Raw genomic sequence first — 57,671 nt, 5'->3', positions numbered from 1 at the left:
CTGGTCGTGATCGGCACCCCCGGCTAGAAAAACGAACTGTGTGTATGCGGTGCGCAGTACGGCGCGGCGGTTGATCAGCCCGCCTTGGTAGAAGGACTTGCTGAAGGTCAGTGTCGATGACTTCGCAATGACCGTCTTGTCCAGGTCGAAGAAGGCTGCCGTGCGCGGCGAGAAGCTATTTTCCACAAAGGTGAGCATAGGGGCCCGCCATTCGGCGTAAAGTCCGGTCGGCGGGTTTGCCTGAGAAGGCGCTCGGGTACACCATGGAAGTCACGGATCGTTCGCGACCGTGCTAACCCGGTCCGGCTCCTCCCCCCCCGAGTCGGCCGTGGGGACGACCCCCGCTCTCCCCCCCCGGCGGGGGTCGTCGCATGTCCGGACGCCTTTTTCGAGCATGGTCTCAGGGCGCTCCTGCCCTGGCCGGCTCCTTCGCTCCTCTCCTCGCGTCGGTTCACTCGACCATGCATCGTGACTGTGTGTAGTGGAAGGGGTGTGCTGTGAAAGTCCCCTGGACGAGCTACAGAGATATTCACAACGCTGGGGTTGTCCACAGTTTTTGAGCAAGATCCACATGTTTTTTCGGGCCACTGCATGTTGATTCCACCCACGAAGTCCGTGGGTTCCGGAATCGCGCGTCTCAGAAGCGTTCGAGATCGCCGCGAAACCGCACTGAAGGGACATGAAGAGGGGCGTGGATCGTGGCTGGATTTTTCGCGGGCGGAGGTCCGTCGAGCGCCGAAGGGCGGCGGGACGGGCCGTCGATCGTGACCGAGGACCCGGATCTGCTGGACGACCTGCTCAGGTTGTGCGCGGCCGCCGGGGCCATGCCCGAGGTGCATCACGGGCCACCGGGAGAGAGGGGCAACTGGGAACGGGCTCCGATGGTTCTGGTCGGCGACGACATGGCGCGCAGTTGCCGTGGATTGCCACGTAGGCCGGGCGTCATGCTCGTCGGACGGGACCAGGACGACCCGGATGTATGGCGCCGAGCGGTGGAGATCGGAGCCGAATACGTGCTGAGGCTGCCTGATTCCGAAGGGTGGCTCGTGGACCAGATCGCCAATGCGGTCGAGGGCGTGGGCCGATCCGCGCTCACCGTGGGGGTGATGGGAGGGCGCGGCGGCTCCGGAGCTTCCACGCTGGCCTGTGCGCTTGCCGTGACGGCGGCACGGTCAGGCCGTCGGACCATGCTGGTCGACGGAGATCCCCTGGGCGGCGGGATCGACGTGCTGCTCGGCGGGGAGGAGGCCGAGGGCCTGCGGTGGCCGGATTTCGCTCGTTCGAAAGGGAGGGTGGGCGGAGGTGCGCTGGAGGATTCCCTGCCTGCGGTGCACGGGCTGCGTGTGCTCAGCTGGGGCCGCGACGACGAGGTGATCGTGCCACCGCAGGCCATGCAGTCGGTGCTCGCCGCGGCGCGTCGGCTCGGCGGAGTGGTGGTCGTGGATCTGCCGCGGAGGGTCGACGAAAGCGTGGCTGAGGCGCTCGCACAGGTGGACGTCGGACTGCTGGTAGTACCCGGGGAGCTCAGAGCGGTCGCGGCCGCGCAGCGTGTGGCGGCTTCTGCCCGCATGGTTCTCGACGACCTGCGCGTGGTCGCCCGGGGCCCCTATACGGCGGGTCTGGACGAGCAGTGGGTGGCACAGGCGCTGGGTCTGCCGCTCGTGGGCGACCTGCCTGCGGAGGCCGGTCTGCCTTCGGCTCTGGACAGCGGTGTGCCCCCGGGCGGGAATCCCCGCGGTTCGCTGGCGCGCTTCTGTGCCGCCTTCTGGGATCTGGCGGATGCCCCGGCGAGCCGCTCGTCCGGCGTCCCGACCGTGGCTCGTGGGGGAGCGACGTCATGAGGGACGCGTTGCTCGACGCCGTACGCCAACGGCTGGCGCGCACCGGTGCGGCGCCCACGCCGGCTGGGGTGGCTGCCGCGCTGAGAGAGCAGGGCCGTTTGCTCGGTGATGCGGAAGTGCTCGGCGCGGCGGAGGAGCTGCGGGGCGAACTGGTCGGCACAGGAGTGCTGGAGCAGCTGTTGGCAGACCCCGCGGTGACCGATGTGCTCGTGTCTGCTCCGGACCGGGTGTGGGTGGACCGCGGCGGCGGGCTCGAGCTGACGCGTGTCGCCTTCCATGACGCGGCGGCTGTTCGGAGGCTGGCTCAGAGGCTTGCCGCAGTGGCCGGGCGCCGGCTGGACGACGCCCGGCCGTGGGTGGACGCCCGGCTGCCGGACGGTACGCGTATGCACGCCGTGCTGCCGCCTGTGTCCGTCGGCTCGACATGCCTCTCTCTGCGGGTGGTGCGGCCCAAGGCTTTCACCTTGGCGGAGCTCGTGGTGGCGGGGACGGTCCCGCCCGGCGGCGACCGGCTGCTGAGAGCTCTGGTCGAGGCCCGGGTCTCGTATCTGATCAGCGGAGGGACCGGCGCGGGGAAGACGACCCTGTTGTCGAGCCTGCTGGGGGCGGTCGGGCAGCGGGAGCGCATCGTGCTGGCGGAGGATTCGGCGGAGTTGCGCCCGGATCACCCGCACGTGGTGCGCCTGGAGTCGCGTCCCGCGAACCAGGAGGGCGCCGGGCGGGTGACGCTACGGGACCTGGTACGCCAGGCGTTGCGCATGCGTCCTGACCGGTTGGTGGTTGGGGAGGTCCGGGGAGCCGAGGTGACGGAGCTCCTTGCGGCTCTCAACACTGGACACGAAGGCGGATGCGGCACGGTGCACGCCAACGCTGCCGAGCATGTTCCGGCGCGGCTGGAGGCCCTCGGGACCGCCGCGGGTCTCGATCGCGCCGCTCTGCACAGTCAGTTGGCGGCGGCGCTGTCCGTCGTCGTCCACCTCGTACGGGACGGGGGCGGGCAGCGGCGTCTGGCCGAGGTGCATGTCCTCGAGCGGGACTCCGCAGGACTGGTCGTCACCGTGCCCGCACTGCGCTGGGGAGCCGAGGGCTTCGAGCCGGAGCGGGGCTGGGAGCGGCTCGGGACGCTGATCGGGGAGTGGCTGTGACGGCGGCGGGCCCCGACGCGCTGGCGCAGGTGCCGGCCTGGGCGATGGCGGGATGTGCGGGTCTGGCCGGCGGTCTGGCCGTGGCGCGGGACCCCGGGGCGCGGCGTGCTCGGATGCTGATGGCGCGACGGCGGGAGGAGCGCTGGGGGCCGATGGCGTGGGCTATGGTCCGCGAGCTGTTCGACGGCCGACGGGAATGGCTGTGTGCCCCCGTGGCGGCCCTTCTCGCCGTGGTGGGGGAATCGGTGCTCCCGCTCCTCGTCGGCGCCGTGGCGGTTGCGCTGGTGAGGCGCTGGCTGCGGCGGCGGGCGGATCGGGACGACCGTGAGCGGGCGGCCGACGCCGTGACTGCCCTCTGCGGAGCGGTGGTCGGCGAGTTGCGGGCAGGGCGCGAGCCCGGCCAGGCGCTGCTCGCCGCCACGCGGACCGCGGGCGGCGAGCTCGGCGCAGCCGAATCCGCCGTTCTGGCGGCCGCGCGGTTCGGTGGCGATGTGCCGGGCGCGCTGCGGCAGGCTTCGGCAGGTCCCGGTCTCGACGGACTCGCGGGGATGGCGGCGTGTTGGCGGGTGGCCGTGAGCGGCGGAGCCGGTCTCGCGGCAGGTCTGGCGCGCCTGGAGAGCGCGCTGCGAGGCGAGAGGCGTCAGCGGGAGGAACTGCGGGCGCAGCTGGCGGGCGCGTGGTCGACTGTGGCGGTCCTGGCTTTGCTGCCGGTGCTCGGCCTGGGGATGGGAGCCGCACTCGGGGCGGACCCGCTGGGGGTGCTGCTGCACAGCCCGGGTGGGCTCGCCTGCCTGATGGCGGGCGGACTGCTCGAGGCCGCGGGGCTGTTCTGGGCATCGCGGATCGTGCGGGCGGGGGAGGCGCCGTGAGCGGAGGGCCAGGGGCGGGGGGATCGCTGGGAGTGGCCGGGGCAGTGGGGGCCGCAGTGGGTACAGCCGTCTATTTCACCTCCACGCTGGCCATGCGGCGGCACGAGCGCGCGATACGCCGAAGGGGTGCGCTGCTGACCAGGTCCTGCGCGAGCAGACCGAGGTCGGGGTGGACGCACCTTCGGGCGCAGGACTGGAGCCGTGCTCGGCGGTGGGCTGTGTTCCTGGCAGCCGCGGCGGGGGGCTGGGTCCTCGTAGGCACACCCGCCGGTTGCGGGGTCGGTCTTGCTGCGGCGTACGGACTGTGGCGGTGGCGGCGCTCCGTGAGACGCCATGGAGCCGCCGTCCAGGAGGCCGAGGCCGCGGTGATTGCCCGGCAGTTGCCCGTTGCCGCAGACCTGTTGGCATCCTGTCTGTCGGCCGGTGCCGGACCGCGGGACGCTGCGGAGGCAGTCGGGGAATCCATTGCCGGTCCGGTCGGCGAGCGGCTGGCCCGTACGGCGGCCGAGATCCTCCTCGGCGGTGAACCGGCGCAGGCATGGGGCCGGTTCGGTGAGATACCAGGCGCTGCGCCACTGGCGCGCTGTCTGGAACGTGCCGCATCCACGGGAGCGCCCGCAGCGGAGCCTGTTTCCAGGCTGGCCGACGAAATGCGCGCCGCGCGGGCGAGTGCGGCCGTGGCGCGTGCTCAGCGTGCGGGTGTGCTGATCACCGCACCGGTGGGGCTTTGCTTCCTGCCCGCCTTTCTGGCGATGGGCGTGGCGCCGGTGGTGATCGGACTGGCGACCGGTCTGTTGCACCGCGGCTGAGTGCGTACAGCTGTCTTCCCGGGGGCCGGCTTCGACGGCGGGGAACCGCGGGTGACTGCTGTGACCCGGATGAGGCGCCGCCGAAGAACTGCGCCGGGTCCTGGCGGGTTCCCAGGCCGAGGTGCGGCTGGTTTCGAGCGGGAGCCGGACCCGGCCTCCCCTCGGCCTGCAGCTCCGGCTCGCCGGAAGTACCGAATCGAAGGTTCCGAAAGAAATCAACGTGGTTTCTGGACATGGGGGTTGTTGTGGGAAGGAAATTCATGGACCGCTTTCTGAGGGCGCTGCGGGCGTTGCGTCGTTTCTGGGAGAGCGGGCTCGGCGGGCACGCCCGGTGCCGCGGTCTCGACCGTGGGATGACGACGTCGGAGTACGCGGTGGGAACCATTGCTGCCTGTGCCTTCGCGGCGGTGCTCTACAAGGTGGTTACCAGTGGGGCGGTGCTGTCGGCGCTGCAGTCGCTGATCAAGGACGCCCTCGATGCGAAGTTCTGAGGTCCCGGGGAGGGGCCTGTCCGGTGACAGGGGAGCGGTGACGGCGGAGGCCGCCATGGCACTCCCCGTGCTGGTGGCGTTCGTTCTCGCACTCGTCTGGGCGCTGGTGGCCGCGTCGGACCAGATCCGCTGTGTGGACGCGGCACGGGCCGGAGCGCGGGCCGCGGCCCGATCGGAGCCTGAGGGCGTCGTGCGGGCCACGGCGCAGGATGCAGCGCCTGGCAGGGCTCGTGTCGCCGTTGAGCGGGCGGGGGCGCTGTGGCGAGTTCGGGTGGAGGCGCCGACTCCAGGCCCTGGGCCGCTGGGCCTGACGCTGAGTGCTGAGGCTGTCGCGTTGGCCGAGGACACAGTGGGGACGGAGCCGTGAGAGGGATGAGCGGCGCTCCCGGCGCTGGGGACCGAGGGCTGGCGACCGTCTGGGTGGCTGTCACGACGGCGACGCTCTGCGCGGTGTTCGCCATGGTGCTGGCCCTCGGCCAGGCTGTGTCCGCCCGCCACAGGGCCGGCGGCGCGGCTGATCTGGCGGCGCTTGCCGCAGCCGACCAGGCACTGCGGGGTGCGGAGGTGGCGTGCGGGGCGGCCGGTGAGGTCGCTATGGCCCAAGGGGCGGAAATCGTGCGTTGCGGGGTGCGGGGAGAGATCGCCGACGTGACGGCCCGCGCGCGCTTCGGACCGTACGCGCCTGAGGTCAGGTCGAGAGCGGGCCCCCCGGAGGGTTAGTTGAGCCCTGCGCGGTCGGCGGCGTCGTCCTTCGCCGAAGGGCCGGGGCGCGCAGTGGGCCTTACCTCTCAGGCTTTCCGGCCGGCCCCTCCCCGCTCTGTGCCGGGTCGCCTTCCCTCAGGTCCGACGGCGCGGTCCTGAGCAGTTCGGTCAGGAGGCGTACGGCGCCCCGTTTGTGCAGTGGTTCGTTTCCGTTGCCGCACTTGGGGGACTGGATGCAGGACGGGCAGCCCGCTTCGCACTCGCATGACGCGATGGCCTGGCGCGTCGCCGTCAGCCATGTGCCGGCGGTGTGGAAGGCGCGCTCCGCGAAGCCGGCTCCGCCCGGGTGGCCGTCGTAGACGAACACCGTGGGAAGGAGCGTGTCGGGGTGCAGAGGGACGGAGACACCACCGATGTCCCAGCGGTCGCAGGTAGCGAAGAGCGGCAGCATGCCGATGGAGGCGTGTTCGGCGGCGTGCAGGGAACCTCCGAGGATCTCCGGGCTGATCCGTGCGGCATCGAGTTGGTCCTCGGTGACCGTCCACCACACGGCGCGGGTGCGCAGGGTGCGGGGAGGCAGGTCGAGTTTGGTCTCTCCCAGGACCTCCCCGCTGATCAGCCTGCGGCGCAGGAAGGAGACGACCTGGTTGGTCACCTCGACGGAGCCGAAGCAGAGGCGGCCGTCACCCCAGGGGATCTCGGTATCGGTCTCCAGTACGGCGATCGCGGTCGTATCGCGTGCGTTCGTCGAGTAGGGAGGTACGGCTTCCTCCACCAAGGCCACTGAATCCTCCAGGTCCAGTGTCCGGACGAGGTAGGTCCGGCCCTGGTGGAGGTGGACGGCACCCTCGTGAACGGCGGTGTGTGCGGCTGATTCGTCCACGGTTCCCAGCAGCCGTCCGGTGCCTTCCTCGACGATCTGGACGGGACGGCCGCCCCCGCCACGGATGTCGGTGAGATCGGCTGCGCGTTCCCGGCGGGTCCAGTGCCAGCCCGTCGGCCGTCTGCGCAGCAGCTTCGCGGCCTCCAGTTGTGGCAGAAGCTCTGCTACCGCCGGGCCGAAGAGGGCGACGTCCGCCTCCGTGAGGGGGAGCTCCGCGGCTGCGGCACACAGGTGTGGGGCAAGGACGTAAGGGTTGTCCGGGTCCAGGACGGTCGACTCCACGGGCTGCTGGAACAGCGCTTCGGGGTGGTGTACGAGGAAGGTGTCCAGCGGGTCGTCCCGGGCCACCAGGACTGCGAGGGCGCCCTCCCCCGAGCGTCCCGCGCGGCCGGCCTGCTGCCAGAGGGAGGCGCGGGTGCCCGGGTATCCGGCGATGACCACGGCGTCCAGCCCCGAGACGTCGATGCCGAGCTCCAGGGCGGTTGTGGCTGCCAGTCCCAGAAGGTCCCCGGAGTGCAGTGCGCGTTCCAGGGCCCGGCGCTCCTCGGGCAGGTATCCACCGCGGTAGGCGGCGACGCGCCCGGGCAGTGAACGGTCGACTTCGGCCAGTCGCTCCTTGGCGATGAGGGAGATGAGCTCGGCGCCGCGCCGAGAGCGTACGAAGGCGACCGAGCGCACGCCCTGGAGGGTCAGGTCGGTCAGGAGGTCGGCGGTCTCGGCCGTGGCGGAACGGCGCACCGGCGCCCCCTTCTCGCCATGCAGATCGGTCAGTGGCGGCTCCCAGAGGGCGAAGACCAGTTCTCCGCGGGGGGAGGCGTCGTCGGCGACCTCCTTGACGGGGAGTCCCGTGAGGCGGCCGGCGGCGACCGAGGGCTGTGCCGCGGTGGCGGAGGCGAGGAGGAAGACGGGATCGGATCCGTAGCGGGCGCAGAGACGGCGAAGACGGCGTAGCACCTGGGCGACGTGGGAGCCGAAGACGCCCCGGTAGGTGTGGCACTCATCGATGACGACGAAGCGCAAGGAGCGGAGGAAGGAGGCCCAGCGGGGGTGGGACGGGAGGATGCCCCGATGCAGCATGTCGGGGTTCGTCAGGACGTAATTGGCGTACTGACGCACCCATTCGCGTTCTTCGACCGGCGTGTCCCCGTCGTAGACCGCCGGCCGGATCGCGGAGCCGAGGGGCGCCGCGAGCGCCTTCACCGCGCGGCGCTGATCGGCGGCCAGGGCCTTGGTGGGGGCGAGGTACAGGGCGGTGGTGCCGCGGCCGTCGGGGGCCTGGGAGCCGTCGAGGAGCGTACTCAGCACGGGGGCGAGGTAGGCGAGTGACTTGCCGGACGCGGTCCCCGTCGCGATCACCACGGACTCGCCGTCCAGGGCGTGCTCGGCTGCGGTGGCCTGGTGCGTCCACGGATGGTCGATTCCGGCCCGGCCGATCGCCGAGACGACTTCTGGCCGGATGCGGTCCGGCCAGATGGCATGGGTTCCCGCACGCGGGGGCAAGTGCTCCGTATGAGTGATGCGCGCTGCCCGGCCCGCCGCTGCGGCGAGCCGGTCGAGAACCACCGTGGGAGAGGGGCGCGAGCCCGCGCTCTCGGGTGGTCGACTGGGGCGGTGATTCTTGGCCATCGGCACCGAGTGTGTCACTGGCATGACGGACAATGGTCCCAAGGCGTCGTGCATGGCTGCTGGTAAGTGATTGAATGCCATCGCGGCTGGCGATCCGTCCCCTGGCCTCCGTCGGGGAGACTGAGGGGCGACCGCTCGATAGCAAGGTGCTGGAGGATCCGTGGACCTGTCCCTGTCGACTCGCAATGTGTCCGGCCCTGGTGGCGACCGTACGGTCGTCGAGGTCGGTGGCGAGATTGATGTGTATACCGCGCCCAAGCTGCGCGAGCAGTTGGTCGAGTTGGTGAATGACGGCAGCTACCACCTGGTTGTCGACATGGAAGGCGTCGACTTCCTCGACTCCACCGGCCTCGGCGTGCTCGTGGGTGGCCTGAAGCGTGTCCGAGCCCATGAGGGCTCGCTGCGCCTGGTGTGTAACCAGGAGCGCATTCTCAAGATCTTCCGGATCACAGGTCTGACCAAGGTGTTTCCCATTCACACCACGGTCGACGAGGCTGTCGCTGCGACCGACTGACCGTCGGTGCCGGTCGGCAGTTCCCAGGCCGGCAGGCACGCAGTGACAGACCGGCAGGCGGCAGCAGACGGGCCGCCAGGAGCAGGCGGTCGACCATGTGGTCGGCTGCCGGCTTCGTCGGTTCCACAGGAAGTGAGAGCAGGGGTACCGGGCGCCACGCCCGGGCCCCTGAAATGCACGCCCAAAAGTTCGAGGGGGATGACATGCCAACCGTTGAACTCCGCTTCAGCGCTCAGCCCGAACACGTCAGGACGGCGCGCCTGGTGGCAGCCGCCGTGGCACGCCGGGCCGGCGTCGATGAGGCGGTGCTCGACGAGGTCAGACTTGCAGTCGGCGAAGCGTGCAGCCGCGCCGTGGGGCTGCACCGGAGCCACCACGTGGCCGCCCCGGTCACGGTCGTTCTGACCGAGGAGGAGAAGGCGTTCTCCATCGAGGTCGGCGATGGGCTTCCCGCCCCGGGCAGCGGTTCCTCGGCGCCGCGAGCGCCTGGAGCCGGAGATCCGGACGTACCGGAAGGCGACGCCGACACCGAGGACGAGATGGGCCTTGCGGTCATCAGCGGCCTGGTCGACGACGTGGAAGTCCTCACGGGCGCGGACGGTGGAGTGATCCGCATGACCTGGCCGAAGACTCCGGCCGTGGTGCTTCCCTGACCCACAGCGCCCGGTTACCCACAGGGTGACCCACAGCGCCCAGCGCCCGGTGACCTGTAGGGCCCATTGATCCGTAGCGCCCAGTGGCCCACAGCGGCCGACCATGTGCCTCACTCAGTGCATTCGGTCCAGCTCCGTGTCCCGCGCCGCTCAGTGCACCAGCCGTGCCGCACCCGCGCGCCACCCGTCGTGGCTGCAGTCGGCGTGCCGCGCCCGCCGCCCCGATCCCGCCCGGGCACCTCCTGGCTCGGACATGGCGCCCGCCGCCTCTCGCGAGCTCGCCCCGTTGCCAGCCACACGTCCTCGCTGCCCCGCTCCCGCGTGCCCTCGCAATCTCGACCGGTAGGCGAAGTGGTGTGATCGATCCCTGTTGAGCAGCGCGTTTCCCTTCGCGCTTGATCGACGATCTCGTTGATTCGACACATGTCACTCGTCTGCTCCACTACTGCATTCGGGTCCCAATGCGACCGAGATCATTTGCCATTGGGTGGACGAATGTCGATTTCATTGACCATCCACTGTTTTGATCAGGTTCCGCTCCCTACAATCCCTCCACGACTTGGGCGCTCAGCGTCAAGGAGGACGTATGGCGGAGTTCTTCGACACCCCGGAGTTCTGCAACACCCCACTGGCAGAACTGACGCACCTTTCCGCACCTTCCGGCCGCTCCACCTCACTCGCAGCCGCGGTACTCACCGATGGCAACCGGCTGATCGTCGCCGTCATCGCTGTCGTCGCGCTTGCCGCGCTGGTCGTGGCCCGGCTGCTCGTACGCCAGGTGCTGGCGGCGGGTGAAGGTACCGAACGCATGAAAGAGATCGCGGCGGCGGTCCAGGAGGGAGCGAATGCCTATCTGGCCCGTCAGTTGCGCACCGTCGGTATCTTCGCCGTCGTCGTGTTCTTCCTGCTTCTGCTGCTCCCGGCCGACAACTGGTCGCAGCGCACGGGGCGCTCGCTGTTCTTCCTGGTGGGCGCTCTGTTTTCGGCGGCCACCGGATACATCGGTATGCGGCTCGCTGTTCGAACCAATGTGCGCGTGGCTGCTGCCGCGCGTGAGGCGACTCCCGCCGAGGGGGAACCGGAAAAGGATCTCACCATCGTTTCGCACAAAGCGATGAAGATCGCTTTTCGTACGGGTGGTGCGGTCGGCATGATCACGGTGGGCCTCGGCCTGCTCGGTGCCTCCTGCGTGGTGCTCGTCTACGCGGCCGACGCGCCCAAGGTGCTGGAGGGGTTCGGCCTCGGTGCCGCGCTGATCGCCATGTTCATGAGGGTCGGGGGCGGGATCTTCACCAAGGCCGCCGATGTGGGCGCCGACCTCGTGGGCAAGGTGGAGCAGGGCATCCCCGAGGACGACCCGCGCAACGCCGCCACCATCGCCGACAACGTGGGGGACAACGTCGGTGACTGTGCGGGCATGGCCGCGGACCTGTTCGAGTCGTACGCCGTGACGCTGGTGGCCGCACTCATCCTGGGCAAGGCCGCCTTCGGGGACGCGGGGCTGGCCTTTCCGCTGATCGTCCCGGCGATCGGGGTGATCACGGCCATGATCGGGATCTTCGCCGTTGCTCCAAGGCGCGCCGACCGCAGCGGTATGACTGCCATCAACCGTGGATTTTTCGTCTCCGCCGTGGTCTCGCTCGTCCTCGTGGCGGTGGCCGTGTTCGTCTATCTGCCGTCCTCGTACGCCGGGCTGGACGGGGTCACCGACGGCTCCGTCACGACGCACGGCGGGGACCCGCGGGTGTTCGCCCTGGTCGCCGTAGCCATCGGGATCGTGCTCGCTGCCCTGATCCAGCAGCTCACCGGCTACTTCACCGAGACGAGCAGGCGTCCGGTCCGGGACATCGGGAAGTCCTCGCTGACCGGCCCGGCGACCGTCGTGCTCGCGGGTGTCTCCATCGGCCTGGAGTCGGCCGTCTACACCGCGCTCCTGATCGGCCTCGGCGTCTACGGGGCCTTCCTGCTCGGCGGTACGTCGATCGTGCTGGCGCTCTTCGCGGTGGCCCTGGCGGGGACCGGTCTCCTCACCACCGTGGGTGTCATCGTCGCCATGGACACCTTCGGTCCGGTCTCCGACAACGCCCAGGGCATCGCCGAGATGTCCGGGGACGTCACGGGCGCGGGAGCCCAGGTCCTCACTGACCTCGACGCCGTCGGCAACACCACCAAGGCCATCACCAAAGGCATCGCGATCGCCACGGCGGTCCTGGCGGCGTCCGCGCTCTTCGGTTCGTACCGCGATGCCATCGCCACGGCGGTCGACGACGTGGGGGCCCGGGCGGGGGAGCTGGGGCTGAGCCTGGACATCTCGCAGCCGAACAACCTGGTCGGTCTCATCCTCGGAGCCGCGGTCGTCTTTCTCTTCTCCGGGCTGGCCATCAGCGCGGTCTCCCGTTCGGCGGGGGCCGTGGTCCACGAGGTCCGGCGGCAGTTCCGGGAGCGTCCCGGGATCATGAACTACACGGAGAAGCCGGAGTACGGGCGCGTCGTCGACATCTGCACCAAGGACGCCCTGCGTGAGCTCGCCACGCCCGGGCTGCTCGCCGTTCTGGCACCGATCGCGGTGGGATTCACCCTGGGCGTGGGGGCCCTCGGTTCGTACCTCGCGGGTGCGATCGCCACAGGCACCCTGATGGCCGTCTTCCTCGCCAACTCCGGTGGTGCGTGGGACAACGCCAAGAAGCTCGTCGAGGACGGTCACCACGGCGGCAAGGGCAGCGAGGCGCATGCCGCGACGATCATCGGCGACACGGTCGGGGACCCGTTCAAGGACACGGCCGGCCCGGCCATCAACCCACTCCTCAAGGTGATGAATCTCGTGGCGCTGCTCATCGCCCCCGCGGTGGTGCAGTTCAGTTACGGCGATGACGCGAGTGCGGCGGTGCGGGCCGCAGTGGCCGTCATCGCCCTCGTCGTCATCGTCGGCGCGGTTTATGTGTCCAAGCGTCGTGGGATCGCCGTGGGCGACGGCGACGGCGACGGGCCGGGCGGTGGTGGCGGTGACGACGGAGGAGGCGGCGGGACTGCCAAGTCCACCGGCCCTGCGGCGGTTTCATGACGTGCACGGTCATGGGGGCGTTCACCTCGAAGGTGACACCGGTTCAGTGAGGCGGTGGGCGGCGCGTCCTGACGTGTCGTCCGTTGTCCGGGCATGCGGGCCTGCCGCTGCTCACCGGAGGTGGGGTCGTACCGGTGTCCCAGTGGGCAGGTGAGTTGTATCTCCCTCATTCTCCTTGGTGCAAATGGCTGCAAAGGCATGTATATCGGATACCCGTCGCCTGATTGCCGCCCACTTGGCGTGTAAGTTCCGGGGCCGAGAGCCTTGGAAGGGACCCAATCCGGTGAACAAGAAGCTTGCAGCCGCACTGTCCGGCGGTGCGGTACTCGTACTGACTCTGTCGGGCTGCAGCGACGACAGCGACAACAAGGTGAACGACTGGGCGAAGAAGTTCTGCGACCAGGTTCAGCCGCAGTTGCAGAAGATCGCGAACGCCAATGCCGCGATCGAGCAGCAGACGGATGACCAGAGCAAGCCCGCCGACGTCCAGAAGACCGACTCGGCCGCCTTCCAGCAGATCTCGCAGGCGTACAAGCAGCTGGGCACGGCCGTGCAGTCCGCGGGCGCGCCCCCCGTGGACGGCGGAGAGACCACGCAGAAGGAGGCCGTGAAGGAGCTCAATGCCGCCTCCGTCGCCTACGCGGACCTGAAGACGAAGGTCGACGAGTTCGACACCAAGGACCAGGCGGAGTTCGCCGACAGCCTCAGCGGTCTCGCCGACGAACTGACAAAGATCAGCAACAACGGTGACCAGGCGCTGAACAAGCTTCAGTCCGGTGAGGTCGGCTCCGCGATGGCGAAGCAGAAGGGCTGCCAGAAGCCGACGGCCTCGGCTCCTCCCGCATCCGCCCCCTCCGCCCCGGCGTCGAAGTCCGCCTCGCCTTCCGCCTCGGCGAGCGAGAAGTCGTAGAGGCGGCGGGGAGGGGAAACCCGCAACGGCGGCGGCTCACGCGCCGGCGTGCCTGGGCGAAGTCCTCACCGCCGAAAGCCGCGGCCGCCGAAGTCCTCACCGCCCAGAGCCGCGGCCGCCGAAGTTCTCACCGCCGAAAGCCGCGACCGGTGTGAAGCCGCAGCGGACGGGCCCCTCGCGGAAGGCGGAGGGCGTGCAGTCGCGACGGGTGAGGCGCCTCGTGGCAGCCCGGACGCCCTTCGTGGGTGCCGGGCCGCTGCCGTTGTCGGAGAGAGCGGCCACAATGGTGGGGTGAGTACGACCAGCCTCCCCGCATCCGACCGTGCCCCCCGGCTCCGCGAAGCCCTGATCGCCGCCGCCTTCACGGCCGATGGCCTCCTCGAACGGCTCGGCGCGCCGGCGTACGCCGCGCTCGCCCGCAGTGAGACCGTCCCGGCGCTCCGGGCCACCCGCGGGGATTCCGCGCTCGACACGCTCGTGCGGCTCTTCTTGCTGCAGCGGCCCGTTCCTGCTGCAGCGGCCGATGCCGCCATCCCGCTGGAGGAGTGCGTCCAGGACGGCTGGGTGGTCCGTGAGGGCGACACGGTGAGGGCGACGGTAGACGTCCGGCCCTACGGCGGTCCCGAGGGGCAGGACTGGTTCATCGTCTCCGACCTGGGGTGCGCGGTCGGTGGGGCCGGCGGCATCGGCTCGCACGAGGAAGGCGTCGTCCTCGGCGTCGGCGGGGCGTCCACCACGCTGGCCGGGGTCACCGTGCGAAGGCCCGTGGCGTCCGCACTCGATCTCGGTACGGGCTCCGGCATCCAGGCCCTGCACGCCGCTCAGCACGCCACCCGGGTCACGGCCACGGACGTCAACCCGCGTGCTCTGGAGTTCACCCGTCTGACCCTCGCCTTGTCCGGAGCGGCCTCCGCGGACCTGAGGGAGGGTTCGCTCTTCGAACCGGTCGGTTCCGAGACGTACGACCTGATCGTGTCCAACCCTCCCTTCGTCATCTCGCCCGGTGCCCGGCTGACGTACCGCGACGGCGGCATGGGCGGCGACGATCTGTGCCGGACCCTCGTGCAACAGGCCGGGGACCGGCTCAACGAGGGCGGGTACGCGCAGTTCCTCGCCAACTGGCAGCACGTGGAGGGCGAGGAGTGGCAGGACCGGGTGCGCTCCTGGGTGCCCGCCGGCTGCGATGCCTGGATCGTGCAGCGTGAGGTGCAGGACGTCACGCAGTACGCCGAGCTCTGGCTGCGCGACAGCGGTGACCACCGCACGGACCCCGCGCTGTACACCGAGCGGTACGAGGCATGGCTGGACGAGTTCGAAGCCCGCAGCACCAAGGCCGTCGGCTTCGGCTGGATCACGCTCCGGAAGTCCGCCGCGGCAGCCGCCGGGAATCCCTCGCTCGTGGCCGAGGAGTGGCCGCACGCGGTGGAGCAGCCCCTCGGCCCTGCCGTCGAGGCTCATTTCGCACGGCAGGACTATCTGCGGGAGCACGACGACGCGGCTTTGCTGGCCGCGCACTTCACCCTTGCCGAGGAGGTCGTGCAGGAGCAGGTCGGGATGCCGGGCGCCGAGGACCCCGAGCACGTGGTGCTGCGTCAGCACCGCGGAATGCGCCGTGCCACCAAGGTCGATGCCGTCGGGGCCGGGTTCGCCGGTGTGTGCGACGGTTCGCTGCCGGCGGGCAGGATTCTGGACGCCATCGCCCAGCTGATGGCCGAGGACCCGGTGCTGCTGCGCGACCGCACCCCGCAGGCGATCCGGCTGCTGGTGGAGGAAGGTTTCCTGGAGCCCCTGCGGTAGAGCGGCGCAGCGTCACCACGACGACGCCGGGGTCCTGCGGTTGGCGTGCGCCCAGCCATGGCGGGGCCCGTGACGGCGGCGGCCTTCGAGACCGCCGGCACGGGCGGCCGGGTGATGTCGTCACGCGGGACGCAGGCGCGCTCCGTTACCGTGCCCTCGGTCATGTCCTCCTGAGCCCGGAAAGCTTCTGACCAGCGCCCCCTCGTCCGATCGCACACCAACCCGGTGCGGCTCGCAGATTCCGCTCAGGGCAGTTCCCGGGGCAGCCGCACGGTGTTCATCCCCGGTTCGTGCCGACGACTCCCCGGAGTGGCAGCCTCCCCTCTGCCGAGCCGCCCGCGCTGCGCGACGGCACAAGGGCCACGGCACGTGAGCCGCGGGAATCGCGGCGGCGTACGAGCGCCTCGGCGGCAGCCGGGGAAGAGTGTGAGGGGTACGGACATGGAGAGTGTCACCGCCGTTTTCGCCGGTGCGGCTTTCGCACTGTTCGGTGCCGCCCTCCTGGTCTGGACGGGGGCGCGCACCATCCAGCGCGCGCCGGTGGCGCTCGGTGTGAGCCCCGTCGCCTCCACCGCTCTCGCCACGTTCTTCGGCGTACTCTTCCTCGTCCTCGGCGTGTGGTGCCTCACCCGCATCTGATCCACCTCTCCGGCAGGGGCGTCGGGCGTCGGGCGGCCATGACGCACGGTTCCCCGGCGGGACCGCGAATCCCGCAGGCGACAGCACCGCGAGGCCCGGACCGGACGGTCCGGGCGGCAGGAATGGCGGAAGTCGGGTTACCGTTCGAGTGGCCGTTGCGGGCTTTTGCCGTTTGACACGGGGGCGGGTTGTACCGTCACACTCCGCAGCGACAGCACCGCAGGCAGCACAGAGCGCTGCCCGGATGCCCACGAGTGCCGACCGGAGAGAAGAGCGAAGTTGTCCCCGACCAGCGAGACCGCAGGCCGCCGACTCGTCATTGTCGAGTCGCCTGCCAAGGCGAAGACGATCAAGGGCTATCTCGGCCCCGGATACGTCGTCGAGGCGAGCGTCGGGCACATCCGCGACCTGCCGAACGGCGCCGCCGAAGTGCCGGACGAGTACACCGGTGAGGTACGCCGCCTCGGCGTGGACGTCGATAACGACTTCCAGCCGATCTACGTCGTCAACGCAGACAAGAAGTCCCAGGTCAGGAAGCTCAAGCAGCTCCTTGCCGAATCCGACGAACTCTTCCTCGCCACCGATGAGGACCGCGAGGGCGAAGCCATCGCGTGGCACCTGCAGGAAGTCCTCAGGCCCAAGGTCCCGGTCCACCGGATGGTCTTCCACGAGATCACCAAGGACGCGATCCGGGCCGCCGTCGCCAATCCGCGCGAGCTGAACCAGCGCATGGTCGACGCGCAGGAAACCCGCCGTATCCTCGACCGCCTCTACGGCTACGAGGTCTCGCCCGTCCTGTGGAAGAAGGTCATGCCGCGGCTCTCCGCCGGCCGCGTGCAGTCCGTCGCCACCCGCCTCGTCGTCGAGCGGGAGCGCGAGCGCATCGCCTTCCGTTCCGCCGAGTACTGGGACCTGACCGGCACCTTCGCCACCGGCCGCACCGGTGACATCTCCGACCCCTCGACGCTCACCGCCCGCCTCAGCGCGGTCGACGGGCGCCGTATCGCCCAGGGCCGCGACTTCGGCCCCGACGGGCAGCTCAAGCAGGGCTCCGCCCAGACGCTGCACCTGGACGAGACCAACGCGCGCGCCCTGGCCGCGGCGCTCGCCGACTCGACGTTCGCGGTCCGCTCGGTCGAGTCGAAGCCGTACCGCCGCTCGCCGTACGCGCCCTTCCGCACCACGACCCTCCAGCAGGAGGCGAGCCGGAAGCTGGGCTTCGGGGCCAAGGCCACCATGCAGGTGGCGCAGAAGCTGTACGAGAACGGCTTCATCACCTATATGCGTACGGACTCCACGACCCTCTCGGACACCGCGGTCTCCGCGGCCCGGGCGCAGGTCACGCAGCTGTACGGGGCGAACTACCTGCCCGACAAGCCCCGCACGTACGCCGGCAAGGTCAAGAACGCGCAGGAGGCGCACGAGGCGATCCGCCCCTCCGGCGACCGCTTCCGCACCCCGGCGGAGACCGGCCTCACCGGTGACCAGTTCCGGCTCTACGAGCTGATCTGGAAGCGGACCGTCGCCTCCCAGATGAAGGACGCCACTGGCAACTCCGTCACGGTGAAGATCGGTGGCCGGGCGAGCGACGGCAGGGACGCCGAGTTCTCCGCGTCCGGCAAGACGATCACCTTCCACGGCTTCATGAAGGCGTACGTCGAAGGCGCCGACGACCCGAACGCCGAGCTGGACGACCGTGAGCGCCGGCTGCCGCAGGTCGCCGAGGGCGACGCGCTGACCGCCGACGAGGTCACGGTCGACGGGCACGCGACCAAGCCTCCGGCCCGGTACACCGAGGCGTCGCTGGTCAAGGAGCTCGAAGAGCGCGAGATCGGCCGCCCGTCCACGTACGCCTCGATCATCGGGACGATCCTCGACCGCGGCTACGTGTTCAAGAAGGGCACGGCCCTGGTGCCGTCGTTCCTCTCGTTCGCCGTGGTCAACCTGCTGGAGAAGCACTTCGGCCGGCTCGTCGACTACGACTTCACCGCTCGCATGGAGGACGACCTCGACCGCATCGCGCGGGGCGAGGCCCAGTCCGTGCCGTGGCTGCGCCGTTTCTACTTCGGTGCCGGGGACGACACGACCGGTGCCGGTGCGGCCTCCGACGCGGGCAACGGCGACGGGGACCACCTCGGCGGCCTGAAGGAGCTCGTGACCGACCTGGGCGCGATCGACGCCCGCGAGATCTCCTCGTTCCCCGTCGGCAACGACATCAAGCTCCGTGTCGGTCGCTACGGCCCGTACATCGAGCGGGGCGAGAAGGACTCCGAGGGCCACCAGCGCGCCGACGTGCCGGAGGAGCTGGCGCCCGACGAGCTGTCCGTGGAGCTCGCGGAGGAGCTGCTGGCCAAGCCGAGTGGCGATTTCGAACTCGGCGCCGACCCGGTCAGCGGGAACCAGATCATCGCGAAGGACGGGCGCTACGGCCCGTACGTCACCGAGGTGCTGCCCGAGGGCACGCCGAAGACGGGCAAGAACGCGGTGAAGCCGCGGACGGCGTCCCTCTTCAAGTCGATGTCGCTCGATACGGTGACGCTGGCCGACGCGCTCAAGCTCATGTCGCTGCCGCGTGTCGTCGGTGAGGACGCCGAGGGCGTCGAGATCACCGCGCAGAACGGCCGCTACGGGCCCTACCTGAAGAAGGGCACGGACTCGCGGTCGCTGACCTCCGAGGACCAGCTCTTCGACATCACGCTCGAAGAGGCCCTGGCGATCTACGCCCAGCCGAAGCAGCGCGGGCGGGCAGCTGCGAAGCCGCCGCTGAAGGAGCTGGGCACCGACCCGGTGAGCGGCTCCCCGGTGGTGGTGAAGGACGGCCGCTTCGGCGCGTACGTCACCGACGGCGAGACGAACGCGACGCTGCGGACCGACGACAGCGTCGAGGACATCACGCCGGAACGCGGCTACGAGCTGCTCGCCGAGAAGCGGGCCAAGGGGCCCGCCAAGAAGAAGACGGCGAAGAAGGCTCCGGCCAAGAAGGCGACCGCGAAGAAGGCCACGACGGCCAAGAAGGCGACCGCCAAGAAGACGACCGCCACCAAGACGTCTGCCGCGAAGAAGACGGCCGCCGCCAAGAAGGCACCTGCGAAGAAGGCGACCGCCACGGCGAAGAAGACGGCTTCCGCTACGCCCGAGGAGAGCTGACCGCAGGCGTCGGCAGCGAGTGGCCCACCACCGGGCGTGGGCGGTGAAACGCCGACTGCCGGTCGCGGAGCTGCGAAGGGGCGCCTGTGCCCGCGCAGTGCGGCGATGGGCGGACCGTCCCGTGCGATGCCGTGAAGAGCTGACCGCCCCGCGCGGCCCGGTCACGGCTCACGGTGCCTGCCGCAGGACTGTCCAGAGTTGGCCGCGGGCCGTGCACGAACGCCGGAAGAGCCGGGGCCACCTGGCCCTTCCGGCGTTCGTGCACGGCCGGGCCGCGTTTCCGTTGGGCATATGTTCGGACGCGGCCCCCGGGCACCGCGCGGCTCCCGATAGGCTGGGCGGATGACGCGAGCCGAGCAGCCACCGGTCGTGAGCCCCACCTCCGACACACTTGCCGCAGACTCACGCGAGCGCGCCGTACGAGCCCTGTTGCGTGTTCCCCCGCTCCGGCGGTTGTGGAGCGCCCAGCTCGTCGGCAGTATCGGCGATTCACTCGCCCTTCTTGTGCTCGTGCTGTTGTCGCTGCAGGCGGCGGTCCTCGAGGGCTCCTTCGGGGCCGGATACCGCGGGGCGGCCTTTGCCGTCGCCGCCGTGTTCGGCGCCCGGATTCTTTCCACCGTGCTCTTCGGAGCCGTACTCCTGGGGCCTCTGACGGCGCTCACGGCGCCCGCCGGCCCGGTCGACCGGCGCTGGCTGATGATCGGGGCGGACGGGCTGCGGCTCGCTCTGCTGGTCGTCGCGCCCCTGTGGATCGACTGGATGCCGGACAAGGCACTCATGATGATCCTGATCACGGTCTTCGTGACCGGGGCCGGCGAACGGCTGTGGTCGGTGGCCAAGGAGAGCGCCGCCCCCGCGCTGCTCCCCGCCCCGCCCCCCGAGGGTGCCGCCGTGCGCCCGCTGCCGGACCACCTCGACGCCCTGCGCAGGCTCTCCCTGCGGACCAACTTCCTCGCGGTCCCCGCGGCCGCCGCCGTTCTGGTGATCGCCGCGCTGGTCGGTGAACTGCTCGGCACCGGCTTCGACTGGTTCTCCTTCCACCAGGCCGCCCTCGGCTCCTACCTCGCGGCGGGACTCTTCTCCGCCTCGGTCTCGACCCTCTACTTCCTCGACATCCCGGCCACCCGGACACCCCGCCCCCGCTCGCCCCTGGAGGGCCTGCGCCGGCCGACTGCCGGAACCGGAACGGGCTCGGACAAGGGCCGTACCGGCAGCATTCCGCTGGTCGTCGCGGCGTGCTCCGCGGTTGCCGGGGCCATCGCCGCCGCAGCAGCCGTCTCCGTGTTGCACGCCGCCGACCTCGACGGCGGACCCGCCACCTTCGCCCTGCTGATCCTGGCCCTGACCGGTGGCACCGCGCTCGGTATCCGTACCGCGCCCAAGGTGCTGCCCGCCCTGTCGCGCCGTCGGCTGCTGGCACTGGCGGTCGCCGTCACGGGGGTCGCGCTCCTCGCGCTCGGCCTGGTGCCCGACACCGCCACCGGTCTGCTGATCGCGCTGCTCGCCGGTTACGCGGCGGGGGTCGCCGCACACATCGGGCATGCGGTCATCGACCAGGAAACCGAGGCTTTCCGCCAGGCCAAGACCACCGAGCATCTCCAGGCCGCCGTCCGGGTGCTCGTCGCACTCGGCGCGGTGGGCGGTCCGCTGCTCGCCGCCGCCATCGGCCGGCACCGTCTCGGGTCCGGTGACTTCGTCTTCGCACACGGTGGAGCGGCCTTCGCGCTGATGCTCATCGGCGCGCTGCTGCTGCCCGTCGCCGTGATCGTCCTCGCGAAGACCGACGACCGCGCCGGTGTCCCGCTGCGCCGTGACCTGCGTGAGGCGCTGCGTGGCGGCGACCCCGCGGTCACGCCCGCGGCGAACGGCTTCTTCCTCGCCCTGGAGGGCGGCGACGGAGCCGGCAAGTCCACCCAGGTCGAGGCGCTCGCCGAATGGATCCGCGCCAAGGGCCACGAGGTGGTCGTGACCCGCGAGCCGGGTGCCACCCCGATCGGCAAGCGGCTGCGCTCGATCCTCCTGGACGTCTCGTCGGCCGGTCTGTCGAACCGGGCCGAGGCACTGCTGTACGCCGCCGACCGCGCCGAGCACGTCGACTCGGTCGTCCGCCCGGCACTGGAGCGCGGCGCGGTCGTCATCTCCGACCGCTACATCGACTCGTCCGTCGCCTACCAGGGCGCGGGCCGGGACCTCGCACCGACCGAGGTCGCCAGGATCTCGCGCTGGGCGACCAGCGGGCTCGTACCGCATCTGACGGTGCTCCTGGACGTCGACCCGGAGACGGCGCGCGAACGCTTCACCGAGGCGCCCGACCGGCTGGAGTCCGAGCCGGCCGAATTCCACAACCGCGTGCGCTCCGGCTTCCTGACCCTCGCAGCCGCCGACCCGGCCCGGTACCTGGTGGTGGACGCCGGGCAGGAGCCCGAAGCGATCACCACGGTCGTACGCCACCGGCTCGACCGGCTCCTTCCCCTCTCCGAAGCCGAGATCAAGGCCCAGGAGGAGGCGCGCAGGGCGGCCGAGGAGGAGGCCCGGCGCAAGGCCGAGGAGGAGGCTGCCCGCAAGGCCGAGGAGGAGCGGCTGGAGGCCGAGCGGCAGGCTCAGCTCGCGAAGCTCCGTGCCGAGGAGGAGGAGCGCAGGCGCCGCGAGGAGGAAGAAGCCCGTCAGCGCGAGGCCGAGCGCCAGGCTGAGGAGGCCCGGCAGCGTGCCGAGGAGGCGCGACGCCGTGCCGAGGAGCAGCGGGCCCGTCTCGAGGCCGAGGAGCAGGTGCGCGAGGCCGAGCAGGAGCGGCTGCGCCGGCAGGCCCAGGAGGAGGCGCGCCTGCGCAAGGAGGCGGAGGCGCTGCGCCTGGAGAAGCAGCGCAAGGCGGAGGAGGCGCTTGTCAGGTCCGAGGAGGCACGCCGCCGTGCCGAGGCCGAGGCAGCCGCCCGGGCCGAGGAGGCCGCGGCAGCGGCCGCCGCGCAGCGTGCCGAGGAGCGTGGCGACTCCGGGCTCCGGGAGACCGGGCCGTCGTCGCAGGACAACGAGCTCACCGTCGCGACGCCTGTCGTGAATCCGAACGAGATCACGCAGCCCGTGCCGGTCGCCCGGCCGGACGGCCCCGCGCGCGACGCGGACGAGACGGCTGTACTGCCGCCGGTGCGCGATGCGGACGAGACCGCGGTCCTGCGGCCCGTGCGGGACGAGGATCCGTCCGACCGCGTGCCGCCGGGCGTCTTCCGCGACGCGCGCCGGGCTTCCGGTGCCGAGAACGAGAACGAGCGCACGCGTGAGCTGCCCCAGGTGAGCGACGACCCGCAGGCCGGGCGTGAGGCCCGGGGTTCGGCGGCTCAGGGCGGCCGCGGCGGGCGGCCCCGTCCGGACTGGGCGGAGGAGACACCGCTGGACGATCTGCCGTCCCTGGCCGACGAACTGCTCGGCGGCCACGACGACGATCAGGGCGGCTCCGGACGGGGCGGGCGCAAGCCGCGCCGCTGACGGGCGGACGGTGGAGGCGGAACGCCGGGATTGTCAGACCCTTCCCGCACAATAGGGAAGCGCTGGGACACCGGCGTTGCCGCACCACACCACCGGAAGGGCGGTGACCATGACCGTATGGGACGACCTGGTCGGACAGGACCGGGTGCAGGAGCAGCTCGGCGCCGCCGCCCGGGACGCCGATGCGCTGGTCACCGCCCAGTCCGCGGGACGCCCGGTGCCCCCCGGCTCGAAGATGACCCATGCCTGGCTGTTCACCGGCCCGCCGGGCTCCGGCCGGTCCACCGTGGCCCGTGCCTTCGCGGCGGCGCTCCAGTGCACCAGCCCCGACCGGGCCCTGGGCGGAGCTCCCGGCTGTGGCTTCTGCGACGGCTGCCACACGGCGCTGATCGGCACCCACGCCGACGTCGAGGTGATCCGCACGGATCTGCTCTCCATCGGTGTGAAGGAGACCCGTGAGCTCGTCCGCCGTGCCCAGCTGTCACCTGCCGTGGGCCGCTGGCAGGTCATCGTCCTGGAGGACGCGGACCGCCTCACCGAGGGCGCGGGGAACGTCCTGCTGAAGGCGGTGGAGGAGCCCGCGCCCCGCACGGTGTGGCTGCTCTGCGCCCCGTCCCTCGAGGACGTTCTGCCCACGATCCGCTCCCGATGCCGCCATCTCAACCTGCGTACGCCACCGGTGGACGCCGTGGCCGATGTGCTGACCAGGCGCGACGGCATCGACCCGGAGCGGGCCGCGTTCGCCGCTCGCGCCACACAGGGGCACATCGGCAGGGCGCGCCGGCTGGCCACGGACGAGCGGGCCCGTACCCGTCGTGCGGCGGTGCTCAAGCTCCCGCTCCGTGTCCACGACGTCGGTGGCTGCCTCAAGGCGGCCCAGGAACTGATCGACACGGCGGCGGACGACGCGAAGCAGGTCGCCGAGGAGATCGACGTCAAGGAGACGGACGACCTGAAGGCCGCGCTCGGCGGTGTGGCCGGGGGCCGGATGCCGCGTGGGACGGCGGGTGCGATGAAGGAACTGGAGGACAGGCAGAAGCGCCGCAGGACGCGTACGCAGCGCGACAGCATCGATCTCGCGCTGAGCGAACTCACCGGTTTCTACCGCGATGTGCTGGCGCTGCAGCTCGGCTCCCGGATCGCCCTCGCCAACACGGACGTGCGGGACGCGCTCGACCGGGTCGCGGAGGCGTCCACCCCGGAGCGGACCTTGCGCCGGATCGAGGCAGTGATCGCCTGCCGCCGCGCCCTCGACCGCAACGTGGCGCCCCTGCTCGCCGTGGAGGCGATGACGGTGGCGCTCCGGGCCGGCTGACGTCCGGTGGCGGAGTCGGCGCCGGGCAGGTGAGGCCCGTGTGGCTGCGGCATCACGGGTGGACCTCGGAGCCGGGTGAATTCACCCGTATGAGTAGGGAATCTGTTGAGTCGTCACGCGGCGGCTACGCTCCGGGGATGGACACCAGGCGCCTGCTCCGTACGTTCGCCATCGGGCTCGGCACTGCCGGCCTGCTCGTCTCCGGCTGCAGCAGTGGAGGTTCGGCCCCGAGCGCGTCGGCGACGGGCTCGGCCGCCCCCGAGGAGCTCGAGCCCTACTACGGCCAGAAGCTGAAGTGGCGGGACTGCGGTGTCGAGGGCTTCCAGTGCACCACGATGAAGGCCCCTCTGGACTACGCGAAGCCCGACGACGGGGACGTCAAACTGTCCGTCTCACGTAAGAAGGCCACCGGTCCCGGAAAGCGGATCGGCTCGCTCCTGGTGAATCCCGGAGGCCCCGGCGGCTCGGCCGTCGACTACCTCCAGGGGTACGCGGCCATCGGCTACCCCGCCCCGGTCCGGGCCCGGTACGACATGGTGTCCATCGATCCACGCGGTGTGGCCCGCAGCGAACCGGTCGAGTGCCTCACCGGCAAGGAGATGGACGCCTACACGCAGGTGGACCAGACCCCGGACGACAAGGGTGAGATCGCCGAGCTGAACAAGTCCTACGCGAAGTTCGCCGACGGCTGCGAGAAGCGTTCCGGCACGATCCTCCCGCATGTCTCCACGGTGGAGACAGCACGCGACATGGACGTCCTGCGCTCCCTGCTCGGTGACGACAAGCTGCATTACGTCGGCGCCTCGTACGGCACGTTCCTCGGCGCGACCTACGCCGAGCTGTTCCCCGCCCGGGCAGGACGTCTCGTCCTGGACGGGGCGATGGACCCGTCGCTCCCCGCGATCGACATCAACCGCGATCAGACCGCCGGCTTCGAGGCGGCGTTCCAGTCCTTCGCCGCGGACTGTGTGAAGCAGACGGACTGCCCGCTCGGACGCACGTCCACCGCCGATGCGGCGACCGCGCTCACGAAGCTCTTCGGCGACCTGGACTCCGAGCCCGTGCCGACGGGTGACACCCGGCAGCTGACCGAATCCCTGGCGACCACGGGCGTGATCGCCGCGATGTACGACGAGGCCGCCTGGCCCCAGCTCCGCGAAGCCGTCGCCGCGGCGCAGCGCGGTGACGGCTCCGGCCTCCTCACTCTGGCCGACAGCTATTACGACCGCGGTCCCACCGGCAAGTACGCCAATCTGATGTTCGCCAACGCCGCCGTGAACTGCCTCGACCTGGCCCCCGCCTTCACCGGCCCCGCAGAGGTGGAGAAGGCGCTACCGGAGTTCGAGAAGGCGTCGCCCGTCTTCGGCAGGGGCTTCGCGTGGGCCGCTCTGAACTGCGGCTCCTGGCCCGTGGAAGCCACCGGCACCCCGCACCGCACCGAGGCGGAGAGCGCCGCCCCGATCGTCGTGGTCGGTACCACCCGCGACCCGGCCACTCCCTACAAGTGGGCCGAGTCCCTCGCGGACCAGCTCTCCTCCGGCACCCTGCTCACCTACGAGGGCGACGGTCACACGGCGTACGGCCGGGGCAGCGACTGCATCGACACGGCGATCAACACCTATCTGCTGGAGGGAACGCCGCCCAAGAACGGGAAGAAGTGCACCTGACCTGCGGATACAGCAGTGGCGGCGGGCGGTGCGGAGCACTCCTGGAAACTGTGTAGACTTGGCGTCGCTGCTGACCGCACCATGGTGCGACAGCGCGTGCCGCCTTAGCTCAGTTGGCCAGAGCAACGCACTCGTAATGCGTAGGTCTCGGGTTCGAATCCCGAAGGCGGCTCGGAATTACCCCAGGACTCACTCGCCGTGACCTGGGGTTTTTTCATGCCCGGGTGCGGACGGGGGATTCTGCCGGCCGCACCGGTGGACGGAGGCCCGGTAGGTTCTGTCGGCCGCCCCGGGCGGCCGACAGACGCCCGGTACAGCCGCCGCGTGCTGTCAGAGGGCGGCGATGACGTCGGCGGACGTCATGGGGATCGAGAACATCGGGTAGTCGTAGGTGATCGCGTTCTCGTGTTCCTCCTGGGAGGTGGCGGCCACGCAGTCCGGCAAGGTGACGACCCGGAATCCGTTCTCGTACCCCGTGCGCATCGTCGACTCGACGCAGCAGTTGGTGAGGAAGCCTCCCAGAACGATCGTGTCGATTCCCTTGTTGCGCAGGATGAAGTCGAGGTTCGTGCTCGCGAAGGTGTCGAGGCCGCGCTTGCCCTCGATCACGATGTCGCCCTCGGCCGGTGCGAGGTCGTCCACAATCGCGGCGCCCCAGGTGTTCTTGACGAAGGCCGAGCCCTCCACGACGCCCTTGAGGATGCCGTACGGGGTCCGGGAGAGCTCGCCGTAGCCGGGGGCGAAGGTGATGGGCGCATGCATGATGGTGACGCCCGCGGCCCGCCCGGCTTCGACCAGGGCCACGGTGTTCGCGAGCATCCCGGTCTTCTCCATCACCCCGGACACGGCGGTATTGAGTGCCCCGCCCTCACTGGTGAAGTCGTTCTGGTACTCGATCAGGACGAGTGCGGTCTTCGCCGGGTCGAGGCGGAAGGTCTCGGACATGACGGCTCCTCGGTGAGCTGGGACACATCAACGACAGGAACAGCTTGCCTGAGAAGGGGAGCAATCGGTCTCGTCACGCGTGGCTGTCGTGCGCGGATCCCCCTGTCGTGAGTACCGGGCGGCCGCCGGCCCGTTCTCCGCGGGGGCACTTCGTGGTGGATCTGTGGTCCGCACGAAAGAGCTCCGTACGCCCGCCGGGGGAGGCTGTGACCACAGCGACCGGGTGGCCGTACACGGACCGACGAACGCCGTCAGGGGTGCCGGGAGGGCGGGAGCCGTACGCGTCCGCGCTGCGCCGCCTCGCCTCGTTCGCGCGGAACGGTGCACGGGTACCCGGCAGATTGAGAGGGCGGCCCCCGGCGGGGGAGGCCCGGCGTTTCCCGCGGATTCGCTTCAATCAGATGTCGCCGGGCACGGGAGTGGAGCGCGGGCGCCCACGCCGCCGCTCCACCGGGCCGTGCGGCATCCCGACCGGGGAGGCGGCGGTCCGAAGAGGAACCGCGCGTGTGGGCAGCGGGATCGGAGCGGGAGGTTGCGGGTACTGATGACCGGAGGAACGACGACCGAGCGGACGGGCACGGGGCGGTTCGCCGCCGTCGCACAGTGGTGGCGGCAAGCCCTCTCCTCTTCCGGGGACGAGCGCGACACCCTGCTGGTCATCGCGAAGAGCACACTCGCCGCCACTCTGGCCTGGCTGATCTCCAACGACGTCCTCGGCGCACAATCACCGGCGTTCGCCCCCTTCTCCGCGGTGCTGATGATGCAGGTGACCGTCTACCGTTCGGTGGTCCAGTCGCTGCGCTACGTCGGAGCCGTCGTCGCCGGGGTCCTGGTGCAGGCCGCCCTCGGGTTCCTCGCCGGCCCCGACCTGCTGACCTTCCTGCTCGTCGCGCTCATCGCTCTGACGATCGGGCGCTGGCACGTCCTCGGTGTCCAGGGACCGCAGGTCGCCACCGCCGCCTTCTTCGCCTTCTCGACCTACACCTCGTCGTCCGGGGACGCCCAGCGGCTGCGCGCCCTTGGAGAGATCGTCCTGCTGGTCCTCATCGGCAGTGCGATCGGGACCGCCGTCAACGTCCTCGTGGCCCCGCCGCTGCGTCACCGCAGCGCCGAGTACGGCATCCGCAGCCTCGCCCACACCCTTCATGGTCTGCTCGCCGACATACATCCCGTGCTCGCCGAGGGGGTACCCGACGAGGACACCACCGGCAGGTGGCGGGACCGCGCGGCACGCACCGGGGAGATGATCGGGCAGGCGAGGTCGGGGCTTCAGACCGCCAAGGAGAGCGCCCTGCTGAACCCCCGGCGTCTGCTGCGCCGTCATCGGGGGCACCCGGGCTTCCAGGGTTACGAGTTCGTGCTCGGCGCACTGGAACGCACGCTCTATCAGGTGGCCGCGCTCACCCGCGGCCTCGACCGGTCCCGCGCGGAGGACGAGGCCCGGCGGCCGTTCCTGCAGCGGTACGCGACGTTCCTGGAATCCGTCGGCGCGGTGGCCGAGGTGCTCACGACGCTGGACGAGACCACGCTGCTCCCGCAGGCGAAGCGGCTGGAGCGGCTCACCGACGAGGCCGAGGCACGCAGGGACGAGGTGGTCGAGGAGACCCACCGGCTGTCACTCTCCCTCGCCGACCCCTCGGCGCCGTACGGCATCCTCGTCACCGAGGCGACTCGGCTCCTGGAGGAGTTCCGGTACACCAGCCAGGTCCTTCTCGACGTCGCGCAGGAAGCGGACCGCACCCCGGGCAGCACCCTGCGGTAGGGCGGGCCGCGACGCCGGAGAGCCGTCTGCGGCGCGGTCCTGACCGAGGCGGGACCTCTCCCTGACCGACGCGGCCGACCGCCGGGTCCTCGCCGTGCCGGCCTACCTGCGGGAGTGAGCGGGGCCCCGGCCCGCCAGTGACGCGACCAGATCCGCGGCTCCGGCCAGTGCCGCCGTCTCGTGCGCGGTGCACTGCGGGTCCGCCGCGCGCAGGGCGGCGGCGCGGGCGAGTGCGTCGGCGGGCACGCCTTCGTCGCCCGTGAAGCGGGGGAGCAGTGCCGCCAGCAGATCCCGGGCCTGCCCACCGGCGGTGGACGACGACGGATCGAGGGCCACCTGGGCCAGGATCAGCGCGGTCATGGCCCGGTCCAGCGCAGGCCGCCCCTCGCCGGCCGTCAGCCAGTCGGTGACCGTGGCGCCCTCAGGGGCCAGGGTGACGTTCCCGGGGTGCAGACCCAGGTGCAGGATCCGGTCCTCGGGGTCCTGGGAGAGCCGGGGCGGGATCGCGTGGAGCTCCCGCAGGAGCCGCGCCAGCAGATCCGCGCCCTCGTCCTCGGTGACCGTGCCCGCCTGCAGCGCCTCGGCCAGCGTCGGTCCGGTCAGCCGCTGCACCACCAGGTCCGTGGGCAGCGCGTCCTCGGCCGGCGGCCCGATACGCGGGACCGGGAAGCCCGAGGCCGAGAGGTACGACATCACGGCCAGCTCACCGGCGGTGTCGATGCCGTGGCGGTAGCGGCGCAGGACCCAGGGGCCGTCGAGTGCGTACACGTCGGCGGTGCGCCCCGATCCCAGGAGCGGGCCTATATGCATGAGGGAGAACCTACCCGCGCGGCCACCACTCGGGGGAGTCACCAGCGCATGTGAACATCCTCGGCCCAGCCCAGCAGGTGTTCCACGGCGATCTCGTCGCCGTCGTCCGTACGGATCCGGCCGTCGTAGTGGCCGAAGCGCTGGTCGGTACGGTTCGCGACCAGGCCGACATCCGTGTGCACGGACCGGTTGTGGAACGGCGTGAACGTCAGGTCCACCTGTCCGGACGAGGGCGCACGGAGGGTCCAGGGGGCCAGCGGGTCGGTGACGGACCACTGCCAGTCCAGCTCCTCACCGATCTTGGTGAGACGGCCGTCGACGCAGAGGCCGTTCTCGGTGGAGCCGGTACCCCCGGTCCAGCGCCCACCGAACTGGAGGCCGACCGTCCGCCCGTCCGTACGGCCGGACGCGGCACCCCAGTTCCAGTCGACCGTACGCGGCCAGCGCCCGCGGCCGTGGTCCAGGACGGCCCAGGTGTCGTTGTCCTCCCCGCCGAACTTCACGATCTCGCCGCCGATGCGCACCCTGCCGGAGGCGGGGAGGGCGGTGTGCTTGGAGGTGTACTGGAAGCGCTGTTCGTTCCATGGCACGACCACGGAGAGCGATTCGTGGCCTTCCGGCCGAGCTACCAGGAGGCCGACCTCCAGCGGGAGTCGTTCCGGCGTCAGGCAGCGGGCCCGCAGCCGTGTTCCGGCGTTCTCGTCACGGATCTCGATGCGTACCCTGCCCCCGCTCGGCCGGGCGGGGCCGACGACCACGTCTTCCGAGCCGGGCGCCCCGGCAATGGTGTCGGGCAGCCGGACGCCACGGCCAGCTGGGATGATCGAGGAGCACTCGAACTCGCGTCCTCCCGGGCCGAATTCGAGCACGTAGATGGTGTTCAGCGCCAGGAAGTCCAGGTCGCTGACGGTCAGGGCCACCAGATGGGTCGGCGTGGTCACGCACCAGTGCTCCCAGCGCTTCGTCCGGCCCCAGCCGCGCAGATTGGCCCGGTGCAGCGGCTTCCTGGACCAGCCGACTGCTGCCGGGTTCAGACTGCCGTCGGGCAGGCAGAGGTCGACGGGCTCGGTGATCTCGTGCTCGTGCGTCGCCATGGCCGGAGCCTATAGCGGCGCGACACCCGCCCCGGTACGGCCGCGGGGCGTGCCGGGCACATGTCCTGACCTGGTCGGGGCGTCCCGGTCCGCCCACCGTCGTGGTCCGCGGCGGACGGTTCACTTGGCGTCCGAATAGCGCTCGACGACCGCCGTGCTGAAAGGGAACCGCACCGGCGTCTCCCCGAACGCGACCCGCCCGGCCAGCTCGCCGGCCGCGCGGATCGCCTCCACGACCTCTGGTGCCTCGTCGACCGGGCAGTGCACGATCACCTCGTCGTGCTGGAAGAACACCAGCTCAGCTCGCATCCCACCGGCGGTGAGCGTCCGCCGCAGCGCCGCCAGGAGCAGCAGGGCCCAGTCCGCGGCGCTGCCCTGAACCACGAAGTTGCGGGTGAAGCGGCCCCGCGCCCGGGAGTTCGACGAGGCGTAGCCCGGGGTGAATCCGTACGTGCCGGTGCTTTCCCCGGCCGGCGTCTCCTCGCTCTCCTGCGGGATGCCCGCCTCCTCGTCCGCGCCGGCCGTCGCGGCGGGCGGGCTCGTCCGGCCCAGCCACGTGCGGACGAGGCGGCCCTCCTCGCCGGCCTTCGCCGCGTCGTCGACGTAGGCGACAGCCTGGGGGAACCGCCGCCGCAGTGCCGCGAGGTTCTTCAGGCCGTCGCCCGAGGTCTGCCCGTAGATCGCGCCCAGCAGTGCCAGCTTTGCGTGGTCGCGGTCGCCTTGGAACGCGCGGTCGGACAGGGCTTTGTAGAGGTCGCCCTCGTGCCCGGCCACGTCCATCAGGCCCCGGTCGCGGGAGATCGCGGCCAGCACGCGCGGCTCCATCTGGTCGGCGTCGGCCACCACCAGGCGCCACCCCTCGTCGGCGACGACCGCCTGGCGTATCACCTTGGGGATCTGGAGCGCCCCGCCGCCGTTGGTCGTCCAGCGCCCGCTGACCGTGCCTCCCGGCTGGTACTCGGGGCGGAAGCGTCCCTCTCGCACCCAGTCCTGGAGCCAGCTCCAGCCGTGTGCCGTCCAGACGCGGTACAGCTTCTTGTAGCGGATCAGCGGCTCCACCGCCGGGTGGTCGAGCTCCTCCAGCTCCCACCGACGGGTCGACCTCACCTTGATCCCGGCCTGCGCGAACGCCCGCACCACATCGGTGGGCAGGTCGGGCCGCACCCGTCTCCCGAACGCCGCCGACACCTCGTCCGCCGCCTCGGCCAGCCTGCGGGGCTCGCCTCCGCCGGCGTAGCGCTCGCCGAGCAGGTCGTTCAGCACCTCGCGGTGCACGTCGGTCCGCCAGGGGAGTCCGGACCTGTTCATCTCGGCGGCGACCAGCATGCCCGCGGACTCGGCGGCGGTGAGCAGCCGCATCCTGCCCGGGTGCTCCGCCGCCTCGTGACGGCGGAGCTGCTCCGCGTAGACCTCGAGGAGCGCCTCGAAGGGCAGGTCCGTGCCGGAGCGCGCTTCGAAGAGGGAGGACTGGGAGCCGCGCTCCGCCGACCGGGGTGGCGGATCAGGGGGTACGGGCGCGTCGCGCAGCCGGGCCCAGGCCGCCGCGGCGGAACGGGGCTCCCCGAGCCGCCCCTCGTGGCCGAGCAGCAGAAGCTCGGCCGCCTCGATGTCGTAGCACCGCTCGACCCGGACGCCCGCCGCGAGCAGCCGGGGGTAGACCCCCGCGGTCGAACGCCATACCCAGCGGGTCACCTCGGGACGGGAACGGACGGACTCGACGAGGTCGGGTTCGGTCAGGACGGGGCCGGCGGACAGGCCGTCGCGCGTCAGCGGCACGAGGAGTGCGCCGCCCCCTTCCTCGATTCCCAGAGCCCAACGATCGGTCATGGGCCGAGTCTTGCACCCGGCACTGACAGTGATGCTGATACTCAGGTTCCGGTGGCCGTGGCTCGGGCACTGACTGTCGTCCTGCTGGGCTGTCCTCCCGCTGTTCTGTCCGGCCACCGGGACCTGTTCAGCCCGAGTCCCTCCCGCCGGGCGCGCGCGCCCGTCTGCCACGAGGATCGGAGTGAGGTGCGCGGGCGCGTACCGGGAACGCGGCGGCAGAGGAGACGGTGATGGAAGCGATCGTGTACGAGGAGTTCGGCGGCCCCGAAGTCCTGCGTCCGGCCCAGGTCGAGGACGTCCACGCCGGGCCGGGCCAGATCCGTGTGGAGGTCAGGGCCGCCGGGGTCAATCCGGTCGACTACAAGATCCGCAACGGCTGGATGGAGGCGGCTTTCCCCACCCGGCTGCCCGCCACACCCGGCAGCGAGTTCGCCGGAGTCGTCGACGAGACCGGCGGGGGCGTCACCGAGTTCGCGGTCGGCGACGAGGTCCTGGGCCGGAGTACGACCGGCTCCTATGCGGCGTACGTCCTGGCCGACGTGGGATCCGTGGCGCCCAAGCCGGAGACCCTGGGCTGGGCGGAGGCCGCCGCGCTGCCGGTCGCGACCGCGACCGCCGCCCGGGTGCTCGACGAACTCGCGGTGGCCGCGGGCGAGACCCTGCTGGTGCACGGGGCGTCGGGTGCCGTCGGCTCGGCCGCCGTCCAGTTGGCGGCCGCCCGGGGTGCCACGGTCGTCGGGACCGCCTCCCCGGCCAACCACGACTATCTGCGGGTGCTCGGCGCCGTCCCGGTGGCTTACGGGGAGGGACTGGTGGAACGGGTGCGGGAGGCCGCGCCGCAGGGTGTGGCCGCGGTGTTCGACGCGGCAGGGAAGGGCGCCCTGGCGGACTCGGTGGAGCTGCGTGGCGGTACGGACCGGATCGTCACCGTCGCGGACCCGGACGCGGCGCACTACGGGGTGGCCTTCTCGGCGGGCGGCGGGAGCCTCCCGGACGAGGGCAGGCGGCTCGCCGAGTACGCGGAGGCCGCGGCGGTCGGCGGCCTGCGGATCCCCGTCGAGCGCACGTTCCCGTTGCGTGAGGCCGCGCGGGCCCAGGAGCTGAGCGAGGCCGGACACGTGCGAGGCAAACTCGTCCTGCTCCCCGGGGAGGGGTGAGCGCCCCGCCGACGCCTACCCTGGCCCGATGGAATCGGTGATCGACCGGGCGTGTGCCGCAGCCCTGTACGCGGACGGTGACACGGGCCTGGACACCGGCGCCTCCCTCCTCGCCGCGGACCCGTCCGCCGACGAGGAGCTGCACCGCCGGGGCGAGGAGTTCGTCCGGCGGGCCTGGGCGCGCGGCTGGCAGCCCGCCGATGTCGTACGCGCGGTCCGGCGGGAGCTGGACGAGGCCGGGGCCGCACTCGTCTCCGCCCTGATCACCACGGAGACGGCAGGGTACGGGCAGCTGCCCCCTCGCTGGGCGGACCAGCTCGCCGCGATGCCCGCCCCGGCGCCACGCAACCGGCCCGACCGCTTCTCGTACGCGTCCGCGCTCCTGGAGCTGTACCGGCTGCTGCTTCGGCTCCCGGTCATCGAGCCGGTGGGGCCGCCGCCCGGCACGGCGGCCGGTGCTCCCCACCTTCCGCCGGCCCACGGAGAGCCCCGCATGCTCACCAGGATCCGGGCGCTGCTCGCCAAGGCGGAGGCGACCGGCTTCCCGGAGGAGGCCGAGGCGCTCACGACCAAGGCGCAGGAGCTGATGGCCCGGCACAGCATCGACGAGGCGCTTCTGGCCGCCCGGAGGCACAGCGCCGATACGCCGGGGGCCGTCCGGATCGGTGTCGACGCCCCGTACGAGAGCGCGAAGGCCGTCCTGCTCGACTCCGTCGCCTCGGCGAACCGCTGCCGGGCCGTGTGGAACAGCGACCTGGGTTTCACCACGGTCGTGGGCTTCGAGCCCGATCTGGAGGCCGTGGATCTGCTCTTCACCTCCCTGCTGGTGCAGGGCACCGCCGCGATGACGCGTGCGGAGGCCGGGCAGCGGGCCGGCGGACGCAAGCGGACCAAGACCTTCCGGCAATCCTTCCTGCTGGCGTACGCCCAGCGGCTCGGCAGCCGTCTCGTGGCGGACACCGCGCGGGTGACTGCCGCGGCCGGTTCGGAAGGCGGCTCCGGGGACCGAGGGGCCGGCGCCGGTGCCCTGCTGCCGGTGCTGGCGGCCCGGGACGTCGCCGTCACCGGGACCGCGGAGCGGATGTTCCCGAGAACCACCACGACGCGGCTGCGCGGGGCGACGGACGCCGAGGGCTGGAACCACGGCACGGCCGCGGCAGACCGGGCCAGGATGGGCGGGGAAGGGCAGGAAATAGGCCGTTAGGTCGGCAGGGCGGCATAAGTCGGAGTTGTGGGGTAATCCGGCTAGGCTCTGCCCATGAGCTGGCTCCGGGCGCTGAGGGAGACGGCCCGCTCCGGGCTGGAGATCGAGCGGCGGCGTCTCGAACCGCTCATCGCGGTGCGCGGCGCCGCGGGCCTCGCCCTCGTCGTCGGGGTGAGCCTGGCGCTGTTCGGACCGGTGATCGCCGCCGGTTCCGCGTTCGGCGCGTTCCAGGCCGCCATCGCCACCTTCCAGCGCAGCTGGCGCCCCCGGCCCGTCCTCGCCCTGGTCTCCGGGGCCAGCCTGGCCGTGTCGACGTTCGTCGGCTACGTCACCGTGTCCCACACCCTGCTGTTCCTCGCCCTGCTGATCCTCTGGACGTTCGCCGCCGGGATGACCTGGGCGGCGGGACCCACGGGCGGCATCATCGCGGGCTCCAACGTCTCGATCATGCTGGTCACGATCACCCTGCCGACCTCCGTACTCGACGCAGCCGCCCACGCCGGGATGATGGCGTTCGGCGGGTTCGTCCAGGCGGCGCTGATCGTGCTGTTCCCGGTCCGCAGATGGGGCGCCCAGCGCGACGCGCTCGCCGACGCCCTGGCCGGTGTGGCCGACTACGCCCGCAGACTGCGGAACGACCCGGTCGCGCCCTTCGACCCCGTACCGCTGATGACCGCGCGCAACGCCGCCGCCGTCACCCCGCGCCAGGCCCGTCGGCGGCCCGCCGACCTGCACGGTGCGCGCGGGGTCGCCGAACGGCTGCGTCCGGTCCTGGCCTCGCTGGCGGATCCCGCCCTGGGGGTCCCGGCCGAGGGCCCCGAGCGCTACTGGGTGTGGGAGATCCTCGGCGCTGCGGGGTCCCTGCTCGACTCCGCTGCGCGGGCGGTACGCCACGGGGACCCGGTCCAGCTGGACGAGACGGCGCTCTCGGTCCTGAAGTCCCCCGACACCGAGGTCATCCTCACCGGCCCGCCCCGCCGGGCCGCCGACCGGCTCGTGTCGCTGCTGGCCGATGTCGTCGAGATCGCCGAGGGGACCGGTACGGACGACCGGACCCCGGGGGAGCCGCTCGTCCCCCACCGCCGCCGGCCCACCCTGCTGCGGCTCGTCCCCGTCGTCTACCGCTCCATGCGCCGCGAGATGCGCCGGGGGTCGACGATCCTGCGCCACGCCGTCCGGGTGTCGGCGGTGGCCGCGGCGGGCTATCTCCTGGGGTCGGTGCTGCCGTTCGGCCACGGCTACTGGGCACCGATGACCGCCGTGATGGTGATGCGCCCGGAGTTCACCCAGACGTACTCGCGGTCCGTGGCCCGCTTCATGGGCACCGTGGTCGGCGTCGCCGTCGCCACCGGAATCGTGCAGGCCGCACACCCGAACGCGGAGCTCTCGGCCCTGCTCGCCGTCGTCAGCGCCGGGCTGATGTACCTGCTCATGCGCACCGGATACGCGGTCAGCCAGGTCTGTGTCTCCGCCTACGTCGTCTTCCTGCTCGGCATGGCGGGCGACGACTGGTCGCAGACCGTGCCCGAACGGGTGGTGCTGACCCTCATCGGCGGACTCCTCGCGATGGTGGCGTACGCCGTCTACCCGGCCTGGGAGACCCCGCGGCTGCGCGACCGGCTCGCCGCCTGGATGGTGACGGACGGGCGCTACGCCGCCACGGTCCTCGACCGGTACGCCGACCCCGCGTCCAGGACGCTGGACGACGTGCGTGCCGCTCTCCTCACCACACGGGAGGCCCGGGTGGCGTGGCAGGAGGCGCTGGAGACGGCCCGGCACGAGCCCGTGCGGCACCGGGGCATCTCCCGGACCTCCGCCGCGGACGCCCAGGAGGCGCTCGCCCAGTTCGGCAGGGTGGCGATGCTCATGGAGGCCCACCTGCCCGCCGCGTCCGCCACCCCCGTCCCCGAGGCCGCCGGGCTGGCGGACGTGCTGAGGCGGGCAACCGAGGAGGGGGCGAAGGCGGTGCGGGAGCGCCGCGTCCCGGACTGGGGGCACGTCAGGGAGGCGCTGGAGCCCGGGGGCTCCCCGGGGCCGCCCGCTGACACCTTCGTGCGCAACGGGGCCGGCCTGCTGCTCCGCGCCCTGGAGGACTTCTCGCACGCGCTGAAGATCAGCAGCGGGCGGGCGTAGGGCGGGACGCGGCAGGGCGCCGGGACTTCGGGCGGACCGGTCGGCAACGCGGAGGCGTCGGCCTCGGCCTCGGCCAGGGTTGAGTGCGGAAGCCCGTCCCCATGGAGTTCCCCTTCTGGATTCACGGCCGGAAGACCGCGCCGAGCCACCGGGGGTGAAGAGAACAACTCGACCGAGTGGGAGCCAAATTGCCGTGCCGTTCGTCTCTTACCCATAGGAGTGGAAGAGGGGGCGGGCGGGCGGGTGGATCAGCGGGAAACTGTAATCACCCGCGCACCCCGCGTGCACGTGCATCTGCTCATGCATTGGCATATGAACACAGCTATGATCCGAGCTAGTTGACATTTGCACCTTGCAACTCGGGGAGCGTCCTGTGCACCACGTGTACAACGGCATGGCGGCCACAGAGCTTCGCGGGGTCGTCTGGCAGAAGAGCAGACACAGCAACTCCCAGGGATCATGCGTGGAGTTCGCGAAACTGCCCGGTGGGAATGTGGCGATGCGGAACTCGCGCCACCCCGACGGTCCGGCACTGGTCTATACGCCGGCCGAGATCGAGGCGCTGCTGCTGGGCGTGAAGGACGGGGAGTTCGACCACCTGGCCACGGGCGGCTGACCGCGCCGGGAGGGCGGGCGGAGGCCGCACCGCCGCCGGCCGGCCGATTCGCGCGCCGCTGAGCGCCCGGCTCGCGCCCCGTACCGCGGCGCGAGCCGTACTACTGCGGGCCGTCGGAGAACGCGTCCGCCGGCGCGTGGCGCTCCTGCGCCGCGTGGTCCGTCAGCCGGAACAGGGCCCAGACCACCTTGCCCAGCCCACCGCCGCTCGGTGTGTCCCCGGCCGGTACGGGGGAGGGGTGCCAGCCCCAGCAGTCACTGAACGACTCGACCAGGAACAGCCCCCGGCCGGACTCGGCCGAATCCGGCGCCGTGCCCGCGACGGGCCCGCTCTCGCTCGGGTCGCGCACCGCGCACACCAGGCGTGAGCTCCAGCGCATCAGATGCAGCCGCACGGAGGAGTCCTGCCGCCCCCGGGCCGCGTCGGCGGGAAGGGCGTGCCGAAGCGCGTTCGTGACCAGCTCGGACACGACCAGGGCGACGTCGTCGAAGCGGTCGCCCAGTTCCCAGGAGTTCAGCGTCGTACGGGTGAACTTCCTCGCCCCGCCCACCGCTTCGTACCGGGTCGGCAGCTTGCAGGTGGCCGAACCCGAGACAGCCGAGGGGTCGATGGGTGGAAGCCCCTGCCGTAACGGCTCGAGCGTCGTCGATCCATTCGTCCCCATACGAGGCACTCCCGGGAGTCGCGGCTGTAGCGGCACTGCTTCCTGCGGGCACTGCGGGTACAGCGGCACAACATGAACGAGCACGCAGGTGCGCGGGGACCATGGTTCCGAATGCGCAGAGCAGATGCAAGGGCAGATGCACGTGCACGCGACGGTTCTGCCCGACAGCGTGCCGGTTCGGACTCATTTCTTCCGCTTCATAGTTTTGAAGCTTTCGGAAAGTCTTCCCATCTCTGTAATCGAATGAGTACGGGCTGAAGCGTTTTGGTGGCAGAATCCGGCACCGGGGTTCGGGGGAACCCCGGTGTACGGGAAGCGATGGGGAGGGTTGGGAAGCCGGTGTCGGCAGGCGAGTCGAGTGGTTCTGTGGTGCGGCGCATTTTGCTGGGCTCACAGCTCAGGCGCCTGCGCGAGTCGCGCGGCATCACCCGTGAGGCGGCCGGCTACTCCATCCGCGCCTCCGAATCGAAGATCAGCCGCATGGAGTTGGGACGGGTGAGCTTCAAGGCCAGGGACGTCGAGGACCTGCTCACGCTGTACGGAGTCACGGACGAGGCGGAGCGGGATTCGCTCCTGGGCCTGGCCCGTGAGGCCAACGTGGCGGGCTGGTGGCACAGTTACGGTGATGTGCTGCCCGGCTGGTTCCAGACGTATATCGGTCTGGAGGGGGCGGCCTCGCTCATCCGGATCTACGAGGTCCAGTTCGTTCACGGGCTGTTGCAGACCGAGGCGTACGCCCACGCGGTCGTCGCGCGCGGCATGCCCGGTGCTCCGGCCGCGGAGATCGACCGCAGAGTGGCGCTACGGCTGGCTCGGCAGAAGGCGCTCGTCTCCGAACGTGCCCCGCGCTTCCACGCCGTGCTCGACGAGGCGGCGCTGCGCCGTCCGTACGGCGGGCGCGAGGTGATGCGTGCGCAATTGCGGCATCTGATCGACATGTCGGAACAACCGAATATCACTCTTCAGGTGATGCCCTTCAGCTTCGGTGGTCACGCCGGTGAGAGTGGAGCATTCACGATGCTGCGCTTTCCGGAATCCGATCTGTCGGACATCGTCTACCTCGAACAGCTGACAAGTGCGCTTTATCTGGACAAGGCCGAAGAAGTCGCCCAGTACGAAAAGGCCATGGTCCGGCTCCACGAGGACTGTCCTGGGCCCGAGGAGAGCCGGGATCTTCTCCGGGGACTCCTTCAACTGACCTGATATGCAAGTAAGATGACTTTCCGACAGGAGTCTGCGCCTGCAGTAAGGGATTGCATGTCCTTCCCCAGTGAACTGGCCCGCCAGTACATCGACGGCGAGTGGCTGACCGGCAACGGTGCGTGGGACATCATTGATTTCAATCCCTACAGCGGCGAAAAACTCTGCTCGGTCACCGTGGCCACCGCGGCCGAAGTCGACCTTGCCTACCGGGCGGCCGAACGCGCGCAGCGGGAATGGGCGACGGTCGGTTCTTATGGGCGTCGGGCCGTTCTGGAGAACGCGGTGCGCCTTGTCGGGGAGCGCGGTGAGGAAATCATCGAACTGATCGTCGATGAACTCGGCGGTACCCGGGCCAAGGCCGAGTACGAGGTGCGTGTCGCGCTGGAGTTCCTGCGTGAGGCCGTCGGTCAGGCGATCCGTCCGGTGGCCCGGCTGCTGCCCTCGGCCGACGACGGCAAGGAGAACCGGGTCTACCGACTGCCCGTCGGGGTCATCGGTGTGATCAGTTCCTTCAACTTCCCCTTCCTCGTCACGATGAAGACCGTCGCCCCCGCGCTCGCCCTCGGCAACGCCGTCGTCGTGAAGCCCCATCAGAACGCCCCGATCGCCGGCGGCGGGCTGGTGGCCCGGATCTTCGAGGACGCGGGGCTGCCCCCGGGGCTCCTCAACGTGCTGATCACCGACAGCGCCGAGATCGGTGACTCCTTCATCCAGCACCCCGTGCCCAAGGTGATCTCGTTCACCGGTTCGAACCGGGTGGGCCGCCATGTCGCCGCCGTCGCCGCCGGGCAGTTCAAGCGGACCGTCCTCGAGCTGAGCGGCAACAGCGCGCTGGTCGTGCTCGAGGACGCGGACCTGGATCACGCGGTCCGCGCGGCGGTCTACAGCCGTTTCCTGTTCCAGGGCCAGGTCAGCATGGCCGCCAACCGCATCCTGGTGGACCGGTCCGTGGAGAAGGACTTCACGGACAGGTTCACCATGGCGGTGGCGGCCCTCCCGTCAGGAGATCCTCGCGACCCCGAGACCCGGATCGGGCCGGTCATCAGCGCGTTCCAGGCCGAGGCGCTCGCGGTGCTGGTCGATGGTGCGATCGAGGCCGGTGCCACCGCGCTCGTGCGGGGCCGCACGCGAGGCAATCTCGTCGAGCCGACCGTACTGACCGGGCTGCCGGAGGGCTCACCGCTGCTGGAGCAGGAGATCTTCGGCCCCGTGGCGCTGCTGGTGCCGTTCGACGGTGAGGACGACGCCGTACGCCTGGTCAACGACAGCCCCTACGGCCTGAGCGGTGCCGTCCACACGGCGGACGCCGAACGCGGCGTGCGGTTCGCCCGGCGCGTCAGGGGTGGGACGTTCCACGTCAACGGCGCGACCGCGCAGGACGATCCGGCGGTCGCGTTCGGGGGCGAGGAGAGGTCCGGTATGGGGCGCCTGAACGGCGAGGCCTCCGTGGACGCGTTCACCACCCGGAAGTGGATCTCGGTGCAGCGCGGGCGAGTGGGATTTCCCTTCTGACGCCAGGCGGATCGAGGACAGAACCTGACCTGATGGGTCCGTACGTTGACGGCACAAGCAGGCGAGCGGGCATGCGGGCGGCAGCCCGTACTCGATCGGCCGTCACGTCCGGAAAGCAGGCATCATGGTCACCCACGTTCCCTCGGAGGGGCACGGCGACGAGCGCGGAACCCTCCTCGCCTTCGTCGAAGCACAGCGCGGAGCCGTCCGGCGCTCCCTGGCCGGCCTCACCGAGAAGCAGGCCGCGAGCCGCCCCCTGGTCAGCGAGCTCTCCCTCTCCGGACTGCTCAAGCACGTCGCCGAGGGTGAGCTGAACTGGCTGCGGATGGCCCAGCGGCGTCCGAACGACAAGGAGCGGAACGCGGAGACGTGGTCCGACGGCTTCCGGCTCGTGGGTGACGAGACGGTCCCGCGGATGCTCGAGTTCTGGGACCGGGTCGCCGCTGAGACGGAGGCCTTCATCCTGGATGACGTCGGCGACATGAGTGACACCTTCCCGCTGCCCCCGGCGCCCTGGTTCCCCGAGGACGGGCAGTGCTCCATGCGCTGGTTGCTGCTCCATCTGGTCGAGGAGACCGGCCGCCACGCGGGGCACGCCGACATCCTCCGCGAGGCGCTGGACGGCAGGACGGCCCTCGACCTGGTCGCGGAAGAGGCGGGCTACGCTGGTCGAAGTTGAGTACGAAGGATGGGTGGTATGTCGGCGATCCGTCTTCTGGTCCTGGGCGCCGTGCGTCAGCACGGCCGCGCGCACGGCTATCAGGTGCGCAACGACCTGGAGTACTGGGGCGCCCACGAGTGGTCCAACGCCAAACCCGGATCCATCTACCACGCACTCAAGCAGATGGCGAAGCAGGGGCTGCTGCTCGCCCATGAGGTCGCCCCGTCCACGGCCGGCGGCCCACCCCGCACGGAATACGAGATCACCGAGCGTGGCGCCCAGGAGTTCTTCACCCTGCTCAGGGCCTCGCTGGCCTCCTACGATCACGACCAGGGCGTGGACGTCCTGTCGGCGGGCATCGGCTTCGTCGTCGACCTGGAGCGGGCCGAGGTGGTGTCGCTCCTGCGCGAGCGCCTCACCGCCATCGAGGGCTGGCGGGCCTCGGTCACGGAGCACTACACGCCTGAGGAAGGTCCGGAGTCGATCGGCCACATCGGCGAGATCATGAACATGTGGGTGCACTCGGCGGACGCGGGTGCCGAGTGGACCCGCGGCCTGATCGCCCGGATCGAGGCGGGGGCATACACCTTCGCGGGTGAGGGCGAACCCTTCGTCGGGGTGCTCGCCGAGGGGCAGGAGAATCCGTACGCCGCGGAGGTCCCCCGGCCGGGGGACTCCCGCCGATCGAGCTCCAGCTAATCAAGTTTGACGAATGACGCCGTCGGGCTTACCTTCGACCTTCTAGTCAAGTTTGACTAAACGAGGGGGCGATGGACACCGTGAACGACGCGATCATCCTCGAAGGGGTACACAAGCGGTACGGAGAGAAGCGCGCCCTGGACGGCCTCGACCTCGCCGTCCGGGGCGGAACGGTGCATGGGATCCTCGGCCCCAACGGGGCGGGCAAGACCACCGCCGTCCGGGTGCTGACGACCCTGTTGCGGCACGACGGGGGACGGGCCGAGGTGGCGGGGTTCGACGTACGGTCCGAGGCCGCCGAGGTCAGGCGGCGGATCGGGCTGCTCGGGCAGCACGCCGCGGTGGACGAGGAGCTCGGCGGCAGGCAGAACCTGGAGATGTTCGGCCGGCTTTACCACCTGGGCGCGCGCAGGGCGGGCATCCGGGCCGACGAACTGCTGGAGCGGTTCGGGCTCAAGGACGCGGGACGCAAGGCGGTCAGTCAGTACAGCGGAGGCATGCGGCGTCGACTCGACCTGGCCGCGTCCCTGATCACCGACCCGGAGGTGCTGTTCCTGGACGAGCCCACGACCGGACTCGACCCGCGGGGGCGGGCCGAGGTGTGGAACGCCGTGCGTGCCCTGGCCGTCGGGGGCACCACCGTCCTGCTGACCACCCAGTACCTGGAGGAGGCGGACCAGCTCGCCGACCGGATCTCGGTCATCGACGGCGGCCGGGTCGTCGCGGAGGGCACGGCCGACCGGCTGAAGGCGATGGTCGGCGGGGACCGCGTCGACGTGGTCGTCCGCGACGCACACCGGCTCGGCGAGGCTGCCGCGCTGCTCGGCGACGGGGTGACCGTGGACGAGGACCGGCGGCTGATCGGCGCACCCGCCCCGGACCGCATGCGGGCCCTGGCCCGCACCGTGCGGGTGCTGGAGGAGGCGGGCATCGAGGCGGAGGACATCGCGGTGCGCCGGCCCACGCTGGACGAGGTCTTCCTGTCCCTCACCGGAGGCGGCAGCGGGACCCGCACACCCATGGACACGGAGGTGGCGGCATGAGCACGGCCACGGCGGGGCCGGGACGCGTCGGCTGGGCGCTGACCGACTGCTGGACGCTGACCCGGCGCGAGCTCGCGCACTGGGCGAGGCAACCCGTCCAGGTGGTCGTCGGTCTCGTCTTCCCGGTGATGCTGCTCCTGATGTTCAACTACCTGGTCGGCGGCGGCAGCGGGGTCGACGGGGACAACACCGAGTTCCTGGTCCCCGGCATGCTCGCGCTCACCATGGCCTTCGGCCTCGAGGGCACGATGCTGGCCGTCACCCAGGACCTCAACAAGGGGCTCATCGACCGGTTCCGCTCCATGCCGATGGTCCCGGGCGCGGTCCTGGCCGGGCGCAGTGCCGCCGACATGCTCCAGTCGGCGGCGGCTCTCGCCGTGATGACCGGAGTCGGCTACGCGCTCGGCTGGCGCTGGCACAACGGCACGGCCGCCGCTCTGGCCGCTCTGGGGCTGCTGCTCCTGCTGCGGTTCGCGATGCTCTGGATCGGCATCCAGCTCGCGATGGTCGCGGGCAGACCCGAGATGGTGCAGGCCGTGCAGATCCTCGTCTGGCCGGTGGGCTTCCTGTCCAACGTCTTCGCGTCACCGGAGTCGATGCCGGGCTGGCTGGGCACCGCCGTGGAGTGGAACCCGATGTCGGCCACGGCGACGGCGGTTCGCGGCCTGTTCGGCAACCCGGGCGGCCCGACGGGCTCCTGGGCCGCCGAACACGCCGAACTGCTCGCGGTTCTCTGGCCGGTGGCGCTGATCACGGTGTTCTTCCCGGCGGCGGTAAGGAGGTTCGCGCGGCTCAGCCACTGACGACCCTTCGGCGTGTCAGTGGTGGAAGGCCGTCCGGGCCCCCGCGCCCCGGTTCAGCGGATGCGCCTGGGCGCGCAGTTCCGGAAGGAGTCCGCGCAGGTCGTCCACCAGCATCTCCGCGAGGTCCGAGGAGAAGCCGTTGCGGCACACCACGCGCAGCACCGACAGGTCCTGGCGGTTGGCGGGGAAGGTGTACGCGGGCACCAGCCATCCGCGCTCGCGCAGGCGCCTCGACACGTCGAAGACGTCGTACGCCTTCACGTGGGGTTTCGTCGTCAGGGCGAACACCGGGAGGTCGTCGCCCCGGGTCAGCAGCCGGAAGTCGTCCAGGGACTCGAACTCCGTCGCCAGCCGGAGCGCGATGTCCCGGGACGCCTGCTGGACGGCGCGATAGCCCTCCCGGCCCAGCCGTAGGAACGTGTAGTACTGCGCCACGACCTGCGCGCCGGGCCGGGAGAAGTTGAGCGCGAAGGTGGGCATGTCGCCGCCCAGATAATTGACCCGGAAGACCAGCTCCTCCGGCAGCTCGGCGGGGGAGCGCCACAATGCCCAGCCCACCCCCGGGTAGACCAGACCGTACTTGTGGCCGGAGGTGTTGATCGAGGACACCCTGGGGAGCCGGAAGTCCCACACCATGTCCTCGTCGATGAACGGTGCCACCATTGCCCCGGACGCCCCGTCCACATGGACGGGGATGTCGAGCCCGGTGCGTTCCTGCAGATCGTCCAGCGCCGCGCAGAGGTCCGCGATCGGCTCGTAGGAGCCGTCGAAGGTGGAGCCGAGGATCCCGACCACACCGATGGTGTTCTCGTCGCAGAGTTCGGCGGCCGCCTGCGGGTCCAGATGGAAGCGCTCACCCTCCATCGGGACCTGGCGGGGCTCCACCTCCCAGAACGCGCAGAACTTCTCCCAGCAGACCTGGACGTTGACGCCCATGACCAGATTGGGCCGGGCGGACGCGGGATAGCGGTCGGCGTTCCTGGCGGACCAGCGGCGCTTCAGCGCCATCCCCGCCAGCATGCAGGCCTCGCTGGAGCCCGTGGTCGAGCAGCCCACCGTGGACCCGGGGTCGGGCGCGTTCCAGAGGTCGGCGAGCATCGCCACACAGCGCCGTTCCAGCTCGGCGGTGCGCGGGTACTCGTCCTTGTCGATCATGTTCTTGTCCCGGCACTCGCCCATCAGCACGCCGGCCTGGGGTTCCATCCAGGTGGTGACGAAGGTGGCGAGGTTGAGCCGGGAGTTCCCGTCGAGCATCAGCTCGTCGTGGATGAGCCGGTAGGCGGTCGACGGCGGCAGCGGGCCGTCCGGGAGACGGTGCGTCGGCGGCGCGGCGACCATCGGCGCGGTCGGGTCTGCCTCACCGAAGAACGGGTTCAGCGCGAGTCTGCGGTGCTCGTCGGTCGGCGCGGCCGCACCGTGCGAACCCTTGTGGAGTGGCATGGACGCTCTCCTCAGTTCTCGGCCGCGAGTCCGGCCTTGATGGCACGGGTGAACTTCACGACGCGCTCGGCCTGGACCCGCGCGGCGGTCAGGGTCTGCTCGGCGACCGGGATGTCGCCCTGCCCGGAGACGTGGGACGTGCCGTACGGATTGCCGTCGACGAACTTCGAGGGGTCCGTGTAGCCGGGAGGGACCAGGATGCCGCCGAAGTGGTAGACGGTGTTGTAGAGGGCCAGCAGGGTGGATTCCTGGCCCCCGTGAGCGGTACTGCTGGCGGTGAAGCCGCTGTAGACCTTGTCGGCGAGGCTGCCCGCCTGCCAGAGGCCCCCCAGCGTGTCGAGGAACTGCTTGAGCTGGGCGGTGACGTTCCCGTAGCGGGTGGGCGTCCCGAAGATCACCGCGTCCGCCCAGACCATGTCGTCGGGCGAGACCTCGGGGATGCCCGCGGTCGCCCTGGCGTGTTCGGCCCAGGCCGGATTGGAGTCGATGGCGGCCTGTGGGGCGAGCTCGGCGGCCTTGCGCAGGCGTACCTGCGCGCCGGCGTTCTCGGCGTCCCTGGCGACGGCTTCGGCGATCGTGGAGATGGTTCCGGTGGAGGAGTAGTAGATGACGGCGACGTTGACGGACGTGGGCATGCGGGAGCCTCCGGGGGAGAGGAACGCGGACGGACCGGGGAGCTGAGGACGTGCGGATCAGGACGCGCGGGTCGGGAGGCGCTGTCAGGACGTGCGGATCAGGGCGCGATGTTCAGGTCGTGACGGTCAGGAGGCGCTGATCACAGCCGCGGTCCCGTAGGCACAGACCTCGGTGCCCACGTCCGCCGCCTCGCTCACGTCGAAGCGCATCATCAGCACCGCGTTCGCGCCGCGGGCCCTGGCCTGCTCGACGAGCCGCTCCATCGCCTGGTTGCGGGTCTCGACGAGTGTCTTGGTCAGCCCTTTCAGCTCACCGCCGACCATCGACTTCAGGCCGGCGCCGATCTGGCTGCCGAGGTGGCGGGAGCGGACAGTGAGTCCGAACACCTCACCGATGACCTGCGTCACCTGGTAGCCCGGTACGTCGTTCGTGGTGACGACCAGCACGTCCGCGCGGGCCGTCTGCCCGCCGCCGTATTCCTCAATGCCCATGACGTGGCACCTCCTGAGGAAAGCTTTGCCCCGGTTCGTACCGGGCGCATCCTTGCTTACGCCAGTGGAACCCAGGCGTCCGTCGCAGCGTTGATAGCTTGGGGCGGCCACGCAGCCGCGCACACCGACCAACCCTGGAGCCCGGACCCTTGAATACGCTTGCGCTCGGCCCGAGCTGGCTGGACCCGGATTATCTGCTCAACACCTTCGGGCTTCCCGGACTCCTGCTCATCGTGTTCGCCGAGTCCGGACTGCTCATCGGCTTCTTCCTGCCGGGTGACTCCCTGCTGTTCACCACCGGACTTCTGGTGACGACGGGGGACCTGAAGTACCCCCTGTGGCTGGTCTGTGTCCTGGTCGCCCTGGCGGCGATCATCGGTGACCAGGTCGGGTATCTCTTCGGCCGCAAGGTGGGGCCTGCCCTCTTCAAGCGCCCGGACTCCCGTCTCTTCAAACAGGAGAACGTCGAGAAGGCCCACGAGTTCTTCGAGAAGTACGGACCGAAGTCGCTGGTACTGGCCCGCTTCGTGCCCATCGTCCGGACGTTCACGCCGATCATCGCCGGTGTCAGCCGGATGAACTACCGCTCGTTCATCACGTACAACATCATCGGCGGCATCCTCTGGGGCGTCGGCGTGACGGTGCTCGGCGCGGCCCTCGGCAAGATCGACTTCGTGCACGAGAACATCGAGATGATCCTCATCCTGATCGTGCTCATCTCCGTGGTGCCGATCGTGATCGAGTTCCTGCGGGCCCGCAGCAGGTCGAAGAAGGAAGGCGCCGCACAGCAGCAGGGCGACGACCAGGGCCCCTCCGGCGACGGCCCCACGGCGGGTCCCCACGGTGGAGCGGACAACGACGGCCGGGGCCCCGCCGCCCACCTGTACACCGCGGACCAGGCAGGGCAGTACGGCGGCACTCCGTACGGCACCGGCCAGGCCGGTGGGTACACCACCGACCAGGGCGCTCCGTACGGCACCGACCAGGGCGCTCCGTACGGCGGCGGACAGTACGGCGGCCAGGCGGGTCCGGGTCAGTACGGCGGCGGCCAGGCGGGTCAGTACGGCGGCCAGGGCGCCCAGTACGGCCCCCCTCAGGGGGGTGGACAGTACGGCGCAGGTCCGGCCGGTGGCCAGTACGGCGCAGGTCAGGGCCAGTACGGCGAACAGCAGTACGGCCAGTACGGCGGCGCTCAGGGTGGCCAGTACGGCACGGGTCACGGTCAGCACGGTGGTGACCAGGGCGCCCAGTACGGCGGTGGCCGGTACAGCGGCGAGCAGGGCGCCCGGTACGGCGAACAGCCCGGCCAGTACGGCGGCGGCCAGGGCGGCCAGTACGGCCACGGTCAGGCGGAGCAGTACGGGTCGGCGGACCAGACCGCTCAGTACGGCGGCGGCCAAGGCGGCCAGGGCGATCCGTACGGCAGCCAGCCCACCCCGTACGACGCAGGGCAGGACGGCGCCTACGGCGCTGCCCGGCCCGGCCAGTACAGCGAGAGCGGGCCCTACGGCGACGAGCCCCCTGCCGGGCGCGGCGACGGCCGGCAGGACGACCCGGGTCAGTACGGCTGGCAGGACAGGCGCTGACCCGCGCCGCGCACGCACCGACGGCGCCCCGGTTCCCCAAATCCGCCCACGAGGGAGCCGGGGCGCCGTCGTGTGCCGGTCAGAAGCCTCGTGTCCGCTTGGCCGCCCGGCGGGTGGCGCCCTCGATCGCGCCCGGCACCCGCATGAACAGCCTGGAGATCTCGCTCCCCAGATTGACTCCGATGGCGATCGCCAGGGCCGTGGCGACAGCCGTGAAGAGTGAGGTGAGCCCGGTGTCCACCTCGTTCTGCGCGACGCCCAGCAGACCGAAATAGGTCGCCGAACCTGGCAGCAGCGGGCCGATCGCGGCCGTGATGTAGGGCAGCGACGAGGTGTAGCGGTAACGCGAGAACAACTGGCCGAACAGTCCCACCAGGCCGGCCGCCACCGCCGTCGCCGCCACCGGGGAGATGCCGCCCTCGCGGGCCATCGCGCCGTAGATGATCCAGGCCACGCCTCCGTTGAGGGTCACCGCGAGCACCGTGGAACGCTCCTGCTGGAGCAGGATCGCGAAGGCCAGGGTGAGGGTCATCGAGACCAGGATCTGGAGCACCGGCCGGTCGTTGGCGATGAACCGGGCCTCCGGGTTGAGCTCGGCGCCGAGCTGTACCCCCAGATAGAGCATCAGCAGGACGCCCGCGACGATGCCGATGAAGAAGTACATGACCTCCAGGAGACGGGCTCCCGCAGTGATGTAGTAACCGGTCAGGCCGTCCTGCACACCGGCGACCAGAGCCCGGCCGGGGAGCAGCGCGAAGAGCCCACCGGTGATCACCGCGGAGGGCCGCACATCCGTCGAATGAGTGAGGGTCAGCGCGATGCCCATCGCGGCCGGAGGCATGGCCGCGGCTGTGAACTGGTAGAACTCGGGCAGCCCGCGCCCTGCGCAGAGCCAGGCCAGCCGGTCACCGAGCATCGCGCCCGCCGCCGCCACGATGAAGACCAGCACGCCACCGCCGACCAGCACGGATGCGGAACCCGCGAGCAGACCTGCGGCGGCCGTCAGCACCCAGCCCGGATACGGGTGCCGGTTACGGCGGATCTCCGCCAGGCGCCGGTACGCCTCCTCCAGCGAGACCTCGACGTGCTCCGCCGAGGTGATGTCGTCGATCAGCCGGAACACCGCTGCCAGCCGGGTGTAGTCGGTGCCCCGGCGGCGTACGGTACGGCTGGCCGTGATGGGGTCGTCGACCAGTGACGGCTGGTACGAGATGGACAGCAGCGTGAAGGTGACCGTCGGCTCGGAGCGGTCGAGCCCGTACGAACGCGTCACCGCGAACATGGCCGCCTCGACGTCCTCGGCACCCTCGCCGCCCGCGAGGAGCAGCTCCCCGATACGCAGGGTGAGGTCGAGCACGCGCGGTACGGCGGGTCCCGCGTCGTCGGTCCTCTGCACGCTCTCGGGCGCCGGACGTTCGGTGACCGGCATGCGCAGCATGGTGCGCATCCGGTCCTGCCACGGGGCTTCCTTGGTCAGCCGGACCATCGGAATGCCGTGCGCGGGGGTGAACGAGGGCTGCTGATGCTGGGCGTTGTACCCGCTCGGCGGAACGAACGCGGAGGTGAGCGTGTCGGATCCCGAACCGCTCCCCGGGCCCGAAGCGGAACCCTGGCCCGGGCCGGACGGCGCCGACGGGTCGGTGTGCAGACCGGCCGGGAGAGCGAATTCCGACGTCGGATGCTCGTCCTCGGGCGGACCCGCGGGCTGCTCGACACCTACGGGCGGGACGAACGCGCTGTGTGCCTCGTCGGACTGGGGCTTCTGGTCCTCCGGACCGCCCTGTTCCGCCACCACTCGACCTCGTTCCTCCTCGACCGCTCGTTCCGGGAGCGCTTCTGCCCAGTATGGGCACGGACATGGGCGGCCACACGCAACGGGCGACGCACCGGTGAAGGTGCGCCGCCCGTTGTCGTACGGTCAGCCGGGCCGGAGGGCCCCATGCGCCGTTGCCCGCGCCGTCCCGCCCGTAAGCGGAATCCGGAAGGGGTACGTCAGTGCGCGCCGCCCTGCGCCTCGAGGCGCTTGTAGGAGGCCTCGATCTCGGCTTCGGCCTCGGCGCGGCCGACCCAGTCGGCGCCCTCGACGGACTTGCCGGGCTCCAGGTCCTTGTAGACCTCGAAGAAGTGCTGGATCTCCAGGCGGTCGAACTCCGACACGTGGTGGATGTCGCGCAGGTGCTCCACCCGGGGGTCGGACGCCGGGACGCACAGCAGCTTGTCGTCGCCGCCGGCCTCGTCGGTCATCCGGAACATGCCGATGGCGCGGCACTTGATGAGGCAGCCGGGGAAGGTCGGCTCGTCCAGGATGACCAGCGCGTCCAGCGGGTCGCCGTCCTCGCCGAGGGTGTTCTCGACGAAGCCGTAGTCGGCCGGGTAGCTGGTCGAGGTGAAGAGTCGACGGTCCAGGCGGATCCGACCGGTCTCGTGGTCCACCTCGTACTTGTTCCGCGAACCCTTCGGGATCTCGATGGTGACGTCGAACTCCACGGGTGGCTCCTCCATGATCAACACATACGACTGGTGGTTAAGTGTCCCTCACGCAGACGAGTGCTCGCGAAAGGGGCTGATCAACGGTGGCCGAGCCGGTGAAGAGACCGACGGACGAACCGTTGAACAGGTGGGACAGATGGGACAGGTGGAAAGCCCCGAAGTACCTGAAGCGCGGGAGCGGTCCGGACGACCTCAGGCTCGTCGCAGGCTCCGCGGTGCTGGGCCTGGTGGTAGCCGTCGGTGCCGTCCTGGCCGCCGGTCCCTGGGACTCCGGTCAGCGTAAGGCCGAGCGGGTCCGGGCGGCCGTCCAGCAGCGTGCAGGTGGCGCACATCACGAAGGGACGGCGCCCGGCGGGCCCACGCCGGCGCCCAGCGCGCCCGCCGTCCTGAGCGCCCTCGGCACCACGGTCGGCCTCACGGCCCCGGCGGGCGCGAGCGCTCTGGAGACCGCCCTCGAGCCCCTGCTGGACGCGCCCGCCCTCGGTTCCGTACGCACCGCAGTGGTCGTCGACGCCGCCACCGGCAAGCAGCTGTACGCGCGGGGGGCGACGACCCCCATGACCCCCGCGTCCACGGTGAAGATCGCCACGACCGCCGCCGCGCTCTCCGCTCTCGGCCCCGGCCACCGCATCGCCACGAAGGTCACGCTGTCCCCGGACTCCCGGACGCTCACACTCGTCGGCGGCGGCGACCCCACCCTCGACAAGAAGGCCCTGCGCTCCCTTGCCACCGGCGCGGCGCGCTCCCTGCGTGACGGCGACGGCGACGGCGGCACCGGGCCCGTGCGGCTGACGTACGACACCTCGCGATACTCCGGTCCGCCCCTCCACCCCATCGGCCCCAACGAGAACATCGCGCCCGTCAGCGCGCTCATGGTCGACGAGGGCCGTCTCGACAAGAGCGACCGGGGGCCGGCCACCCGCACCGACGACCCCGCGGGCGACGCCGCGCGCCTTTTCGCCGGCCTCCTCGACGAAGCCGGCGTCGACACCCGGCCCGCCCCCTCGTCCGGGCGGGCTCCCGACGGCGCCCGGACGGTGGCCAGACATCTGTCCGAGCCGCTCTCCGAGCTGGTCGAACGCGCCCTGACCAACAGCGACAACGACATCGCCGAAGCTCTGGCCCGGCAGACCGCGCTGAAGGCCGGGGAGCCCGCCTCCTTCGCCGGGGCCCGCCGCGCCGTCACCGCCCGGCTGAAGGCGCTCGGCCTGCCGCTGACCGGCGCCCGGCTCGCGGACGGCAGCGGTCTTGACCGCGCGGACAAGGTGACGGCAGGTCTCCTGGCCGAGCTGCTCGCGCTCGCCGCCGGCCCGGACCACCCCGAGCTCCGACCGGTCCTCACCGGCCTCCCCGTCGCCGGGTTCAGCGGCACGCTCGGCGACCGCTACACCGCGATCTCCCCGGCGACCGGCCTGATCAGGGCCAAGACGGGCACCCTGACGGGGGTGAACAGCCTCGCGGGAACCGCGGTCGACGCACAGGGCCGGCTGCTCGCCTTCGCCTTCCTGGCCTCGGGCAGCACGTCCCCGGGCGAGGCGGAGGCCTCACTCGACGCCCTGGCCACCGTTCTCGCCGAAGGCACCGGGTGAGCGGCTGACACCCCACCACGGAGCGACCACCTCACGTACGGTTGACGCATGACGAGCATCGGTGGTGCCGAGATGGTCGACTGGAATCTCGCGGTAGCGACCGCGACCCGGTTCGTGCGGCCGGGTCCGGAGATCAGCCGTGAGGAGGCCCGCGCCGTCGTCGCGGAGCTCCGCAGGCATGCCAAGGCCTCCGAGGAGCACGTCCGTTCGTTCACCCGGATGATCCCGGACGGGCACGAACCCGAGGACACCCCTGTCCTGGTCGTCGACCGGGCCGGCTGGATCAGGGCCAACGTCGCGGGCTTCCGTGAGCTGCTGGGTCCGCTGCTCGGGAAGATGCAGGACCGGCGGGGTGGCGGCCCGGGGAACGCCGTGCTCGGCGCGGTCGGCGGCAAGGTGACCGGTGTCGAACTGGGCATGCTCCTGTCGTTCCTGGCTTCCCGAGTCCTCGGACAGTATGAGACCTTCGCCCCCGCCACCCGGGAGCTGCCCGCCTCGTCCAAGGGGGGCGGCAGGCTGCTGCTGGTCGCCCCCAACATCGTTCACGTCGAGCGCGAACTCGAGGTCGACCCGCACGACTTCCGGCTGTGGGTGGCCCTCCACGAGGAGACGCACCGCACCCAGTTCACCGGGGTCCCCTGGCTCCGCGACCACCTGCGGGGCGAAATCCAGTCGTTCCTCGACGAGACCGACGTCGACCCGATGACGGTGCTCGAACGCCTTCGCGAGGCTGCGCAGGCATTCTCGGGAGGCAGCCGGCCCGAGGGCGAACGCGGGGAGGAGGGCGACGACGGCGGGCGCAGCCTCGTCGAGATCGTCCAGACGCCCTCCCAGCGCGAGATCCTGGGCCGCCTCACCGCCGTGATGTCGCTGCTCGAAGGCCACGCGGACTTCGTGATGGACGGGGTGGGCCCGGATGTGGTGACCTCCGTCGCCGAGATCCGGGAGAAGTTCCAGCGGCGCAGGGCGCGCGGCGCGAGCAGGCTGGACCTGGCACTGCGCAAACTGCTCGGGCTCGACGCGAAGCTGCGGCAGTACCGCGACGGCGAGAAGTTCGTCCGGGCCGTGGTGGACGAGGTCGGCATGGACGGCTTCAACCGGGTGTGGACCTCTCCCAACACCCTCCCGACCAAGGCCGAGATCGCCGCACCGGCGGACTGGGTGGCGCGCGTGCACCGTAAGACAGATCAGTGATCCCGGCCGGTCCGGCGGCACGGAATTGCCCGTCCAATCACCCATCCGAGGGACCGTAGGGGCATGGGAAGGCGTGCAATGCTCGATGGACAGCTTGTCTCTGTCACCATCGACGCACTCTGAGTGACGGGACTTCGTCCCGCGCGCTCAGAGGCACCCCCAAAACTTCACCCGAAGGGCACCGGACATGGGTCCCCATCCTGCGGTCGCGGCGATACGCCTGGCGGTCCGCCGCGTACTTCACGACGTCGTCACCGAACACAACCGTCACACCGAACAGGCGGAGCACGCCGAGTTCGCCGAAGCGGGGGCGGGCGGGCGGCGTTCCGCCCTTCCCGAGCGGCCCGACACCCCGCTGGTGCTCGTCGCGTGCTCCGGGGGCGCCGACTCCATGGCTCTCGCCTCCGCCCTCGCCTTCGAGTCGCGCAAGCTCCCCGTCCGCGCCGGGGGCATCACCGTCGACCACAACCTCCAGCCGGGCTCCGGACTCCGCGCCGACGAGGTCGTCGCCCGCCTGACCGAGATGCGGCTCGACCCGGTCGAGGCCGTCGCCGTGCGGGTCGGCCGCGACGGCGGGCCCGAGGCCGCCGCCCGGGACGCGCGCTACGCGGCCCTGGACGCCGCGGCGGAGCGGCTCGGTGCCGCCGCCGTCCTCCTCGGCCACACACGCGACGACCAGGCGGAGACCGTCCTGCTCGGCCTCGCCAGAGGTTCGGGCATCCGCTCGCTCTCCGGGATGGCCGCCGCGTCCGGTCCCGCCGGCCGCTACCGCCGGCCGTTCCTCCAGCTCGACCGGCAGACCGCACGCAAGGCCTGCCTGGTCCAGTCGATCCCCGTCTGGGACGACCCCCACAACATCGATCCCGCCTACACACGCTCCCGGCTTCGCCACGAGGGTCTGCCCGCCCTGGAGAAGGCGCTCGGCAAGGGGGTCGTGGAGGCCCTCGCCCGTACGGCGCAGCTCTCCCGCGACGATGCCGACGCGCTGGACACCTGGGCCGCCGAGGCCGCGCGTTCGGTCCGCGACGACGACGGACGGCTGGAGTGCGCGAAACTTTCCGTGCTGCCGCCGGCGGTGCGCCGCCGGGTGCTGCGCCGTGCCGTGATCGACACCGGCTCCCCCGCGGGTTCGCTGTTCGCCCGTCACATCGAGGAAGTGGACCGGCTCATCACCGGCTGGCGGGGCCAGGGCGCCATCAACCTGCCCGGCCGCGTCGAGGTGCGGCGGCAGGGTGGCAGACTGGTGATTCGGCAGAGCTGAAGCGCAAGCGGCTGAAGTGCAGGCGAAACGCCGGTCCGGCCCTGGGAACGATCCGGGGCCGGCAGGGCAGAGAAAGAGACGCGGGTGAACGAGAAGGACATGGGCACCGACCTTCAGTCGGTGCTCCTCACCAAGGAAGAGATCGACGCGAAGCTCGTCGAGCTGGCAGCGAAGATCGACGCGGAGTACGCGGGCAAGGACCTGCTCATCGTCGGCGTGCTCAAGGGTGCGGTGATGGTCATGGCGGACCTGGCCCGCGCGCTGTCCACCCCCGTCACCATGGACTGGATGGCCGTCTCGTCGTACGGCGCCGGCACCCAGTCCTCAGGCGTCGTCCGGATCCTCAAGGACCTCGACACCGACATCAAGGGCAAGCACGTCCTGATCGTCGAGGACATCATCGACTCCGGCCTGACGCTGTCCTGGCTGCTGACCAACCTCGGTTCGCGTGAACCCGCGAGCCTGGAGGTCTGCACGCTGCTCCGCAAGCCGGATGCCGCGAAGGTCGCGATCGACGTGAAGTGGGTCGGCTTCGACATCCCCAACGAGTTCGTCGTCGGCTACGGGCTGGACTATGCGGAGAAGTACCGCAACCTTCCCTTCGTCGGCACCCTCGCACCTCACGTGTACGGAGGCTGAGACGGCCGCCCGACCGGGCCCGGCCCGGCACGGCCGAACCCGGCAGGACTCCCGGGAACCCTCGTGGCGTGCGGGCCGTTGGAGCCTTCGAAGACGGGTTTGTCGTACCTCCCCTGCGGTCACGGGTGACAATGCTGGGGTACCGTCCGAAGAACAGTCTTTTCTCACAGCAGCATTTACCTACGGGCAGGAGGGACGGGGCGACTTCGCTCCGTATGGATGGACGTGAAGCGATACTTCCGTGGGCCGGTCATGTGGATCGTGCTGGCCGTCCTCGCCGTGGTCGTGTTGATGCAGGTCGTCGGCTCGTCCGGCGGCTACAAGACGGTGGACACCGGCAAGGTGATCCAGGCGATCAGCAAGAACCAGGTGGAGCAGGCCAAGCTGACCACCGGTGACGAACAGATCCTGAAGATCGAGCTGAAGGACAAGCAGAAGCTCAAGGGCGAGTCCGGCAGCAAGTTCCAGGCGAGCTACATCGGGAACCAGGGCGTCGAGCTTGCCGACACGCTGCAGAAGAAGTTCGAGAGCGGTGACATTGAGAAGGGTTACACCGTCTCGCCGTCGAAGCAGTCCCCGTTCGTCTCGATCCTTCTGACGCTGCTGCCCTTCGTCCTGATCGTGATCGTTTTCCTGTTTCTGATGAATCAGATGCAGGGCGGCGGTTCGAAGGTCATGCAGTTCGGCAAGTCCAAGGCCAAGCTGATCACCAAGGACACGCCGAAGACGACGTTCTCCGACGTGGCGGGGTCGGACGAGGCCGTCGAGGAACTGTACGAGATCAAGGAATTCCTCCAGGAGCCGGCGAAGTTCCAGGCCGTCGGCGCCAAGATCCCCAAGGGTGTCCTGCTGTACGGGCCGCCCGGTACGGGTAAGACGCTGCTCGCTCGCGCCGTCGCAGGCGAGGCGGGCGTCCCGTTCTACTCGATCTCCGGTTCCGACTTCGTCGAGATGTTCGTCGGTGTCGGTGCCTCCCGTGTCCGCGACCTCTTCGAGCAGGCCAAGGCGAACGCTCCGGCGATCGTCTTCGTCGACGAGATCGACGCCGTCGGCCGGCACCGCGGTGCGGGCATGGGCGGTGGCCACGACGAGCGCGAGCAGACGCTCAACCAGCTGCTCGTCGAGATGGACGGCTTCGACGTGAAGGGCGGCGTCATCCTGATCGCCGCCACGAACCGGCCGGACATCCTGGACCCGGCACTGCTGCGCCCGGGACGCTTCGACCGGCAGATCGCGGTCGACCGCCCGGACATGCAGGGCCGCCTCGAGATCCTCAAGGTCCACCAGAAGGGCAAACCCGTCGCGGAGGACGTCGACCTCAACGCGGTCGCCCGTCGTACGCCCGGCTTCACCGGTGCCGACCTGTCGAACGTGCTGAACGAAGCGGCGCTCCTCACGGCGCGCAGCAACAAGAAGCTGATCGACAACCACATGCTCGACGAGGCCATTGACCGCGTCGTGGCGGGACCGCAGAAGCGGACCCGGATCATGTCCGAGAAGGAGAAGAAGATCACCGCGTACCACGAGGGCGGACACGCCCTGGTCGCGGCGGCCTCACCTCAGTCGGACCCGGTCCACAAGATCACGATTCTTTCCCGCGGCCGTGCCCTCGGTTACACGATGGTGCTCCCGGAAGAGGACAAGTACTCCACGACGCGTAACGAGATGCTCGACCAGCTGGCGTACATGCTGGGCGGGCGCGCGGCCGAGGAGCTGGTCTTCCACGACCCGACGACCGGTGCTGCGAACGACATCGAGAAGGCCACCGCCACGGCCCGCGCGATGGTCACGCAGTACGGCATGACCGAGCGCCTGGGCGCGATCAAGTTCGGTGGAGACAACACCGAGCCGTTCGTGGGCAGGGAGATGGGCCATCAGCGCGACTACTCGGAAGAGGTCGCGGCGCTCGTCGACGAAGAGGTCAAGAAGCTCATCGAGACCGCGCACAACGACGCGTGGGAAATCCTCGTGGAGAACCGCGACATCCTCGACGCCCTGGTCCTGGAGCTTCTCGAGAAGGAGACGCTCGGCAAGGAGCAGATCGCCGAGATCTTCGCCCCGATCGTGAAGCGTCCGGCCCGCCCGGCGTGGACCGGATCCGCCCGGCGTACACCGTCGACGCGTCCCCCTGTGCTCTCTCCGAAGGAGCTCGCCCTCACCAACGGCTCTGCCAATGGTTCGGGTACTCCGGAGATCGCGCCGACGGACATCGACATCACGAAGAAGTCCGGCACCTCACCGGAGGCGCTCCCCGAGGATCGCCCCGAGAGCTAGGCCCCCTGACCGATCCGGTGTGGCCCCTGTCACGGGGCTACCACCAGGCCCGGAATGGATGCCGCGCCCCCCAGGTTCTAGCCTGTGGGGGCGCGGCTTTTTCGTATGCCTGCGTTGTGCCTGCCGTACTTCCGTAGGGCCGGGCGGGACCGCGCATATGACTGCACAGAGGAACGAGGCACAGATGACCGACCCGGTGACGCTCGACGGGCAGGGTTCGATCGGCGTATTCGATGCGAAGCGGGCCGAGTCCGCCGTAAGGGAACTCCTCCTCGCTGTCGGGGAGGACCCCGACCGCGAGGGGCTGCGCGAGACCCCGGGCCGTGTGGCGCGTGCTTACCAGGAAATATTCGCCGGACTCCACCAGGAGCCGGAGGACGTGCTGACGACGA

Annotated in this window: 47 protein-coding genes and 1 tRNA gene (2 of these 48 only partly in view); 36 read left to right on the top strand and 12 right to left on the bottom strand. The window is 70.7% G+C overall.

Going from position 1 to position 57,671, the window contains the following annotated elements; genetic code table 11:
- Nucleotides 1–198, bottom strand: partial view of an HAD-IB family hydrolase gene (locus ABZ441_RS08500; protein WP_358969768.1) — the start only. It extends 642 nt beyond the left edge of the window; the window shows 198 of its 840 coding nt (coding positions 1–198); its start codon is at nt 196–198; its stop codon lies off the left edge, out of view.
- A 500-nt stretch (nt 199–698) separates the two neighbouring features.
- Here ABZ441_RS08500 and ssd point away from each other — a divergent pair, with 500 nt between their 5' ends.
- The 7 genes from ssd (at nt 699) to ABZ441_RS08465 (ending at nt 5,875) form a co-directional block, all read left to right on the top strand.
- The gene (gene ssd, locus ABZ441_RS08495; RefSeq protein ID WP_358969766.1) at nt 699–1,841 is read left to right on the top strand and encodes a septum site-determining protein Ssd; all 1,143 of its coding nucleotides are present in this window, start codon (nt 699–701) and stop codon (nt 1,839–1,841) included.
- The gene (locus ABZ441_RS08490) at nt 1,838–2,986 is read left to right on the top strand and encodes a TadA family conjugal transfer-associated ATPase (protein ID WP_358969764.1); all 1,149 of its coding nucleotides are present in this window, start codon (nt 1,838–1,840) and stop codon (nt 2,984–2,986) included. Before ssd ends, ABZ441_RS08490 begins: the two co-directional genes overlap by 4 nt.
- A gap of 44 nt (nt 2,987–3,030) precedes the next feature.
- A complete protein-coding gene (locus tag ABZ441_RS08485) occupies nt 3,031–3,855 on the top strand; it encodes a type II secretion system F family protein (protein WP_358969957.1) in 825 nt (274 codons plus the stop codon).
- 92 nt (nt 3,856–3,947) lie between these two features.
- A complete protein-coding gene (locus ABZ441_RS08480; protein WP_358969955.1) occupies nt 3,948–4,664 on the top strand; it encodes a type II secretion system F family protein in 717 nt (238 codons plus the stop codon).
- A 260-nt stretch (nt 4,665–4,924) separates the two neighbouring features.
- Entirely contained in the window at nt 4,925–5,155 is a 231-nt protein-coding gene (locus ABZ441_RS08475; protein WP_358969762.1) for a DUF4244 domain-containing protein, read from the top strand.
- Nucleotides 5,142–5,522 carry a TadE family type IV pilus minor pilin gene (locus ABZ441_RS08470; RefSeq protein WP_358969761.1) on the top strand — a complete coding sequence of 127 codons (381 nt, stop codon included), beginning with the start codon at nt 5,142–5,144 and terminating at the stop codon, nt 5,520–5,522. Before ABZ441_RS08475 ends, ABZ441_RS08470 begins: the two co-directional genes overlap by 14 nt.
- 5 nt (nt 5,523–5,527) lie before the next feature.
- Nucleotides 5,528–5,875 (top strand): Rv3654c family TadE-like protein, encoded by a 348-nt coding sequence (locus ABZ441_RS08465; RefSeq protein ID WP_358969759.1) that lies wholly within the window; start codon nt 5,528–5,530, stop codon nt 5,873–5,875.
- Between the two features lie 61 nt (nt 5,876–5,936).
- On the opposite strand, the gene ABZ441_RS08460 is transcribed toward ABZ441_RS08465, so the two are convergent.
- Nucleotides 5,937–8,447 (bottom strand): DEAD/DEAH box helicase, encoded by a 2,511-nt coding sequence (locus tag ABZ441_RS08460; RefSeq protein WP_358969758.1) that lies wholly within the window; start codon nt 8,445–8,447, stop codon nt 5,937–5,939.
- A 79-nt stretch (nt 8,448–8,526) separates the two neighbouring features.
- Here ABZ441_RS08460 and ABZ441_RS08455 point away from each other — a divergent pair, with 79 nt between their 5' ends.
- The 11 genes from ABZ441_RS08455 (at nt 8,527) to ABZ441_RS08405 (ending at nt 25,718) form a co-directional block, all read left to right on the top strand.
- Entirely contained in the window at nt 8,527–8,880 is a 354-nt protein-coding gene (locus ABZ441_RS08455) for an STAS domain-containing protein (RefSeq protein ID WP_003967428.1), read from the top strand.
- Nucleotides 8,881–9,083: 203 nt separating this feature from the next.
- The gene (locus ABZ441_RS08450; RefSeq protein ID WP_358969756.1) at nt 9,084–9,533 is read left to right on the top strand and encodes an ATP-binding protein; all 450 of its coding nucleotides are present in this window, start codon (nt 9,084–9,086) and stop codon (nt 9,531–9,533) included.
- 586 nt (nt 9,534–10,119) lie between these two features.
- Nucleotides 10,120–12,594, top strand: a complete 2,475-nt coding sequence (locus ABZ441_RS08445) for a sodium-translocating pyrophosphatase (RefSeq protein ID WP_358969755.1) — start codon at nt 10,120–10,122, stop codon at nt 12,592–12,594.
- A gap of 283 nt (nt 12,595–12,877) precedes the next feature.
- Nucleotides 12,878–13,504, top strand: a complete 627-nt coding sequence (locus ABZ441_RS08440; protein ID WP_358969753.1) for a small secreted protein — start codon at nt 12,878–12,880, stop codon at nt 13,502–13,504.
- Nucleotides 13,505–13,795: 291 nt separating this feature from the next.
- On the top strand, nt 13,796–15,301 hold the full coding sequence (locus ABZ441_RS08435) for a class I SAM-dependent methyltransferase (RefSeq protein WP_358969751.1): 1,506 nt from the start codon (nt 13,796–13,798) through the stop codon (nt 15,299–15,301).
- Nucleotides 15,302–15,742: 441 nt separating this feature from the next.
- Nucleotides 15,743–15,940 carry a hypothetical protein gene (locus tag ABZ441_RS08430; protein WP_358969750.1) on the top strand — a complete coding sequence of 66 codons (198 nt, stop codon included), beginning with the start codon at nt 15,743–15,745 and terminating at the stop codon, nt 15,938–15,940.
- Nucleotides 15,941–16,219: 279 nt separating this feature from the next.
- Complete coding sequence (gene topA / locus ABZ441_RS08425) at nt 16,220–19,087, top strand: type I DNA topoisomerase (protein ID WP_358969748.1); 2,868 nt, start codon at nt 16,220–16,222, stop codon at nt 19,085–19,087.
- 342 nt (nt 19,088–19,429) lie between these two features.
- A complete protein-coding gene (tmk, locus tag ABZ441_RS08420) occupies nt 19,430–22,564 on the top strand; it encodes a dTMP kinase (protein WP_358969746.1) in 3,135 nt (1,044 codons plus the stop codon).
- A gap of 109 nt (nt 22,565–22,673) precedes the next feature.
- Nucleotides 22,674–23,879 (top strand): DNA polymerase III subunit delta', encoded by a 1,206-nt coding sequence (locus ABZ441_RS08415; RefSeq protein ID WP_358969744.1) that lies wholly within the window; start codon nt 22,674–22,676, stop codon nt 23,877–23,879.
- Nucleotides 23,880–24,016: 137 nt separating this feature from the next.
- On the top strand, nt 24,017–25,546 hold the full coding sequence (locus tag ABZ441_RS08410; protein ID WP_358969743.1) for an alpha/beta hydrolase: 1,530 nt from the start codon (nt 24,017–24,019) through the stop codon (nt 25,544–25,546).
- Between the two features lie 98 nt (nt 25,547–25,644).
- Nucleotides 25,645–25,718, top strand: a tRNA-Thr gene (locus ABZ441_RS08405).
- A gap of 158 nt (nt 25,719–25,876) precedes the next feature.
- On the opposite strand, the gene ABZ441_RS08400 is transcribed toward ABZ441_RS08405, so the two are convergent.
- The gene (locus tag ABZ441_RS08400; RefSeq protein ID WP_358969742.1) at nt 25,877–26,491 is read right to left on the bottom strand and encodes a cysteine hydrolase; all 615 of its coding nucleotides are present in this window, start codon (nt 26,489–26,491) and stop codon (nt 25,877–25,879) included.
- 544 nt (nt 26,492–27,035) lie between these two features.
- Between ABZ441_RS08400 and ABZ441_RS08395 the strand changes: the two genes are divergently transcribed.
- Entirely contained in the window at nt 27,036–28,253 is a 1,218-nt protein-coding gene (locus tag ABZ441_RS08395) for an aromatic acid exporter family protein (RefSeq protein ID WP_358969740.1), read from the top strand.
- Nucleotides 28,254–28,355: 102 nt separating this feature from the next.
- Here ABZ441_RS08395 and ABZ441_RS08390 read toward each other — a convergent pair whose 3' ends face one another.
- The 3 genes from ABZ441_RS08390 to ABZ441_RS08380 all read right to left on the bottom strand — a co-directional run bounded on the left by ABZ441_RS08390 (nt 28,356) and on the right by ABZ441_RS08380 (nt 31,984).
- The gene (locus ABZ441_RS08390; RefSeq protein WP_358969739.1) at nt 28,356–29,063 is read right to left on the bottom strand and encodes a phosphotransferase; all 708 of its coding nucleotides are present in this window, start codon (nt 29,061–29,063) and stop codon (nt 28,356–28,358) included.
- A gap of 38 nt (nt 29,064–29,101) precedes the next feature.
- Nucleotides 29,102–30,157, bottom strand: a complete 1,056-nt coding sequence (locus ABZ441_RS08385) for a DUF2804 domain-containing protein (protein WP_358969737.1) — start codon at nt 30,155–30,157, stop codon at nt 29,102–29,104.
- A 120-nt stretch (nt 30,158–30,277) separates the two neighbouring features.
- Complete coding sequence (locus ABZ441_RS08380) at nt 30,278–31,984, bottom strand: bifunctional 3'-5' exonuclease/DNA polymerase (protein ID WP_358969735.1); 1,707 nt, start codon at nt 31,982–31,984, stop codon at nt 30,278–30,280.
- 230 nt (nt 31,985–32,214) lie between these two features.
- Between ABZ441_RS08380 and ABZ441_RS08375 the strand changes: the two genes are divergently transcribed.
- The 4 genes from ABZ441_RS08375 to ABZ441_RS08360 all read left to right on the top strand — a co-directional run bounded on the left by ABZ441_RS08375 (nt 32,215) and on the right by ABZ441_RS08360 (nt 37,094).
- Nucleotides 32,215–33,141, top strand: a complete 927-nt coding sequence (locus ABZ441_RS08375; protein WP_358969734.1) for an NADP-dependent oxidoreductase — start codon at nt 32,215–32,217, stop codon at nt 33,139–33,141.
- Between the two features lie 28 nt (nt 33,142–33,169).
- Nucleotides 33,170–34,345, top strand: a complete 1,176-nt coding sequence (locus tag ABZ441_RS08370) for a DUF2786 domain-containing protein (protein WP_358969733.1) — start codon at nt 33,170–33,172, stop codon at nt 34,343–34,345.
- Nucleotides 34,346–34,399: 54 nt separating this feature from the next.
- Nucleotides 34,400–36,478 carry an FUSC family protein gene (locus tag ABZ441_RS08365; protein WP_358969731.1) on the top strand — a complete coding sequence of 693 codons (2,079 nt, stop codon included), beginning with the start codon at nt 34,400–34,402 and terminating at the stop codon, nt 36,476–36,478.
- A gap of 373 nt (nt 36,479–36,851) precedes the next feature.
- Nucleotides 36,852–37,094 (top strand): DUF397 domain-containing protein, encoded by a 243-nt coding sequence (locus ABZ441_RS08360; RefSeq protein WP_056793446.1) that lies wholly within the window; start codon nt 36,852–36,854, stop codon nt 37,092–37,094.
- Between the two features lie 100 nt (nt 37,095–37,194).
- On the opposite strand, the gene ABZ441_RS08355 is transcribed toward ABZ441_RS08360, so the two are convergent.
- Entirely contained in the window at nt 37,195–37,758 is a 564-nt protein-coding gene (locus ABZ441_RS08355; protein WP_358969730.1) for an ATP-binding protein, read from the bottom strand.
- Nucleotides 37,759–38,076: 318 nt separating this feature from the next.
- On the opposite strand from ABZ441_RS08355, the gene ABZ441_RS08350 reads away from it, so the two are divergent.
- From ABZ441_RS08350 to ABZ441_RS08325, 6 genes are all read left to right on the top strand, one after another.
- Nucleotides 38,077–38,961, top strand: coding sequence for a helix-turn-helix transcriptional regulator (locus ABZ441_RS08350; protein WP_358969729.1), 885 nt, complete (start codon nt 38,077–38,079; stop codon nt 38,959–38,961).
- A 54-nt stretch (nt 38,962–39,015) separates the two neighbouring features.
- The gene (locus ABZ441_RS08345) at nt 39,016–40,473 is read left to right on the top strand and encodes an aldehyde dehydrogenase family protein (RefSeq protein ID WP_358969727.1); all 1,458 of its coding nucleotides are present in this window, start codon (nt 39,016–39,018) and stop codon (nt 40,471–40,473) included.
- 124 nt (nt 40,474–40,597) lie between these two features.
- Nucleotides 40,598–41,152, top strand: a complete 555-nt coding sequence (locus ABZ441_RS08340; protein ID WP_358969725.1) for a DinB family protein — start codon at nt 40,598–40,600, stop codon at nt 41,150–41,152.
- Between the two features lie 18 nt (nt 41,153–41,170).
- On the top strand, nt 41,171–41,833 hold the full coding sequence (locus ABZ441_RS08335; RefSeq protein WP_358969723.1) for a PadR family transcriptional regulator: 663 nt from the start codon (nt 41,171–41,173) through the stop codon (nt 41,831–41,833).
- 80 nt (nt 41,834–41,913) lie between these two features.
- Complete coding sequence (locus ABZ441_RS08330) at nt 41,914–42,876, top strand: ATP-binding cassette domain-containing protein (protein ID WP_358969953.1); 963 nt, start codon at nt 41,914–41,916, stop codon at nt 42,874–42,876.
- Nucleotides 42,873–43,679, top strand: coding sequence for an ABC transporter permease (locus ABZ441_RS08325; RefSeq protein ID WP_358969721.1), 807 nt, complete (start codon nt 42,873–42,875; stop codon nt 43,677–43,679). Before ABZ441_RS08330 ends, ABZ441_RS08325 begins: the two co-directional genes overlap by 4 nt.
- Nucleotides 43,680–43,694: 15 nt before the next feature.
- Here ABZ441_RS08325 and ABZ441_RS08320 read toward each other — a convergent pair whose 3' ends face one another.
- The 3 genes from ABZ441_RS08320 to ABZ441_RS08310 all read right to left on the bottom strand — a co-directional run bounded on the left by ABZ441_RS08320 (nt 43,695) and on the right by ABZ441_RS08310 (nt 46,246).
- The gene (locus ABZ441_RS08320) at nt 43,695–45,119 is read right to left on the bottom strand and encodes a glutamate decarboxylase (RefSeq protein ID WP_358969718.1); all 1,425 of its coding nucleotides are present in this window, start codon (nt 45,117–45,119) and stop codon (nt 43,695–43,697) included.
- 11 nt (nt 45,120–45,130) lie between these two features.
- Nucleotides 45,131–45,754, bottom strand: coding sequence for an NAD(P)H:quinone oxidoreductase (wrbA, locus tag ABZ441_RS08315; RefSeq protein ID WP_358969716.1), 624 nt, complete (start codon nt 45,752–45,754; stop codon nt 45,131–45,133).
- Nucleotides 45,755–45,880: 126 nt separating this feature from the next.
- Nucleotides 45,881–46,246, bottom strand: coding sequence for a YbjQ family protein (locus ABZ441_RS08310; protein ID WP_358969714.1), 366 nt, complete (start codon nt 46,244–46,246; stop codon nt 45,881–45,883).
- Between the two features lie 149 nt (nt 46,247–46,395).
- Here ABZ441_RS08310 and ABZ441_RS08305 point away from each other — a divergent pair, with 149 nt between their 5' ends.
- Nucleotides 46,396–47,832, top strand: a complete 1,437-nt coding sequence (locus ABZ441_RS08305; RefSeq protein WP_358969713.1) for a DedA family protein — start codon at nt 46,396–46,398, stop codon at nt 47,830–47,832.
- 79 nt (nt 47,833–47,911) lie between these two features.
- Here the strand turns inward: ABZ441_RS08305 and ABZ441_RS08300 are convergent, their stop codons facing one another.
- Together ABZ441_RS08300 and ABZ441_RS08295 are read right to left on the bottom strand one after the other, a co-directional pair.
- Nucleotides 47,912–49,627: a threonine/serine exporter family protein gene (locus tag ABZ441_RS08300; RefSeq protein ID WP_358969711.1), complete on the bottom strand. Its 1,716-nt coding sequence runs from the start codon at nt 49,625–49,627 to the stop codon at nt 47,912–47,914.
- 197 nt (nt 49,628–49,824) lie between these two features.
- On the bottom strand, nt 49,825–50,319 hold the full coding sequence (locus tag ABZ441_RS08295) for an inorganic diphosphatase (RefSeq protein WP_003968257.1): 495 nt from the start codon (nt 50,317–50,319) through the stop codon (nt 49,825–49,827).
- Nucleotides 50,320–50,405: 86 nt separating this feature from the next.
- Between ABZ441_RS08295 and dacB the strand changes: the two genes are divergently transcribed.
- The 6 genes from dacB to folE form a co-directional block, all read left to right on the top strand.
- Complete coding sequence (gene dacB, locus ABZ441_RS08290) at nt 50,406–51,911, top strand: D-alanyl-D-alanine carboxypeptidase/D-alanyl-D-alanine-endopeptidase (protein WP_358969709.1); 1,506 nt, start codon at nt 50,406–50,408, stop codon at nt 51,909–51,911.
- A gap of 48 nt (nt 51,912–51,959) precedes the next feature.
- Nucleotides 51,960–53,105, top strand: coding sequence for a zinc-dependent metalloprotease (locus ABZ441_RS08285; protein ID WP_358969707.1), 1,146 nt, complete (start codon nt 51,960–51,962; stop codon nt 53,103–53,105).
- Between the two features lie 187 nt (nt 53,106–53,292).
- Nucleotides 53,293–54,366: a tRNA lysidine(34) synthetase TilS gene (gene tilS, locus ABZ441_RS08280; RefSeq protein WP_358969706.1), complete on the top strand. Its 1,074-nt coding sequence runs from the start codon at nt 53,293–53,295 to the stop codon at nt 54,364–54,366.
- Between the two features lie 99 nt (nt 54,367–54,465).
- A complete protein-coding gene (gene hpt, locus ABZ441_RS08275; protein WP_014155504.1) occupies nt 54,466–55,005 on the top strand; it encodes a hypoxanthine phosphoribosyltransferase in 540 nt (179 codons plus the stop codon).
- Nucleotides 55,006–55,224: 219 nt separating this feature from the next.
- Nucleotides 55,225–57,279, top strand: coding sequence for an ATP-dependent zinc metalloprotease FtsH (gene ftsH, locus ABZ441_RS08270; RefSeq protein ID WP_358969704.1), 2,055 nt, complete (start codon nt 55,225–55,227; stop codon nt 57,277–57,279).
- A gap of 184 nt (nt 57,280–57,463) precedes the next feature.
- Nucleotides 57,464–57,671 carry the start of a GTP cyclohydrolase I FolE gene (folE, locus tag ABZ441_RS08265; protein WP_358969950.1) on the top strand. The gene runs 398 nt beyond the window's last position, so only the first 208 of its 606 coding nucleotides appear in the window; the start codon lies at nt 57,464–57,466; its stop codon lies beyond the right edge, outside the window.

It is taken from the genome of Streptomyces sp. NPDC005752 (assembly GCF_040630715.1).
Classification (GTDB): Bacteria; Actinomycetota; Actinomycetes; order Streptomycetales; family Streptomycetaceae; genus Streptomyces.
Note: the sequence above shows the minus strand (reverse complement) of the source record. Positions and strands in the feature narration are given on the sequence as shown.

Coding starts and splice junctions, on each gene's coding strand:
- ABZ441_RS08490 (WP_358969764.1), top strand. CDS start 1,838: ATGAGGGACGCGTTGCTCGACGCCGTACGCCAACGGCTGGCGCGCACC.
- ABZ441_RS08485 (WP_358969957.1), top strand. CDS start 3,031: ATGGCGGGATGTGCGGGTCTGGCCGGCGGTCTGGCCGTGGCGCGGGAC.
- ABZ441_RS08480 (WP_358969955.1), top strand. CDS start 3,948: ATGCGGCGGCACGAGCGCGCGATACGCCGAAGGGGTGCGCTGCTGACC.
- ABZ441_RS08475 (WP_358969762.1), top strand. CDS start 4,925: ATGGACCGCTTTCTGAGGGCGCTGCGGGCGTTGCGTCGTTTCTGGGAG.
- ABZ441_RS08470 (WP_358969761.1), top strand. CDS start 5,142: ATGCGAAGTTCTGAGGTCCCGGGGAGGGGCCTGTCCGGTGACAGGGGA.
- ABZ441_RS08465 (WP_358969759.1), top strand. CDS start 5,528: ATGAGCGGCGCTCCCGGCGCTGGGGACCGAGGGCTGGCGACCGTCTGG.
- ABZ441_RS08460 (WP_358969758.1), bottom strand. CDS start 8,447: ATGGCATTCAATCACTTACCAGCAGCCATGCACGACGCCTTGGGACCA.
- ABZ441_RS08450 (WP_358969756.1), top strand. CDS start 9,084: ATGCCAACCGTTGAACTCCGCTTCAGCGCTCAGCCCGAACACGTCAGG.
- ABZ441_RS08445 (WP_358969755.1), top strand. CDS start 10,120: ATGGCGGAGTTCTTCGACACCCCGGAGTTCTGCAACACCCCACTGGCA.
- ABZ441_RS08430 (WP_358969750.1), top strand. CDS start 15,743: ATGGAGAGTGTCACCGCCGTTTTCGCCGGTGCGGCTTTCGCACTGTTC.
- tmk (WP_358969746.1), top strand. CDS start 19,430: ATGACGCGAGCCGAGCAGCCACCGGTCGTGAGCCCCACCTCCGACACA.
- ABZ441_RS08415 (WP_358969744.1), top strand. CDS start 22,674: ATGACCGTATGGGACGACCTGGTCGGACAGGACCGGGTGCAGGAGCAG.
- ABZ441_RS08410 (WP_358969743.1), top strand. CDS start 24,017: ATGGACACCAGGCGCCTGCTCCGTACGTTCGCCATCGGGCTCGGCACT.
- ABZ441_RS08400 (WP_358969742.1), bottom strand. CDS start 26,491: ATGTCCGAGACCTTCCGCCTCGACCCGGCGAAGACCGCACTCGTCCTG.
- ABZ441_RS08395 (WP_358969740.1), top strand. CDS start 27,036: ATGACCGGAGGAACGACGACCGAGCGGACGGGCACGGGGCGGTTCGCC.
- ABZ441_RS08390 (WP_358969739.1), bottom strand. CDS start 29,063: ATGCATATAGGCCCGCTCCTGGGATCGGGGCGCACCGCCGACGTGTAC.
- ABZ441_RS08385 (WP_358969737.1), bottom strand. CDS start 30,157: ATGGCGACGCACGAGCACGAGATCACCGAGCCCGTCGACCTCTGCCTG.
- ABZ441_RS08380 (WP_358969735.1), bottom strand. CDS start 31,984: ATGACCGATCGTTGGGCTCTGGGAATCGAGGAAGGGGGCGGCGCACTC.
- ABZ441_RS08375 (WP_358969734.1), top strand. CDS start 32,215: ATGGAAGCGATCGTGTACGAGGAGTTCGGCGGCCCCGAAGTCCTGCGT.
- ABZ441_RS08370 (WP_358969733.1), top strand. CDS start 33,170: ATGGAATCGGTGATCGACCGGGCGTGTGCCGCAGCCCTGTACGCGGAC.
- ABZ441_RS08365 (WP_358969731.1), top strand. CDS start 34,400: ATGAGCTGGCTCCGGGCGCTGAGGGAGACGGCCCGCTCCGGGCTGGAG.
- ABZ441_RS08355 (WP_358969730.1), bottom strand. CDS start 37,758: ATGGGGACGAATGGATCGACGACGCTCGAGCCGTTACGGCAGGGGCTT.
- ABZ441_RS08350 (WP_358969729.1), top strand. CDS start 38,077: ATGGGGAGGGTTGGGAAGCCGGTGTCGGCAGGCGAGTCGAGTGGTTCT.
- ABZ441_RS08345 (WP_358969727.1), top strand. CDS start 39,016: ATGTCCTTCCCCAGTGAACTGGCCCGCCAGTACATCGACGGCGAGTGG.
- ABZ441_RS08340 (WP_358969725.1), top strand. CDS start 40,598: ATGGTCACCCACGTTCCCTCGGAGGGGCACGGCGACGAGCGCGGAACC.
- ABZ441_RS08335 (WP_358969723.1), top strand. CDS start 41,171: ATGTCGGCGATCCGTCTTCTGGTCCTGGGCGCCGTGCGTCAGCACGGC.
- ABZ441_RS08325 (WP_358969721.1), top strand. CDS start 42,873: ATGAGCACGGCCACGGCGGGGCCGGGACGCGTCGGCTGGGCGCTGACC.
- ABZ441_RS08320 (WP_358969718.1), bottom strand. CDS start 45,119: ATGCCACTCCACAAGGGTTCGCACGGTGCGGCCGCGCCGACCGACGAG.
- wrbA (WP_358969716.1), bottom strand. CDS start 45,754: ATGCCCACGTCCGTCAACGTCGCCGTCATCTACTACTCCTCCACCGGA.
- ABZ441_RS08310 (WP_358969714.1), bottom strand. CDS start 46,246: ATGGGCATTGAGGAATACGGCGGCGGGCAGACGGCCCGCGCGGACGTG.
- ABZ441_RS08285 (WP_358969707.1), top strand. CDS start 51,960: ATGACGAGCATCGGTGGTGCCGAGATGGTCGACTGGAATCTCGCGGTA.
- tilS (WP_358969706.1), top strand. CDS start 53,293: ATGGGTCCCCATCCTGCGGTCGCGGCGATACGCCTGGCGGTCCGCCGC.
- hpt (WP_014155504.1), top strand. CDS start 54,466: ATGGGCACCGACCTTCAGTCGGTGCTCCTCACCAAGGAAGAGATCGAC.
- ftsH (WP_358969704.1), top strand. CDS start 55,225: ATGGACGTGAAGCGATACTTCCGTGGGCCGGTCATGTGGATCGTGCTG.